General features: G+C 73.2%; 46 protein-coding genes and 2 pseudogenes (1 of these 48 only partly in view). 21 read left to right on the forward strand and 27 right to left on the reverse strand.

The genetic code is table 11. The features are described 5' to 3' along the window. From ACZ52R_RS18625 to ACZ52R_RS18635, 3 genes are all read right to left on the reverse strand, one after another. On the reverse strand, positions 1 to 5216 hold a 5216-nt coding region (locus tag ACZ52R_RS18625), incomplete at its 3' end, for an amino acid adenylation domain-containing protein (protein WP_465753751.1). A gap of 174 nt (positions 5217 to 5390) precedes the next feature. Next, a complete protein-coding gene (locus ACZ52R_RS18630) occupies positions 5391 to 6755 on the reverse strand; it encodes a pyridoxal-phosphate dependent enzyme (protein ID WP_465624741.1) in 1365 nt (454 codons plus the stop codon). A 69-nt stretch (positions 6756 to 6824) separates the two neighbouring features. After that, on the reverse strand, positions 6825 to 7034 hold the full coding sequence (locus ACZ52R_RS18635; RefSeq protein WP_360268339.1) for an MbtH family protein: 210 nt from the start codon (positions 7032 to 7034) through the stop codon (positions 6825 to 6827). 400 nt (positions 7035 to 7434) lie between these two features. Here ACZ52R_RS18635 and ACZ52R_RS18640 point away from each other — a divergent pair, with 400 nt between their 5' ends. The 3 genes from ACZ52R_RS18640 (at position 7435) to ACZ52R_RS18650 (ending at position 10122) form a co-directional block, all read left to right on the forward strand. Next, the gene (locus ACZ52R_RS18640; RefSeq protein WP_465624743.1) at positions 7435 to 8430 is read left to right on the forward strand and encodes a phosphatase PAP2 family protein; all 996 of its coding nucleotides are present in this window, start codon (positions 7435 to 7437) and stop codon (positions 8428 to 8430) included. A 375-nt stretch (positions 8431 to 8805) separates the two neighbouring features. After that, positions 8806 to 9705, forward strand: a complete 900-nt coding sequence (locus ACZ52R_RS18645) for a DMT family transporter (RefSeq protein WP_465624745.1) — start codon at positions 8806 to 8808, stop codon at positions 9703 to 9705. Positions 9706 to 9813: 108 nt separating this feature from the next. Further along, positions 9814 to 10122 carry a hypothetical protein gene (locus tag ACZ52R_RS18650; RefSeq protein ID WP_465753752.1) on the forward strand — a complete coding sequence of 103 codons (309 nt, stop codon included), beginning with the start codon at positions 9814 to 9816 and terminating at the stop codon, positions 10120 to 10122. 9 nt (positions 10123 to 10131) lie between these two features. Here ACZ52R_RS18650 and ACZ52R_RS18655 read toward each other — a convergent pair whose 3' ends face one another. Together ACZ52R_RS18655 and ACZ52R_RS18660 are read right to left on the reverse strand one after the other, a co-directional pair. Next, the gene (locus ACZ52R_RS18655; protein WP_465624749.1) at positions 10132 to 10458 is read right to left on the reverse strand and encodes a hypothetical protein; all 327 of its coding nucleotides are present in this window, start codon (positions 10456 to 10458) and stop codon (positions 10132 to 10134) included. Then, the gene (locus ACZ52R_RS18660; protein ID WP_465624751.1) at positions 10455 to 10760 is read right to left on the reverse strand and encodes an SAV_915 family protein; all 306 of its coding nucleotides are present in this window, start codon (positions 10758 to 10760) and stop codon (positions 10455 to 10457) included. The genes ACZ52R_RS18655 and ACZ52R_RS18660 overlap by 4 nt, the downstream gene beginning before the upstream one ends. Positions 10761 to 11105: 345 nt before the next feature. On the opposite strand from ACZ52R_RS18660, the gene ACZ52R_RS18665 reads away from it, so the two are divergent. Further along, positions 11106 to 13325, forward strand: a complete 2220-nt coding sequence (locus tag ACZ52R_RS18665) for an NADP-dependent isocitrate dehydrogenase (RefSeq protein ID WP_465624753.1) — start codon at positions 11106 to 11108, stop codon at positions 13323 to 13325. Positions 13326 to 13477: 152 nt separating this feature from the next. On the opposite strand, the gene ACZ52R_RS18670 is transcribed toward ACZ52R_RS18665, so the two are convergent. Continuing rightward, positions 13478 to 14068 (reverse strand): YdcF family protein, encoded by a 591-nt coding sequence (locus tag ACZ52R_RS18670; RefSeq protein WP_465663895.1) that lies wholly within the window; start codon positions 14066 to 14068, stop codon positions 13478 to 13480. Between the two features lie 122 nt (positions 14069 to 14190). Continuing rightward, complete coding sequence (locus tag ACZ52R_RS18675) at positions 14191 to 15240, reverse strand: cytochrome c oxidase assembly protein (protein WP_465753802.1); 1050 nt, start codon at positions 15238 to 15240, stop codon at positions 14191 to 14193. Between the two features lie 203 nt (positions 15241 to 15443). Here ACZ52R_RS18675 and ACZ52R_RS18680 point away from each other — a divergent pair, with 203 nt between their 5' ends. After that, a complete protein-coding gene (locus ACZ52R_RS18680; RefSeq protein WP_465753753.1) occupies positions 15444 to 16454 on the forward strand; it encodes an NAD-dependent epimerase/dehydratase family protein in 1011 nt (336 codons plus the stop codon). A 327-nt stretch (positions 16455 to 16781) separates the two neighbouring features. Next, positions 16782 to 17330 (forward strand): potassium channel family protein, encoded by a 549-nt coding sequence (locus tag ACZ52R_RS18685; RefSeq protein ID WP_465753754.1) that lies wholly within the window; start codon positions 16782 to 16784, stop codon positions 17328 to 17330. Between the two features lie 60 nt (positions 17331 to 17390). On the opposite strand, the gene ACZ52R_RS18690 is transcribed toward ACZ52R_RS18685, so the two are convergent. From ACZ52R_RS18690 to ACZ52R_RS18700, 3 genes are all read right to left on the reverse strand, one after another. Beyond that, positions 17391 to 18731 (reverse strand): chloride channel protein, encoded by a 1341-nt coding sequence (locus ACZ52R_RS18690; protein WP_465753755.1) that lies wholly within the window; start codon positions 18729 to 18731, stop codon positions 17391 to 17393. A gap of 524 nt (positions 18732 to 19255) precedes the next feature. After that, positions 19256 to 20152: a hypothetical protein gene (locus ACZ52R_RS18695; protein WP_465624760.1), complete on the reverse strand. Its 897-nt coding sequence runs from the start codon at positions 20150 to 20152 to the stop codon at positions 19256 to 19258. Positions 20153 to 20625: 473 nt separating this feature from the next. Then, positions 20626 to 20958 (reverse strand): carboxymuconolactone decarboxylase family protein, encoded by a 333-nt coding sequence (locus ACZ52R_RS18700; protein ID WP_360502256.1) that lies wholly within the window; start codon positions 20956 to 20958, stop codon positions 20626 to 20628. A gap of 365 nt (positions 20959 to 21323) precedes the next feature. Between ACZ52R_RS18700 and ACZ52R_RS18705 the strand changes: the two genes are divergently transcribed. Both ACZ52R_RS18705 and ACZ52R_RS18710 read left to right on the forward strand, forming a co-directional pair. Then, entirely contained in the window at positions 21324 to 21755 is a 432-nt protein-coding gene (locus ACZ52R_RS18705) for a DUF7144 family membrane protein (RefSeq protein WP_360502254.1), read from the forward strand. 422 nt (positions 21756 to 22177) lie between these two features. Further along, positions 22178 to 22384, forward strand: coding sequence for a hypothetical protein (locus tag ACZ52R_RS18710; protein ID WP_465624835.1), 207 nt, complete (start codon positions 22178 to 22180; stop codon positions 22382 to 22384). Between the two features lie 18 nt (positions 22385 to 22402). Here ACZ52R_RS18710 and ACZ52R_RS18715 read toward each other — a convergent pair. From ACZ52R_RS18715 to ACZ52R_RS18735, 5 genes and pseudogenes are all read right to left on the reverse strand, one after another. Next, a pseudogene (locus tag ACZ52R_RS18715) lies at positions 22403 to 22504 on the reverse strand (2-hydroxyacid dehydrogenase); the annotation flags it as partial. Positions 22505 to 22613: 109 nt separating this feature from the next. Further along, positions 22614 to 23639, reverse strand: a complete 1026-nt coding sequence (locus ACZ52R_RS18720; protein WP_360502250.1) for a 6-phosphofructokinase — start codon at positions 23637 to 23639, stop codon at positions 22614 to 22616. A gap of 351 nt (positions 23640 to 23990) precedes the next feature. Then, complete coding sequence (locus tag ACZ52R_RS18725) at positions 23991 to 24719, reverse strand: type 1 glutamine amidotransferase (RefSeq protein ID WP_360502247.1); 729 nt, start codon at positions 24717 to 24719, stop codon at positions 23991 to 23993. Between the two features lie 46 nt (positions 24720 to 24765). After that, positions 24766 to 26028 (reverse strand): MurT ligase domain-containing protein, encoded by a 1263-nt coding sequence (locus ACZ52R_RS18730; protein ID WP_360502244.1) that lies wholly within the window; start codon positions 26026 to 26028, stop codon positions 24766 to 24768. Between the two features lie 262 nt (positions 26029 to 26290). Beyond that, the gene (locus ACZ52R_RS18735; RefSeq protein WP_465753756.1) at positions 26291 to 27031 is read right to left on the reverse strand and encodes a GNAT family N-acetyltransferase; all 741 of its coding nucleotides are present in this window, start codon (positions 27029 to 27031) and stop codon (positions 26291 to 26293) included. A gap of 284 nt (positions 27032 to 27315) precedes the next feature. Between ACZ52R_RS18735 and ACZ52R_RS18740 the strand changes: the two genes are divergently transcribed. Both ACZ52R_RS18740 and ACZ52R_RS18745 read left to right on the forward strand, forming a co-directional pair. Next, positions 27316 to 31287 (forward strand): non-ribosomal peptide synthetase family protein, encoded by a 3972-nt coding sequence (locus ACZ52R_RS18740; protein ID WP_465753757.1) that lies wholly within the window; start codon positions 27316 to 27318, stop codon positions 31285 to 31287. A 106-nt stretch (positions 31288 to 31393) separates the two neighbouring features. Then, the gene (locus ACZ52R_RS18745; protein ID WP_465753758.1) at positions 31394 to 31633 is read left to right on the forward strand and encodes a hypothetical protein; all 240 of its coding nucleotides are present in this window, start codon (positions 31394 to 31396) and stop codon (positions 31631 to 31633) included. A 148-nt stretch (positions 31634 to 31781) separates the two neighbouring features. Here ACZ52R_RS18745 and ACZ52R_RS18750 read toward each other — a convergent pair whose 3' ends face one another. The 4 genes from ACZ52R_RS18750 to asnB all read right to left on the reverse strand — a co-directional run bounded on the left by ACZ52R_RS18750 (position 31782) and on the right by asnB (position 37123). Then, entirely contained in the window at positions 31782 to 32213 is a 432-nt protein-coding gene (locus tag ACZ52R_RS18750) for a hypothetical protein (RefSeq protein WP_360502233.1), read from the reverse strand. A gap of 77 nt (positions 32214 to 32290) precedes the next feature. Further along, a complete protein-coding gene (locus ACZ52R_RS18755) occupies positions 32291 to 33715 on the reverse strand; it encodes a pyridoxal phosphate-dependent decarboxylase family protein (RefSeq protein ID WP_465663900.1) in 1425 nt (474 codons plus the stop codon). Between the two features lie 160 nt (positions 33716 to 33875). Next, positions 33876 to 34997, reverse strand: coding sequence for a hypothetical protein (locus tag ACZ52R_RS18760; protein ID WP_360502228.1), 1122 nt, complete (start codon positions 34995 to 34997; stop codon positions 33876 to 33878). 266 nt (positions 34998 to 35263) lie between these two features. Then, positions 35264 to 37123: an asparagine synthase (glutamine-hydrolyzing) gene (gene asnB / locus ACZ52R_RS18765; protein ID WP_465663901.1), complete on the reverse strand. Its 1860-nt coding sequence runs from the start codon at positions 37121 to 37123 to the stop codon at positions 35264 to 35266. A 227-nt stretch (positions 37124 to 37350) separates the two neighbouring features. Here asnB and ACZ52R_RS18770 point away from each other — a divergent pair, with 227 nt between their 5' ends. Then, on the forward strand, positions 37351 to 37626 hold the full coding sequence (locus tag ACZ52R_RS18770) for a hypothetical protein (protein ID WP_360502223.1): 276 nt from the start codon (positions 37351 to 37353) through the stop codon (positions 37624 to 37626). A 110-nt stretch (positions 37627 to 37736) separates the two neighbouring features. Then, positions 37737 to 39563, forward strand: a complete 1827-nt coding sequence (gene glmS, locus ACZ52R_RS18775) for a glutamine--fructose-6-phosphate transaminase (isomerizing) (protein WP_360502220.1) — start codon at positions 37737 to 37739, stop codon at positions 39561 to 39563. A 102-nt stretch (positions 39564 to 39665) separates the two neighbouring features. On the opposite strand, the gene ACZ52R_RS18780 is transcribed toward glmS, so the two are convergent. Together ACZ52R_RS18780 and ACZ52R_RS18785 are read right to left on the reverse strand one after the other, a co-directional pair. After that, the gene (locus ACZ52R_RS18780; protein WP_396289337.1) at positions 39666 to 40577 is read right to left on the reverse strand and encodes a glutaminase; all 912 of its coding nucleotides are present in this window, start codon (positions 40575 to 40577) and stop codon (positions 39666 to 39668) included. 202 nt (positions 40578 to 40779) lie between these two features. After that, entirely contained in the window at positions 40780 to 41499 is a 720-nt protein-coding gene (locus ACZ52R_RS18785) for a DUF3152 domain-containing protein (RefSeq protein WP_465624775.1), read from the reverse strand. Between the two features lie 283 nt (positions 41500 to 41782). On the opposite strand from ACZ52R_RS18785, the gene ACZ52R_RS18790 reads away from it, so the two are divergent. Next, the gene (locus ACZ52R_RS18790) at positions 41783 to 42022 is read left to right on the forward strand and encodes a heavy-metal-associated domain-containing protein (protein WP_465753759.1); all 240 of its coding nucleotides are present in this window, start codon (positions 41783 to 41785) and stop codon (positions 42020 to 42022) included. A gap of 118 nt (positions 42023 to 42140) precedes the next feature. Here ACZ52R_RS18790 and ACZ52R_RS18795 read toward each other — a convergent pair whose 3' ends face one another. Then, positions 42141 to 42704, reverse strand: a complete 564-nt coding sequence (locus tag ACZ52R_RS18795; protein WP_360502211.1) for a DinB family protein — start codon at positions 42702 to 42704, stop codon at positions 42141 to 42143. Positions 42705 to 42805: 101 nt separating this feature from the next. On the opposite strand from ACZ52R_RS18795, the gene ACZ52R_RS18800 reads away from it, so the two are divergent. After that, positions 42806 to 43786 carry a helix-turn-helix transcriptional regulator gene (locus ACZ52R_RS18800; protein ID WP_465624780.1) on the forward strand — a complete coding sequence of 327 codons (981 nt, stop codon included), beginning with the start codon at positions 42806 to 42808 and terminating at the stop codon, positions 43784 to 43786. Positions 43787 to 43859: 73 nt separating this feature from the next. On the opposite strand, the gene ACZ52R_RS18805 is transcribed toward ACZ52R_RS18800, so the two are convergent. Next, on the reverse strand, positions 43860 to 45212 hold the full coding sequence (locus ACZ52R_RS18805) for an aminotransferase-like domain-containing protein (protein WP_465624782.1): 1353 nt from the start codon (positions 45210 to 45212) through the stop codon (positions 43860 to 43862). Between the two features lie 160 nt (positions 45213 to 45372). Here ACZ52R_RS18805 and ACZ52R_RS18810 point away from each other — a divergent pair, with 160 nt between their 5' ends. Beyond that, a complete protein-coding gene (locus tag ACZ52R_RS18810; protein ID WP_465624784.1) occupies positions 45373 to 46149 on the forward strand; it encodes an enoyl-CoA hydratase-related protein in 777 nt (258 codons plus the stop codon). 130 nt (positions 46150 to 46279) lie between these two features. Here ACZ52R_RS18810 and ACZ52R_RS18815 read toward each other — a convergent pair whose 3' ends face one another. After that, positions 46280 to 47203, reverse strand: coding sequence for a LysR family transcriptional regulator (locus ACZ52R_RS18815; RefSeq protein ID WP_465624786.1), 924 nt, complete (start codon positions 47201 to 47203; stop codon positions 46280 to 46282). Between the two features lie 218 nt (positions 47204 to 47421). Between ACZ52R_RS18815 and ACZ52R_RS18820 the strand changes: the two genes are divergently transcribed. Next, on the forward strand, positions 47422 to 47988 hold the full coding sequence (locus ACZ52R_RS18820) for an SRPBCC family protein (RefSeq protein ID WP_465624788.1): 567 nt from the start codon (positions 47422 to 47424) through the stop codon (positions 47986 to 47988). A gap of 104 nt (positions 47989 to 48092) precedes the next feature. Here ACZ52R_RS18820 and ACZ52R_RS18825 read toward each other — a convergent pair whose 3' ends face one another. The 3 genes from ACZ52R_RS18825 to ACZ52R_RS18835 form a co-directional block, all read right to left on the reverse strand. After that, positions 48093 to 48584: an HPP family protein gene (locus tag ACZ52R_RS18825; RefSeq protein WP_465624790.1), complete on the reverse strand. Its 492-nt coding sequence runs from the start codon at positions 48582 to 48584 to the stop codon at positions 48093 to 48095. A 218-nt stretch (positions 48585 to 48802) separates the two neighbouring features. Continuing rightward, positions 48803 to 49711, reverse strand: coding sequence for an immunity 49 family protein (locus tag ACZ52R_RS18830; protein WP_465624792.1), 909 nt, complete (start codon positions 49709 to 49711; stop codon positions 48803 to 48805). 407 nt (positions 49712 to 50118) lie between these two features. Continuing rightward, complete coding sequence (locus ACZ52R_RS18835; RefSeq protein WP_465663905.1) at positions 50119 to 51528, reverse strand: erythromycin esterase family protein; 1410 nt, start codon at positions 51526 to 51528, stop codon at positions 50119 to 50121. Positions 51529 to 51661: 133 nt separating this feature from the next. Between ACZ52R_RS18835 and ACZ52R_RS18840 the strand changes: the two are divergent. The 5 genes and pseudogenes from ACZ52R_RS18840 to ACZ52R_RS18860 form a co-directional block, all read left to right on the forward strand. Next, a pseudogene (locus ACZ52R_RS18840) lies at positions 51662 to 52309 on the forward strand (cytosine permease); the annotation flags it as partial. A gap of 155 nt (positions 52310 to 52464) precedes the next feature. Next, the gene (locus ACZ52R_RS18845; protein WP_465753760.1) at positions 52465 to 53703 is read left to right on the forward strand and encodes a glycosyltransferase; all 1239 of its coding nucleotides are present in this window, start codon (positions 52465 to 52467) and stop codon (positions 53701 to 53703) included. Between the two features lie 347 nt (positions 53704 to 54050). Then, positions 54051 to 54776: a DUF6461 domain-containing protein gene (locus ACZ52R_RS18850; protein ID WP_465753761.1), complete on the forward strand. Its 726-nt coding sequence runs from the start codon at positions 54051 to 54053 to the stop codon at positions 54774 to 54776. A gap of 304 nt (positions 54777 to 55080) precedes the next feature. Beyond that, on the forward strand, positions 55081 to 56367 hold the full coding sequence (locus ACZ52R_RS18855; protein ID WP_465753762.1) for a hypothetical protein: 1287 nt from the start codon (positions 55081 to 55083) through the stop codon (positions 56365 to 56367). A gap of 283 nt (positions 56368 to 56650) precedes the next feature. Beyond that, positions 56651 to 56889, forward strand: partial view of a hypothetical protein gene (locus ACZ52R_RS18860; protein ID WP_465624803.1) — the 5' portion only. 124 nt of this gene lie beyond the right edge of the window; 239 of the gene's 363 nt are visible here — the first part of the coding sequence; its start codon is at positions 56651 to 56653; its stop codon lies beyond the right edge, outside the window.

A 56889-nucleotide genomic window follows, 5' to 3' on the forward strand; every position in this document is an offset into this window, starting at 1 on the left:
GTCCACACGTCGTGGGGGCCGAAGCCGAAGTGGTGGTCGGTGTTGGCGAAGAGGGTGAGGACGTTGTGGTGGGGGATGAGGGTGCCCTTGGGGCGTCCGGTGGAGCCGGAGGTGTAGATGACGTAGGCGGGGTGGGCGGGCAGCACGGCCGTGGCGGGGTTGGTGCGGGGCCGGGCGGAGACGTCCGTCTGGTCGAGGAGGAGGGTGGGGATGGCGGTGTCGGTGCTGCCGGTGGTGAGTAGAAGCGTCGGTTGGGCGTCGTCGAGCATGTAGGCGACGCGGTCGGCGGGGTAGTCGGGGTCGATTGGCAGGTAGGCGCCGCCGGCCTTGAGCACGGCGAGCAGGGCGACGACCAGTTCGGCCGAGCGGTCGAGGCGGACGGCGACCAGGGTTTCGGGGCGGACGCCGTGCTCGGTGAGGAGGTGGGCGAGGCGGTTGGCGCGCTCGTTCAACTGGCGGTAGGTGATCTGCTGGTCGCCGTCGGTGAGGGCGATGGCGTCGGGGGTGCGGGCGGTCTGGGCCTCGAAGTGCTCGCTGAGCGTGCCCTGCGCGGTGGGGGCGAGGGCTGGGCGGGTGGCCCAGGTGTCCAGCAGCAGGTGCCGCTCCTCGGCGTCGAGCAGCTGCACGGCGTGGACGGGCTGTGACGGATCGGTGGCGAGGGCCTCCAGGACCCGCAGCCAGCGTCGTCCCAGGACCTCCACCGACGCCCGGTCGAACAACTCCGCCGCGAACGTGATTCGGACCGCCAGACCGTCCGGTGCGTCCGTGGCCGTGTAACGCTCGCGGACCTCGAAGGCGAGGTCGAAGTTCGCCTTCGGCTCCCCGGCAGTCGACAACTCGACGTCCACGCCCGGGAGTTCGAGGCGCGCTTCAACGGTGTTCTGAACTGCGAGGATGACCTGGAAGAGCGGGTGCCGGGCCATCGAGCGCACGGGTGCCAGCTCTTCGACGAGGCGCTCGAACGGCACGTCCTGGTGGGCGAAGGCACCGAGACCGGTCTCGCGGACCCGGCCCAGCAGCTCGGCGAACGTCGGGGCGCCGCTCAGGTCGGTGCGCAGGACCAGGGTGTTGACGAAGAAGCCGACCAGCTCGTCCAGTGCCTCGTCGGTACGGCCGGCGATCGGCGTGCCGATCGGGATGTCCTCGCCGGCGCCGAGCCGGGAGAGCAGCACCGCCAGCGCGGTCTGCAGCACCATGAAGGACGTGACGCCCTCCGTTCGGGCCAGCTTCAGCAGCCCCGCCTGCAGTTCGGCGGGGACGGTCAGCTCGACCGTCTCCCCCCGGTTCGAGGCGACGGCCGGGCGCGGCCGGTCGAACGGCAGCGCCAGCTCCTCCGGCAGGTCGGCCAGCGTCTCCCGCCAGTACCCCAACTGCCGTGCCAGCAGGCCTTCGGTGTCCTCGTCCGACCCCAGCAGTTCCCGCTGCCAGAGCGTGTAGTCCGCGTACTGCACCGGCAGCGGCGCCCATCCGGGCGCCTGGCCGCCCACCCGCGCCGCGTACGCGGCCGACAGATCCCGCCCCAGCGGACCGAATGACCAGCCGTCACCCGCGACGTGATGGAGCGTCAGCACCAGGACGTGCCGCTCGGGCGCCAGCGCGAAGAGTGCGGCCCGCAGCGGCGGTTCCGTCGCCAGGTCGAAGGGCTGCTCGGCCGAGCGGTGGACCGCGGCGGCCAACTCCTCCTCGTCGCCGACCTGTTCGACGGTCAGCGCGAACGTGACCTCCTCGATCGGCAGTACCCGCTGCACGGGTTCGCCGTCGACCGCGGCGTAGACGGTCCGGAGCACCTCGTGCCGCTCGATCACGTCACGCAGTGCCGCCGCCAGGGACTCCTGCTCCAGCGGGCCGGAAAGCCGCAGGGCCGCAGGGATGTTGTAGTCGGCGGTCGATCCCGCCAGCTGTCCGAGGAACCAGAGCCGTTGCTGGGCGTAGGACAGCGGCACCCGCTCGGGCCGATCGCCGGTGGCCACCACGGGCGTTCGCAGCACCGTGCCGGTGTCCAGCTGCCGCGCCAGCGCGGCGGGGGTCGGCGCCTCGAAGAGGGTGCGGAGCGGGAGTTCGGCCCCCAGGGCGGACCGCACCCGGCTGCCGAGGCGGGTGGCGAGCAGCGAGTGGCCGCCGAGGTCGAAGAAGCTGTCCTCGACCCCGACCGAGGGCAGGCCCAGGACCTCGGCGAAGAGCGCGCAGAGGATCTCCTCCGGCAGGTTCTCCGCCGCGCGCCCGGCGCCGCCGCCCGCGGCCGCGTAGTCCGGGGCGGGCAGGGCCTTGCGGTCGAGCTTGCCGTTGGCCGTCAGCGGGAGTGCCTCCAGCAGCACCACGGCCGACGGCACCATGTACTCCGGCAGCCGCTCGGCGGCCGTCGCCCGGGCCAGGGCGGGCAGCGCGGCCGCGTCCGCGCCGTGCTCCGCCACCAGGTAGCCGACCAGCCGGTGGTCGCCGGGGGCCTCCTCGCGCACGACCACGGCGGCCTGCGCGACACCGGGGCAGGACGCCACGGCGGCCTGCACCTCGCCGAGTTCGATCCGGAAGCCGCGGATCTTCACCTGGTCGTCGGCACGGCCGAGGAACTCCAGCTCCCCGTCGGCGCTCCAGCGGACCACGTCGCCGGTGCGGTACATCCGCTCGCCGGGGGCGCCGTACGGGCAGGCGACGAAGCGTTCGGCGGTCAGGCCGGGGCGGCCGAGGTAGCCGCGCGCCAGGCCGGTGCCCGCGAGGTACAGCTCGCCGGTCACACCGGCCGGAACCGGGCGCAGGGCCTCGTCGAGCACGTAGGCCCGGGTGTTGTCGATGGGCTGCCCGATCGGCAGTACCTCGCCGTGCTTGCCGCCGACCTCGTGGGCGGTGGACCAGATGGTGGTCTCGGTGGGGCCGTAGAGGTTGGTCACGCCCGCGGTGCGGGCCGCCAGGGTCCGGGCCAGTCCGCTGTCCAGCGCCTCACCGCCGACCAGCGCCCGAACACCGGCCAGCTCGCCGCCGACCAGCGCCCGAACACCGGCCGGCTCGCCGCCGGCCGGCTCGACAGCCTCGACGCCCGCGGCCTCGGCGGTCAGCGCGTGCCAGAGGCTCGGCGTGGCCTGCATCGCCGTCACCCCGGCGGCCGTCACCAGCTCCCGCAGCGCGCGCGGGTCCCGTACGGTCGCGCGCGGGGCCAGCACCACCCGGGCGCCGTGGACCAGGGGCAGGTAGAGCTCGAGCGCGGCGATGTCGAAGGCGACCGTGGTCACCGCGAGCAGCCGGTCCGCGGGGTCGAGGGCGAACCGGCGCTGCATCGCGGCCAGGAAGTTGACCAGTGCCCCGCCCGGCACCACCACGCCCTTGGGGCGTCCGGTGGAGCCGGAGGTGTAGATCACGTACGCCGGATGGGCCGGCAGCACGGCCACGGCCGGGTCGGCGTCGTCCGGGGCGGCAGCGACCGGGTCGGCGCCCGCAGCGTCCGGCTCGGTGTCGTCCCCGGTGGCCGGCTCGATCCGGTCCAGTGGCACGACGGGGATCCCGTCGGCCGGCACGGTCGCTGCGGTGTTCTCGGAGGCGAGCACGACGACCGGCCGGGCGTCCGCCAGGGTGTAGGCGATGCGGTCGGCGGGGTAGTCGGGGTCGACGGGCAGGTAGGCGCCGCCGGCCTTGAGCACGGCGAGCAGCGCGACGACCAGCTCGGGCGAGCGCTCCAGGCAGACCGCGACCAGCGACTCCGGGCCGACGCCGCGCCGGATCAGCAGGTGTGCCAGCCGGTTGGCCCGGGTGTTGAGCTCCCGGTACGAGAGCTCCCGCTCGCCGCAGACCAGCGCGACCGCTTCCGGGGTGCGGGCGGCCTGGGCCTCGAACAGTGCGGGCAGGGTGGCCGACGGCGGCTCGACGGCCGTGTCGTTCCACTCGGTCAGGACCTGCTGCCGCTCCGTCGCGTCGAGCAGTTCGACCTCGCGCAGCGGCAGGGTGCCGTCGGCGGCCGCCAGGGCGGCGAGGTAGTGCTGGAACCGGCGGCAGTGGGCGGCGATCTCCGCCGGCTGGTAGAGCGCCGGGTTGGCGTCGACGACGAGCCCGGCGCCGTCGCCGGTCTGCCGGTCGTAGATCAGGATGTTGAGGTCCTCGACCGGGCCGCTGCTGAGGTTGTGGGTGGTGCTCGGGTGGCCGCCGAAGTCCAGGTTGTAGTCGAAGGACTGGATGTTGACCGTGGGGCCGAACAGTTGCCCGCTGGAGGCGACCAGCCCGAGGTCGCGACGGATCTCCTCGTAGCGGTAGCGCTGGTGGCGCAGGGCTTCCCGGGCGGCGCGGCTGGTCTGCTTGATCAGCGCGGAGAGCGGTTCCCGCGGGTCGACGGTCAGGCGCAGGGGCACCACGTTGTTGACCACGCCCGGGGTGGTCCGGGCGACCTCCCCGGACCGCGCGCCGACCGGGAAGCCGAGGACCACGTCGCCGCTGCCGGTCACCCGGGCGGTGTAGGCGGCCGCGGCGGCGAGCACCAGGACGGTCCAGCTGACTCCGAGGCGGCGCGCCGAGGTGCGCAGCGTGGCCATGTACTCGGAGTCCAGTCGGCGCGCGTGGCGCAGGTGGGTGTGCGAGGTGGGGGCGAACCGGCCGGCGAAGTTGACGGCGGTCGGCCGGTCGGTGAGCCGGTCCTGCCAGTACTGGCGGTCCGCCGCGAACTGGGCGGAGGCGCGGTACTCGGCCTCGACCTCCACCAGTCGTGCGAACGGCGGGATCCCGCTCTCCTCGGGCAGGGTCCGGCCCTCCGCCCAGGTGCTGTAGACCTCCGCGACCCGGGCGGCGAAGAGCGGGCCGCTGTGGCCGTCGCCCATCGCGTGGTGGGCCCGCAGCGACCAGACGTAGTGGTCGGGCGCCAGCCGGATCAGGGCGAAGGCGCAGGCGGGGCCGGTCTCCAGGTCGTACGGCCGGAGGTACTCGGTGCGCATCCAGCTCAGCGCCGCCTCCCACGGGTCGGCCTCACTGCTGACGTCGACCGGGACGAACCGCCAGGCCGGGTCGGGCTCGACGAACTGGCGCAGCTCCTGACCGCTCGTCACCAGTCGCAGACGCAGCGTCTGGCAGTCGAGGACGGCCCGGTGGAGGGCGCGCTCGAACAGCTGCGGGTCGACCGGCCCGTGGATCTCCACGTACTCGTGGACCTGGTAGGCAGGGCTGGCCGGGTCCAGCTGCTGCGCGAACCACATTCCGGCCTGGCCGGAAAGCAGGGGCAGGTACTCGGGCTGGGAAGGCGACATGTGCTGGAACTCCGGTTCGTCTGGGATCGCCCCGGGCCGTCGGCCCGAAGGTTCCAACGCTGCCCGGCCGGGCGGTCGGGCGGCGCACGTGTGTGACCGCCCTCGCGGCGCCGGGGCGGCGCCTGGGGCGGTGTGAGGCTTGGATGGGGGGTCAGCGCCCGGTCGGGCTCGCCGTCACCGGGCCAGCGAGTCGAGCAGCATGGCTGCCGTGACCGCCGGGTCGTCCTCGGCCCCGACGAGCGAGGCGTTCGGGAGCTGGGCGCTGCCTTCGCGTTCCGCGCGGGCGCGGCGGCGGCCGCCACCGGTGATGTTGAGCAGGATCCGCGCGTCACGCGGGATCCGCCGCTCGGCCACCGCGCGTCGCAGGCAGGCCACCGCCACGGCGGCGGCCGGCTCGATGTCGATGCCCTCGGTCTCCTCGAACAGCGCGGCCGCGGCGAGCGCGGCCGGGGTGTCGGCCAGCAGGACCTCGCCCGAGGTGTCGGCCAGCAGGTCTCGGACGCCGCCGCGGACCCCGAACGGCGGTGTCGCGTTGACGAGTTCGGGGGCGTGGACGTCGACGGTCGACGGCGCGACCGGACGCGAGAGCGGAGTCGGCGCCGAGACCGGCGTGGGAGCCGGATTCGCAGCAACGGGAGGAACCGGAGTGGGAGACGGCAGCGACTCGGCCGCGCCGGCGCGCTCCTGGAGCCAGAGCCGGTGCAGCGGGGCGAAGCCGGTGTTCTGGCAGAGCAGGGTGCGCGGCGGGGTGCCGCCCGTGGTGGCGGCGATCCGCCGGGCCGCCTCGTGCGCGGCGATCGCGCCGGTGCCGCTGCCGACGGCCTGGACGTAGTAGTCGGGCAGTCGGCCCAGTCGCTCGTACGCGGCCAGCATGACCACGCCGAGGCCGTCGCGCCGGGCGACGTTGCGGACTCCGCCCTCGGGGAAGAAGGGTGCGCCGGTGGCCAGGATGCCCTGGCTGTAGGTGATGGCGTCGTTGTAGCCGCCGCCCTTGACGGCGACGATCCGCACCTGCGGGCCGGTTCCGGCGAGCGCCAGGCCGGGCAGGGCGCGCTCGGGGACCACCAGCACACAGGGGAAGTCGAACTGTTCGGTGGCCCGGACGAACGCGGCCGCGGTGTTCCCGGCGGACGCCACGACCATGATGCCCGCGTCCTGCGGGACCCGGCCCAGGACGGAGAAGGCCTCCAGTTCCTTGAAGGTTCCGGAGTCCATGCGGCAGTCGCGTTCCGGCCAGTAGCCGCTGAAGGCCATCCAGAGGTCGCTGAGTCCCAGGGCGGCGCCGAGACCGCGACATCGGTGCACCGCCGGCAGGCTCGCCCCGGGCACCTCACGGATCACCGGGAGCCAGTCGCGGTAGCGGAAGAGGCCGGAGGCCGCCGGGGCGGCCGCGACCGCGTCGGCCAGTGAGCCGGCGGTGTACTCGGTCCGCAGCAGTGAATTGTCACGGCACCCGGGGCAGGCCGAGATCAGCCCGTCGTCCCCGAGTCGTAAACCGCATCGAGTGCAGACAACCGTGTAGTGCCCGCCGTGCTCCATGGCTTTCTCCCCGTTGCTACCGGCCGTGGCCGGTACTGCAAGCTGAATTTCGTCGGGCCGGGCTGGAAACTACTGCTCCATGGCCGAGATGAGGCTCTTCGGACGCATATCGGTCCAGGAGTTCTCGATGTAGTCCAGGCACTCCTGGCGTCCGGCCTCGCCGAACACCTGCTGCCACCCGGCCGGAATTTCCGTGAAGACCGGCCAGAGCGAATGCTGGCCCTCGTCGTTCACCAGAACCAGGTAGTTGGCCTCGGGGTCCTCGAAGGGGTTCGTCACCGCGTCACCTTTTCTCGCATAACCGGCAAGCCGGATGGACAATGCGGACATGGCGGAGGTGGATCCCTGATCCGGACGGACCTGCCCCCGCCCGGCCCGTACTCCAGTCTTACTCATCCGGGCCCGAAAGGGGAAGTGCGGATTGCTGTCGGGAGACGTGAACGGAGCGTGGAGACCCTTCCCGTCGTCAAGTCGTGCGCGAGCCGGTCGCGATGGCCGTGACCTGGTGTGAAATGCTGTGCAATACGGCGGAAATGAGGTCCGCGGGCGGAGCGGACGGGGGATCGGTGCGACCGGCTCGGCGGTGAAGTCCCGTACCACTGCGGGCGTACGGCCGGTGACGAAAACCCGCCGAGTGGATGATCGGACGGTCACGGATCGTCTGGCAGACTTCTTCCCCATGAGGTTACCGACCGACAGCCACGCATCCGGTGCCGAGCACAACTCGCCTTACCCCAGCGGTAGTTCACCACAATTCAAGGGGCAGTCACCCGGCGGGGCGGCGAACGGGACGGACGGGACGGACGGGACGGGCGGCCTCGCCGCCGGCGGTGCCGCGCCGGACGGTCCGCGCACGCTGCGCGGCCGGATCGCCGCCCGCCGGCTCCGTCCGGTCCGGCCGCGCCTCTGGTTCGAGTTGGCGCTCATCGGGATCAGCTACTGGGTCTACAACCTCGTGCGCAACGCGGTGCCGCAGCACGCCGAGACCGCCAAGGCGCACGCGAACCTGGTGTGGGACCTGGAGCGGAGCCTCGGCCTGGCCTTCGAGCGCTCGGTGAACCACGGCATCGACTCGGTGACCTGGGCGATCGTCGGGATGAACTACTACTACGCCACACTGCACTTCATCATCACCATCGCCGTCCTGGTCTGGCTCTACCGCAGCCACCCCGGCCGGTACCCGGCGGTCCGCACCGCGCTGGCCGGAGGCACCGGAATCGCCCTCGTCGGCTACTACGTCTTCCCGATGGCCCCGCCGCGGATGCTGCCCGACTTCATCGACACGGTGACCGCGCACCACACCTGGGGCTCGCTGGCCTCGGGCGCGGGAGCGAGCATCTCCAACCAGTACGCCGCAATGCCGTCGATGCACTTCGGCTGGGCGCTCTGGTGCGGGCTGACGGTGTTCTACCTGGCCAGGCGGGCCTGGCTGCGGGCGTTGGGACTGCTGTACCCGCTGTTCACGCTGACTGTGATCATCGCCACCGCGAACCACCTCTGGTTGGACGCGGTCGGCGGTGGGGTCTGCCTGGGCGTGGGCTTCGTCGCCGCCCGGTTCGTCTTCCACCGCTGGGCCTACCAGTTCCCGCGGATCCCGGACTCCTGGCAGCCCGCCGCCGGCCCGCGCGCGAGCGAGCGGCGGCCCGTGCCGGGCGAGGCCGGCTCTCGCCGGTAGCCCAACTCCCTGACCACAGCCGGCCGGTGGGCCTGGATCGCCGGCCCGCCGGCCCGCCGGCCCGCCAGCCGACCAGCCGACCAGCCGACCAGCTGGCCAGCCGACCGGCCGACCGGCCCGATGGCAGGGTCCGCCGATCCCGTCCGGCCGTTCACGGCCGACGGTACGTCGCGCGGCCGGACCGGCGGAAGATCACGGGCACCAACGGCGTACGCTGGCCCCATGCGTCACGTGATCCTCCCCCCGCCGGCCCGCTAGCGGGCGGCCCACTCCACCCACCCCGGCTCGGCGGGATTCCGCCCGCAGTCGGGGCGATGACTGCCGCCCGCGCACCCAGCGGACCTGAACCGGCCATTCATCGTGGAGTACCGACGCATGACCTCGTACACCGCCGTGCCCTTCCGGCACGGCCTGTTGTCCATTTCCGCCGCCGCCGTCGCCTGGGGCGTGGGCGGGGCCGTGGCCGCGCTGCTGATGCGCACCAGCGGCCTCGGCCCGGTGGCCGTCTCCTGCTGGCGCTTCGGCGTCGCGGCGCTCTGCCTGGCCCTGCTGCCGACCGGCGAACGCCAAGCCGAGCGGGGAGCCGCCCGGCCCGGAGCCGCCCGGCGGGGTGCCGCCCGGCCTGGAGCCGCCGTGCTGACCGGGCTCGGCCTGGCGGTCAGCCAGTGCGCCTACTTCGGTTCCGTGCGCTACGCGGGCCTGGGGCTGGGCACCCTGATCACCATCGGCGCCGGCCCGGTGCTCACCAGCCTCGGCGCACACCTGCTGCTCGGCGAGCGCCTCACCCGCCGTGCGCTCGCCGTCGTCGTCCTGGCCCTCGCCGGGCTCGCCCTGCTGGTCGCCGCCCCGGCCGCCGGGCCGCGCCCGGCGCTGGGCGTCGCGCTGGCCGTCCTGGCGGGCGCCGGGCAGAGCGGCCTCACCCTCTGGGCGCGTGGCGGCGGCTCGGCCCGGGCCAGTACCGGTGCCTTCACCACCGGGTTGCTCTGCCTGCTCCCGCTCGCGGCCACCCGGAGCCTCCTGCCGACGGCCGGGGACCCGGCGGTGACCGGGATCGCGCTGCTCTTCCTCGGCACGGTGCCCACGCTGCTCGCCTACCGCTGGTACTTCACCGGGCTGACCGCCGTCCCCGGGACGACGGCGGCGGTGCTGGTGCTGCTGGAGCCGGCGACGGCGGCGGTGATCGGCGTGCTGTTCCTGGGAGAGCCGGTCACGGCGGGACTGCTGCTGGGCTCGGCGCTGCTGCTCGCGGCGATCGGGGCGCTGGCCCGCGGGTAGCCCGGCGGGGTGGCCGTACCCGGCGGCCACCCCGGCGGCCACGCGGCCGGCCACCCGGGCGGGCTCCTGTGGTCGCCGGGGGCGTGTGGCCGTGCTGTGGTGGTCCGCATGAACCGCTCACGCCTGGCCCGGGTGGCCGTCACGACCGCGTCCGCCGTCCTGCCCACCACCGTCCTGCCCACCACCGTCCTGCTCACCACCGCCCTGCTCACCACCGCCGCCGGTGCCACGGTCGCCGCCGCCGCTGTTCCGGCGTCGGCGACCGGGCTCCGGGACGTCACCGCCGAGCAGTGCCGGGGTGCGGGCGGGCACGTCGAGGGCAGCGGCTACTGCGTCGACGCGCTCGGCGACGACGCCTGGGGCCAGCCCGTCGACGGCCAGGCGATCAACCCGGACCCGCGCCCCGGCGAGGAGTGAGCACGCTGCTCACGGCACCGGCCGCAGGGTCACCGGCGTCGGGGTGAGGGCGCGCAGGACCAGGTCGATGCGGACCCTGGCGGCGCCCGCGCGGTGCAGGGCGGCGGCGATCGTCCGTAACTCCTCCGGGCCGGTGCAGGCGAGCCGGAGCTCCAGGTCGGCTTCGCCGGCGAGGGCGAGGCCGCTCTGGACGGCCGGGAACTCGGCCGCGAGCCGGTCGAAGTCCAGCGGGACCGGGCCGTGGCTGACCCGGGCGATCGCGTGCAGGGACCGGGCCGGCCGCAGGTGGCTGTCGGGGGCCAGGCCGCCCGGGACGAGCTGGAGCGGGGCCGTCACCGGTGCTGGAGCTGAGCGGTCGGGGCCGGGGCGGGCGGTGCGGCGGGGGTGGAGACGGGCGGGGCGACCAGCCTCGGGTCCAGGACCAGGGTGGTCACCCCGAGCGGGGCGGTGAGGTCGCGCAGGGCGGGTTCGCCGAGTTCGGTGTGGGCCTGGTCCGGTCCGAGGAGGGCGGCGAGGGCTTCGGGGCTGGAGAATCCGACCGCGCAGCGGCGGCCGTCGCGCAGGCGGAAGAGGCGGAGTGCGGTGGTGCTGCCGGTGCCGGAGGTGGTGACCGGTACGTGCCAGACGACGCGGGCCATGCGGATGCTCCCGGGTGGGGTGGTGGTTCCTGCCGGAACTGCTTCCTCGACGCTAGGGCGGTTCGCCCCGGGCGTCGCCGGTCCTGACGCAGCGTTGACCGAATGGGGTGGTGCGTTGACGCACTCCTGACGTTCGGCTCACCCGGATGGACGACACCGCCGGCCGAGGGTGCTCCGTTTGCCGTGCGTCCCGGCTCGGACGACCGTGGATTCTGCCCCTGGTCACGGCCGCGGGAGCGCCCTCGGGGAGACCGGCGTGCGCTCCGGGGCGGGGGGCGGTGGAGCGAGGGGCCCGTGACGAGATATCTTGACGTCAAGACGTTGGAGACGTGAAGCGGAGTACCGATGACTGACTCGACCATCATCTATACGCACACCGACGAGGCTCCGGCCCTGGCGACCTACTCGTTCCTGCCGGTGGTCCAGGCGTATGCCTCGACCGCGGGTGTACGGGTGGAGACCCGCGACATTTCCCTGGCCGGGCGGATCATCGCGAGCTTCCCGGAGCGTCTGACCGAGGCGCAGCGGATCGGCGACGCCCTGGCCGAGCTGGGTGAGCTGGCCAAGACCCCGAGCGCCAACATCATCAAGCTGCCGAACATCTCGGCCTCCGTGCCGCAGCTGAAGGCCGCCGTCGCCGAGCTGCAGGCCCAGGGCTACGCCCTGCCGGACTACCCGGACGACCCGCAGACCGACGAGGACAAGGACGTCCGCGCCCGTTACGACAAGATCAAGGGCAGCGCCGTCAACCCGGTCCTGCGCGAGGGCAACTCGGACCGCCGCGCGCCGCTGTCGGTCAAGAACTACGCCAAGACCCACCCGCACCGCATGGGTGCCTGGACGGGCGACTCCAAGACCAACGTCGCCACCATGGGCGAGAACGACTTCCGGTCCACCGAGAAGTCCGCCGTGGTCGCGGCCGACGGTGCCCTGCGCATCGAGCTGGTCGGCGAGGACGGCACCACCACCGTGCTGCGCGAGAAGGTGCCGGTGCTGGCCGGCGAGGTCGTCGACGCCTCCGTGATGCGCGCCGCCGCCCTCAACGAGTTCCTGGCCGCCCAGGTGGCCCGTGCCAAGGCCGAGGGCGTGCTGTTCTCGGTGCACCTCAAGGCCACCATGATGAAGGTCTCCGACCCGATCATCTTCGGCCACGTCGTGCGCGTCTTCTTCCCGAAGACCTTCGCCGCCCACGGCGCTGCGCTGGCCGCCGCCGGCCTGAACCCGAACAACGGCCTCGGCGGCATCCTGGCAGGCCTGGACGCGCTGCCGAACGGCGCGGAGATCAAGGCCTCCTTCGAGACCGAGCTGGCCGAGGGCCCGGCCCTGGCCATGGTCGACTCCGACAAGGGCATCACCAACCTGCACGTGCCGAGCGACGTCATCGTCGACGCCTCGATGCCGGCCATGATCCGCACCTCCGGCCACATGTGGGGCCCGGACGGCCAGGAGGCCGACACCCTCGCCGTGCTGCCGGACAGCAGCTACTCCGGCGTGTACCAGGCCGTCATCGACGACTGCCGCGCCAACGGCGCCCTCGACCCGGCCACCATCGGCTCGGTGCCGAACGTCGGCCTGATGGCGCAGAAGGCCGAGGAGTACGGCTCGCACGACAAGACCTTCGAGATCGAGGCCGCCGGCACTGCCCGCCTGGTCGACGCCGACGGCAACGTGGTGCTGGAGCAGGCCGTCCAGCCGGGCGACATCTTCCGCGCCTGCCAGACCAAGGACCTGCCGATCCAGGACTGGGTCAAGCTGGCCGTCTCCCGCGCCCGCGCCACCGGCGACCCGGCGGTGTTCTGGCTGGACGAGACTCGCGCCCACGACGCGGTGCTGATCGAGAAGGTCAAGACCTACCTGCCGGAGCACGACACCACCGGCCTGCAGATCGAGATCAAGTCCCCGGTCGAGGCCACCAAGTTCTCGCTGGAGCGCATCCGCCGCGGCGAGAACACCATCTCGGTGACCGGCAACGTGCTGCGTGACTACCTGACGGACCTGTTCCCGATCCTGGAGCTGGGCACCAGCGCCAAGATGCTGTCGGTCGTCCCGCTGATGGCGGGCGGTGGCCTGTTCGAGACCGGCGCCGGCGGCTCCGCCCCGAAGCACGTCCAGCAGCTGGTCAAGGAGAACTACCTGCGCTGGGACAGCCTCGGCGAGTTCTTCGCGCTGGCCGCCAGCTTCGAGCACCTGGCCACCACCACCGGCAACGCCCGCGCCCAGGTGCTGGCCGACACCCTGGACCGCGCCACCGGCACCTTCCTCAACGAGGACAAGTCGCCGAGCCGCCGCCTCGGTGGCATCGACAACCGCGGCAGCCACTTCTACCTGGCCACCTACTGGGCCCAGGAGCTGGCCAAGCAGACCGCCGACGCCGAGCTCGCCCAGGCCTTCGAGGGCCTGGCCAAGACGCTGACCGAGCAGGAGCAGACCATCGTGGACGAGCTGATCGCCGTCCAGGGCTCGGCGGTCGACCTCGGCGGCTACTACCAGCCGGACCCGGCCAAGGCCGCGGCCGTGATGCGCCCGTCGAAGACCCTCAACGAGGCGCTCGCCAGCCTCGGCTGAACCCGGTCGGGCTCTGCACTGAGCCGAGCCGAGCCGAGCTGAACCACCGGGAGGCCCCCGGGTCCGTGCGTGCGGACCCGGGGGCCTCCCCGCGTTCCCCCGGCCCCGCGTTCCCCCGGCCTCCGGCCCTCGCCCGGAGGCCGGTGTCCGGCTCAGATGCGGCCGAGCAGGGTCAGCGCGGTACCGACGGCCTCCCGCAGCAGCAGGTACGGGCCGTGCGCCAGCGGTCCGTCCGCGCCGAGCACCTCGGCGGTCGCGCCGGCCCGGCGGGCGGCGAGCGCGGAGCGGACGGCGTGGAAGCCGCTGGTGACCACCGTGCACCGGTAGCCGGGGCGCTCGGCGGCCATCAGGGCCGCGCTGAACCGGAGGTTCTCGGTGGTGTTCACGGCCCGCTCCTCGCGCCGGATCCGCTCGGCCGGGACGCCCCGGGCGATCAGGTAGCGGGCCATCGCGGCGGCCTCGGTGCACAGCTCGTGCGGGCCCTTGCCGCCGGTCACCAGGACCAGCGGGGCGTACCCGGCGGCCTCCTCGGCGGCGAATCGTTCCAGCGTGGCGTCCAGCCGGGCCGCCAGCGTGGGCCCGGGCTCACAGCCGTCCAGCGCCGCGCCCAGGACGACCAGGAAGTCGGAGCCGACCGGCACGGGCCGGCGGCGCCGGTGCAGCAGTGCGAAGCCGAGGAAACCGAGCAGCCAGAGCAGGACGTACCCGCAGAGCAGGACGGCGCCGATCAGCAGGACGTGCATATCCGTTCGAACGCGTACCGCGGAACCACCGTTCCGGCGCCCGGCCCGGGAACGGCGGAACCCCCGTTCCGGAGGTGGAACGGGGGTTCCCGGGAGCGGGGGTTCCGGAGCGGCGCGGGTGCTCAGCCCGCCTCGGCCGCCGGAGTTGCCGAAGCGGCCGGAGCCGCCGTAGTCGAGGGAGCCGTCGAGGCGCCCGGCGCCCCCGGGGCCGCGCCCGCCCCCGGTCGCCGGTCGCGCTTGTGCAGTGAGGCCAGGTAGGCGTTGTACGCCTCCAGCTCGGCGTCGCCGGACCGGTCCTCGGCGCGGTCGCGGCGGCGGGCCTGCCGCTGCTCGGAGCCCATCCACTGGTAGACCAGGGCGATCAGCACGATCGCGGTCGGGATCTCGCCGAACGCCCAGGTGATGCCGCCCGCCAGCTTCTGGTCCTCCAGCAGCTTCGTCCCGGGCGGCGACCCCTCCGCGGTGAAGGTGGTGACCAGCGGGTGGCTGGCCATCATCACCGCCACGCCGAAGAAGGCGTGGAACGGCATCCCCATGAACAGCTCGATGATCCGCATCACGTGGCCGGGCCGGTGCGGGCCCGGGTCCACGCCCATGATCGGCCAGAAGAAGGCCAGACCGGCGAACAGGAAGTGCACCATCATGAAGATGTGCCCGAGGCGGTACTGCATCAGGAAGTCGAACAGCGGGGTGAAGTAGACCCCGTACAGGCTCGCGATGAACAGCGGGATGGTGAACGCCGGGTGCGAGATGATCCGGACGTACCGGCTGTGCAGCAGCGCCACCAGCAGCTCGCGCGGCCCGCGCGGGCGGCCCTTGCCGGCCGGGCGCAGCGCGCGCAACGCCAGGGTGATCGGGGCGCCCAGCAGCAGCAGGATCGGCGTCAGCATGGAGAGCACCATGTGCTGGATCATGTGCGCGCTGAACAGCACCATGCCGTAGTCGTTCAGCCCGCTGCAGGTGACCAGCAGCAGGGTGCCGACGCCGACCGCCCAGCCGACCATCCGGCTGATCGGCCAGCGGTCGCCGCGCCGGTACAGCCGGACCACGCCCGCCGCGTAGAGCCCCAGGGCGACCAGGCCGCCGAGCAGGAACACCCAGTCCGGGGACCAGGTCCAGACGTTGGAGAAGGTGAACGGTCCTAGCTGGGTCATCCCGCCGTGGTGGTGCATGCCTGACATTCCGTCGCCCATCGGCGGGTCCTGCTTTCCGTCCTCGTGGCCCCCGGTGCGGGTCCGGTTCGCCCCTTTTGCTTGGCCTACAGCCTAGGTGGGCCTTACCTCGGGCCGTGCCCCCACCCCCTCCGTACGGGGTGTCTGCCCACCGGACGGCCCGCTGGCTAGACTGACCGGCCGGTCGGCAGGGAGGCCCAGACATGGCGACGGAGCCACGTACGGCGACGGAAGCAGACACGGCGGCGACGGAACGGGGAGCCGCGGCGCGGACCACCGTCGCGCTGACCGGGGCGACCGGTTTCATCGGCTCCGGGGTCCTGGCGGCCCTCGCGGCGCGCGGCGTGCGGGTGCGCGCGCTGGCCCGCCGGGTGCCGGAGGCCCCCGCCCCCGGCACCACCTGGGTGCCGGGCGACCTCACCGACGGGGCGGCCCTGGCGGAGCTCTGCGAGGGCGCCGGAGTGCTGGTCCACCTGGCCTCCCGGGTCGACGGCTGCGCCGAGGAGTGCGAGGCGGCGAACGTCCGGGGCACGGCCGCGCTGATGGCGGCCGCCACCCGCGCCGGGGTGCGCCGGATCGTCCACCTCTCGACGGCCGCGGTGTACGGCGAGGGGCCGCACGCGGGCATCGCGGTGGACGAGGTGTCGCCCGCCCCGGTGTCCGAGGCCAGCCGTACCCGGCTGCTCGGCGAGCGCCACGCCCTGGACGCCGGCGCGTACGTGCTGCGCCCCGGGCTGGTGACCGGGGCGGGGGACCGCTGGGTGGTGCCGGCCCTGGCCGAGCTGGTCCGCCGGGTGCCGGTGCGCTGGGCGGGCGGCGCTGCCCGGCTCTCGGTGGTGGACCGCACCGACCTGGCCCGGCTGGTCACCGCGCTCGCCCTGGACGACCACGCCGTCCCGCCCGGTGTCCACCACGCCTCCCACCCCGACCCGGTCCGCTCCGGTGACCTGCTCGCGGCCCTGGCCGCCCTCGGCCTGCTGCCCGCCCTGGACGGCCCGGACGTGCCGGACGTCCCGTGGGACGAGTGCCGCCGACTGCTGGCCGCCGTGCCCGGTCGGGTCTCCGAGCGCCAGTTCGGCATGATCGTCCGCGACCACTGGTACCGCAGCGAGGACATCTGGCGCCTGGCCGCCTGCCCGCCCGGCCCCGGCCCGCTCGCCCGCCTCCCGCAGGCCGCCGCGTGGTACCGCGAGGCACTCGGCCAGGACGGCTAGGTCAGAGTCCCGTACGGCCGGGAGGAGGGTGTCCTCACTGCGCCGCCCGGCGGCGAAGTCGGCGACGTTGGGGGCGGTAGGCCTGGCGGCTGGTGACCAGGTTGTGCTGGGGATCGAGCAACGTTGTGGCCTACCGGTCGGAGGAATCGGCCGGGAACACACCAGCGGCAATCCCGGAAAGCCGTGCGGAGTCTGCATGCTGGCTTCTATGAGGATCGACCGACTGACATTCCGGTCCTGGGGCTCACGGGAACCGGCATGAGGCGACCGTCCGGGCCGGAGGATATGTCCAAGCGCAAGCGCCGCGTTCTCCTCCTGTGGGTACTCATGCGGTCGGTGCTGACCGCGGCCATCCTGGTGGCGGCGTACTTTCTGCTGCCGCTGGACGAGCCCTTCGGGGCGGCCACGGCGGTGGGTCTCATCGCCGGGCTGCTCATGGTGTCCGCGCTCGTCGCCTGGCAGACACGGTCGATCATCCGGTCCCCTTACCCTCGGCTCAAAGCCATCGAGGCGCTGGCCACGAGCGTCCCGCTGTTCATCCTCCTGTTCGCGACGACCTACTACCTCGCGGCGCGGAGCCAATCCGGGTCCTTCACGGACCCCCTGACGCGGATGGACTCCGTGTATTTCACCGTCACCGTGCTCTCCACCGTGGGCTTCGGCGACATCGTCCCCAAGAGCGAGGCGGCCAGAGCGCTGGTCGTCCTGCAGATGCTCGGGGACCTGGTCTTCGTCGGCATCGCCGCGCGCGTCATCCTGGGCGCCGTCAACGTGGGACTCAACCGGGGTAATCGGCCGGTCTTCCCCGACTTCGCCCCGCCTCCCGGCGGCGCGGACACCGACGACGGCACCGGCCGGCCACGGCCGTCGGGATGACGAGGGGTAAGCAGCCCGGGACCGCTTTGTGGGCGTCGTCGTCAACCGACCGCGGATGTGTCAGGGGGCGGGCGTCCCCGGGGGCCCGGGTTTGACGGTGGCACCGGTCGCCCGTCCCGCGAGTCTTTGGGTCCCTACGTAGGAGACCACCACCGCGACGATCACCAGTGGCATCACGGTGAGCCCCTGGGAGCCGAGCAGCAGGGTGGCCAGCAGGACGCAGGTCATCGGGAGTTTGAGCATGGCGACGCTCAGCGCGCCCACCCCGATGGCGAAGCCCGTGGTGGTGTCGAGTCCGGGAAGGTGGGACATGGCCAGGCCGCCCGCGCCGCCCACGAACAGGGACGGGAAGACCGGGCCGCCGCGGAAGGCGCTGAGCGACGCGATGTAGGCGAGCGACTTGAACACGACCAGCAGCAGCAGTGTGCCGACGGAGTAGCCGGCCTGGTCGGCCAGGAGGGGGCCGATGGTGCTCTCGCCCGAGAACAGCACTCCGGAGATCGGTTTGTCGGTGATGCTGGTGTAGAGCAGGGCGAGTACTCCGATGAGGACGCCGATCAGCGCGGTGATCGGCACCCTTCGCGGCTCGACGTGTGTTCTCAGGCGCAGGGCCAAGCGACGGATCACCTCGCCGAGGACCGGGGCGGCGAGGCCTGCGAGGACCGCCCAGCCGAACGCGGCGAGGGTGGGCCGGTCGGCGGGTGGTACGTGAGTCAGCGACAGGGAGTAGGTGCCCAGGCCGGTCCAGGAGTCCAGGCCGGTGAAGATCAGCGAGCCGATGCCGGCGGCGAGCAGGCCGGGCACCAGGACGACGCCGAGCATCGGCCCGGCCAGGCCGGAGGCCTCCATCAGCAGGAACGCGCCGAGGATGGGCGAGCCGAGGAGTTCGCTGATCGCCGCGAAGCTGCCCGCCGCGCCGATGACGGCGAGGGCGTTGGGAGGGGCGTCGCGTTTGAACAGTCGGATCGCGCCGACGGCCAGGCCGCCGCCGAGCGCGATCAGTGGGGCCTCCGGGCCGAGCGCGACGCCGAGGCTGAGCGAGGCGATCGCGGCGAGGGCGACCCCGGGCACCGTGGCCACGGATGGGATGCCGCCGGTCTTGAGCCCGTCGGCCGGCTCGTGCCCGCCTCGCCCGGGAAGCTGCCGGATGGTGAGGGCGACCAGGACGCCGGAGACGGCGAGCACGGGCACGGCCCACCAGTTCGGCGTTCCGCTGAAGCCGAGGCCCTTGGGCAGGTCGTCGTAGACCAGGGACTGGAGTTCGGAGACGAGGGCGAGGAAGCCGTACGCAGCGGCCGAGATCGGCACGCCCAGCACGGCCGCCATCACCAGCAGCGCGACGTACTCGCGGCTGCGGACGACCGCGAAGGGGTCCTGCGGGGCAGCGGGCTCGGCGGGCATGGCGTACCGTCTCCTCGGCGTCCGGCCCGCCGGGAGAACCGGTCAGGCGACCCTGGGTCGAGAAGCTCCGACCGTCCTGCCGGTGTCGGCCCTCCGGGCGCGGCAGCGGTTTCTGCGGTCACGCGGCGCCGAGCCCCTGCCGGGTGACGGGACTCGCAGGGCCGCCCCACAGCCGGCGGGGAGGTGTTCCTCCGATCATCGCGGACGCCGGCGGCATCCGGCGCGGTGGAAACGCCACGCGGGTGAGCCGCGTCTGCAGCCGGTGGTAAAGCAGTGGTTCTGTGGATCGGCTTCTTGGTGGCGCTCGGCTTCGCCATCCGCGAGTTCCTCGACACCGGCCCGGACGGCGACCGCGCACCGCATCCAACAGCCCCAGGTGCCTCCGCCGGCCACGCGTGACAACCCTCCCAAGATCGGGACAGCACCGCTGCCGGCCGCGTCGGCGTGGCAGCAGCCGGGATCACGCTGCCCGCCGAGTGCCTGCCCCGAACACACGGGACCCCGCCCACCCCGGTGCAGCGGGGTCAGTCCGCCGGCCGGCGCACGTGTCGGTGGCGCAGGTACCAGAGCGCACCGACTACACCGGACAGCGTGACCAGCGCGACCAGGAGCAGCGGGTACCGGCTGCCCGCGAGCTTGGCGTCGGTGGCGACCACGAGCATCACCGCACCGATCGGCAGCAGCAGCGAGAGCACTGTCCTGAGGCCGGAGCCCACGAGCGCGGGCCGGGCCCGGGTGGCGTGGTCCGACTCCGACGGCGCGGTGGTGGCGTCGCCGTGGTAGTACGCCCGGGCTCGCTTGCCGAGTTCCTGGGTCGCACGGTGGTAGGAGTAACCGAGGTAGGGCAACCAGATCAGCGGGGCTACCAGGCCGATGAGGAGGACCACCGCGAGCAGGATCCACTGCCCGACGCGGGCGGCGGTCGACGTCGGCCGTTGCTCGGGGGTAACCACGCCGAGCAGGTAGGCCATCCGTTTCACCACCCTCCACAGGGCTGCGATACGGCCGGGAGGGGTATCGGTTCGCGTCGCCGCGGCGGCCTCGAGCGCGGCCCGGGCCTGCTCCTCGTCCTGGTACACGCCCTGGATCACGAGCAGCTCGGCCGCCCGTGCGCCATCGGTGGGCTCCCGCCCCGCGACCGCCGCCAACTCCAGCATCATCCGGCTCTGCGTGAGCAGCGCGCTGCAGAACGCGAACGGGACGAGCGCCATGAACGGGCCGCCCACGAATGCGCCCTCGCTCTGGCTGACCCGCCGGCCCCGTGTGATCACCATGACGCACAGCTCGGCGTCACCGGCGTCGGGATGCTGGTCGCGCGCGCGGGCGACCGAGGCGCCGGCGCGCCGCCCGAGATGGTGGACGGCGAAATTGGCCAGCAGTTCGGGCAGGTGGCCAGGGTCCGCCAGGGCTGCCCGCAGCACTTGACGGGACAGTGCGGATTCCGGGCCATCGAGGGGAGGTTCCTCCACACGACCAGCCTCTCACCGCGGCGCGCAAACAGGGGTGGCGCCTTTGACGTGTTGGGGGTGACTCAAAGGCCTCGGTCGATCCCGCTGTCCCGCCACCACGGCGTTGCGCTATGGCCCGAGCAGATGCGCGTTCCAGCCGCCGGGGAAGCCGGAACTGAAACTCGGCGATCGTCGCCATCCCGTTCGAGGGCGCGGTGCGGCCGGTCAGCAGCGCGGCCCGGGTCAGCGAACGCAGCGCGGTGGTGTGGAAGTTCGAGCACTTCACCCCCAGGTTCGCGATCCGCGCTTCACTCCGACCCGATCCCTTGCGTGATCGTGGTCGTCCCCCACCCCGGGCGGCGGCCGGCTGACCGGTTCCTCCGCCGTCCGGGATCACCGCCACGGCAAACGGTTTGAAGAACGACATGCACCGCGGTCGCGGCGTGCTACATGCCGCCCTGGTTCTCGATTCCCGCGTCGGCCACCGCGATGGCGACCCCGAGCGCCTCGGTGATGTGGGTCGCGGCCGACATCACCCGGGCGGTGCCGACGATCGGCGCGATCGCGACCAGCACGTCCTGCAGCTGACTGGCGGTCATGTGCTCCTTCATCGCCGGTTCGAGGTGCGCGAGGTAGGAGAGCGCAGGTGCGTCCATCGCCGCCAGCGCCGCGATGCGGGTGAGGATCAGCATGTCGGGGGCCAGTCCGCACCGCTCGATCGAATCGGCGGTCATGGCCATGAGGGTGTCGAGAACGGGCGTCTCAGAGGTGGTGGGCATGTCTGCCATCTCCACGTGTCGCTGGGCTTCAGTCTGCGCTGCCTGCCCAGACCGGGGCGTCCGAAGGCCGCCCGGTCCGACCGTAGGCAACCTCCGGACCGCCCGCACGGACAGTGGGCCGACCGAGTGGATCACCCGGTGCAGTGACTCGATCGGGTGACCCACCATCTCCGGCCCCGCGGAAGGCCAGGAGGATGTGCAGGTTCCGACTCGTGGACCCGGTGATCGTTCTCTCGGCCCGACGAAGGGCTGGGGCAGTGCGCGAGTAGCCGCCGTGTCGCGATCGTGGCAACTTGGTACTGGAGGCCGGATCTCTGACCAGGTCGCACGGAAACGGCGACGGTTTCTCTCCCAAGGAGCCGAACATGGCCAGCAACGTCAGCCGAGCGTCGGAAGGTAATCAAGTCAGCCGGAAGCCCTTCGCGGGCGGCTGGACCCTCTTTGCAGCCTGCATGATGATCTTCGGCGGAACGATGGCGATCCTCGAGGGAATCGGCGCCATCGTCAACGACGAGCGCTATGTGATCACCGGCAACTACGTCTACAAGTTCGACGTCACCGGCTGGGGCTGGCTGCACCTCATCCTCGGCCTCGTGATCGTGGTGGCGGGCTTCCTGCTCTTCACCGGCGCGATGTGGGCACGGATACTCGGCGTGACCGCGGCAGGATTGAACATGATCGCCAACTTCCTGTGGCTGCCCTACTACCCGTTCTGGGCCTTGGTCATGATCGCCATCGACATCTTCGTCATCTGGGCGCTGACAGCCGGAACCCACCGACAGGAGACCCGAGCCTAGGAACGCAGATCCCAGCCGGGCCGGGCCCTCCCGATCCCGGGACGCTTGCCGCGGTTCTGCGCAGCGCGACCCTGAACCCCTGAGATCCGCGGATCGGCGGAGCGCGCAGACCCACCAAAAGCCGGTGCTGGGCCCGAGGGTTTCCCTTGGACGTCCCCGGCACCGGCTTCGGACGCTTTCCGCGGCCTGCTCCCGACGGTGATCGAGCTGCTGGAGCCGGCCGGCAGAAGTGGCCGACGACGTCGCGGTGTGCTGCGCGTCGCCCTGATCGCCCCCGTTCGGGTGGTTCAGGGTTGGGCGGGCGCGGGGCGTGGGACAGGCCGGTAGTGACGAGATCCAGCGCGGGCCGTCGGGCCCGCCGGTCGACCACACCTGCCGCCACGTCCATGACTTCAGTTCATCCCGGCCTCGGGGGCGCGTCCATGACCAGCAGCGTTTCCGTGGGACCCGAGGACGCGGGCAACTGGGTGACGGCACCCGCCGGCCGTCTGCCCGGCGACATTGCCGCTCGGATCCGGGCGGCCCGGGAGGCGGGGGTCGAGGAGCGCCACCTCGCAGCGATCCTCGCCGAGGCCTTCCCCCTGTTCGGCACCGGAGGCAGGGGCCCTGCCCCGCGGGCCGACGCGTGACCACCACCGCCAACCGGAGCGGCTACACGGCAGCAGGGGCACGTGCAGGCTCACCAGGTCGGCGCGGGTGAGGAGTTCGGGCAGCTCGGTGTAGGTCATGCCGAGTTCCAGGCAGGCCGGCTGCGGCCACGCTGGAGGGCGGGGCGCGGGCACGCCCGCCGGGTGCGCGAAGGCCCCCGGACCGTACGCGGCGGCGGCGTCCGGGGGCCTTCGGCGGGCGGGCGAGCGGTCAGAGGACCGTCTCGGCCTCGAGGTAGCGATCCTGCGGGACGGTCTTCAGCTCGGCGACGGCCTCCGCGAGCGGCACCAGGTTGATGTTGGTGCCCTGCAGCGCCGTGATGTGCCCGAAGGCGCCCTTGTGGACGGCTTCGACGGCGTGCCAGCCGAAGCGGGTGGCGAGCACCCGGTCGTAGGCGGTCGGGGTGCCGCCGCGCTGGGTGTGGCCGAGGATGACCGGCCGGGCCTCCTTGCCGAGGCGGTGCTCCAGCTCGCGGGAGAGCTGGGTGGCGATGCCGGTGAAGCGCTCGTGGCCGTAGATGTCCTTGCTGCCCTCCTCCCAGTGCATGGTGCCGGGCTCGGGCTTGGCGCCCTCGGCGCAGACCACGATGGCGAACTTCTTCTGGCGGTCGAAGCGCTCGCGGACGACGGCGGTGAGCTTGTCGATGTGGAACGGGCGTTCCGGGACGACGATGGCGTGCGCGCCGGCCGCCATGCCGGCGTTGAGCGCGATCCAGCCGGTGTGCCGGCCCATGACCTCGACGACCATGACCCGCTGGTGGGACTCGGCGGTGGTCTTCAGCCGGTCCAGGGCCTCGGTGGCGACCGAGACGGCGGTGTCGAAGCCGAAGGTCACGTCGGTGGCGGCGATGTCGTTGTCGATGGTCTTCGGCACGCCGACGATCGGCAGGCCCGCGTCGCTCATCAGCTTGGCGGCCTTCAGGGTGCCCTCGCCGCCGATCGGGATGACCGCGTCCAGGCCGAGGTCCGAGCAGTACTTCTTGGCGCGCTCGACGCCGTCCCGCAGGTGGCTCGGCTGGACCCGGGAGGACCCGAGGATGGTGCCGCCCTGGGCGAGGATGCCGCTCACCGAGTCCAGGGTCAGGGGGCGGTGGTGGCCCTCGAGGAATCCGCGCCACCCGTCCTCGAACCCGATGATCTCGTCGCCGTGGTCGACCACCCCCCGGTGGACCACGGAACGGATCACCGCGTTCAGTCCGGGGCAGTCACCGCCGCTGGTCAGCACTCCGATACGCATTAGCTTTGCAACTCCCGAGCAGAACCGAGGTACGGCCGGACTACAGGCTGGGACGACGAGCCGTCACCGTGACGGGGCGCTCCCGCACCGGGGTGGCGGGGGAGTGGCCGTGGGGTGAAGGACCGGTCGATCCGGACAGAACGTCCGAAACCGACCGTGAAGTCGAGCATACGGCCCCTGGTCCGGCCGGGCAGGAGCCGACGTGGGAGCGGCGCCGTCGGCGCCCCCACGTGGATGTGCAGCCTGCTGCCGAGGAGGGTGTGCAGTAGGCAGCCCCATTGTCGTACGTCCGGGGCCGCCCGCGGGCCGGGTGACCGCATCGCGGGCACCCGGCCGGGGCGTACCGGCGTACTACGCGGGGCGCGTCGCGGCGGCGATGCGCTCGGCGCGCAACGCGTCGTACCAGGTGGTGTCGGCCGGCGGCAGGGCGTTGACGTCCAGCGCCAGCTTGATCAGCATGTCGGCCACGGCGGGGTTGCGCGCCAGCACGGGGCCGTGCAGGTAGGTGCCGAAGACGGTGTCCCGCCAGGCGCCCTCGGTGCCGTCACCGGTGCCGTTGCCCCGGCCGACGGTGACGTTGGCGAACGGCTGGACGCCCTGTCCGAGGTGGGTGACGCCCTGGTGGTTCTCGAAGCCGGTCAGCTGCGGCAGGCCGAGCCGGGGGTCGACGTCGGCGAGCACGTCGCCGACGCAGCGGGCGCCCTCGCCGCGCGCGGTCCAGACGTCGAGCAGGCCCAGGCCGGGCTCGCGCTCGCCGAGGTCGTTGATGAACTCGTGGCCCATGATCTGGAAGCCGGCGCAGACGCCGAAGATGATCGCGCCGTTCTCGGCGGCCCGCACCAGGCCGCTGTCGGCGCGCAGCCGCTCGGCGGCCAGCCGCTGCGGGCGGTCCTCGCCGCCGCCGATCAGGTAGATGTCCCCGCTGGTGGGGATCGCCTGGTCGGAGCGGACGTCGATCCGGGTCACGTTGAGATGGCGCTGGCGGGCCCGGCGCTCCACGACCAGGGCGTTGCCGCGGTCGCCGTAGGTGCTGAGCAGGTCCGGGTAGACCCAGACCACGCGCAGGCTGCTCTCACTCATCCTCGAAGGCCTTCCGTCACGAAAAGACTGGTGTGCGGGCGCGGCATCAGCCGGCCACGACCTTCCGCAGCTGCTGGAAGGCGGTGTAGTTGGCGATGGCCTCGATCCGGCCGGGCGGCGCCATCCGGACGGCCTGCTCCAGGGTGTCCACCACGTGGAACTGCAGCCCGGCGACCTCCAGTCGGACGGCCAGGTCCAGCTTGCGCTGGCCCATCACGAAGACCGGGTGCCCGGCGAGACGCTCGTAGTCGACGTCCCACAGCCAGGAGGTGTCGGTGCCGTCGGCGTCGAGGGCGTTGACGGAGAGGATCACCGGGGCGGGCGGGCCGTCGATCAGCGAGAAGGTCTCCAGCCAGCCGGCCGGGTTCTTGGCCAGCAGCAGGCGGATGTCCCGGCCCTGGTACTGGACGACGTCGTAGCGGCCGGCCACGGCGGTCACCGAGCGCATCCGCTCCAGGGCGACCTGCGGGGAGACGCCGAACACGGCGGCGACGGCGGCCGAGCTGGTGGCGTTGGCCAGGTTGGCCCGGCCGGGCAGCTGCAGCTGGATCGGCCAGGCGCCGCGCTGCGGGTCGATCACGTGGGTGCCCTGGAGCGCCCAGTGCGGGTTGGGGCGACGGAAGCCGCACTCCTGGCAGAACCAGTCGTCGCCGGGGCGCTGCATCACACCGCCGCAGGCGGGGCAGGACCAGGCGTCCTCCTTCCACGCCTGCCCGGCGGCCACCCAGACCACCTTCTTGCAGGAGGAGGCGGCCCAGGTCACCAGCGGGTCGTCGGCGTTGGCGATGACCACGGCCTCGGTGTCCTGCAGGCCCTCGCGCCACTTCTCGGCCATCATCCGGGTCTCGGCGGCGCGGTCGAGTTGGTCGCGGGAGAGGTTGAGCAGGGCGATCGCCTTGGGGCTGGTGTCGCGGGCGACCATCGCCAGGTACTTCTCGTCGACCTCGATCACGCCGAAGCGGGCGTCGCTGCCGCCCGCCAGGGCGGAGGTGATGCCGGCCGGCATGTTCGCGCCGAGGGCGTTGGAGACCACCGGGCCGGCGGCGCGCAGCGCCTCGGCGATCAGGCGGGTGGTGGTGGTCTTGCCGTTGGTCGCGCTGACCAGGACGACATCGAGGTGGTCGGCGAGGGTGGCGAGCAGGTCGGGGTCGAGCTTGAGGGCGACCTTGCCGCCGATCACCGAGCCGCTCCCGCGTCCGGCCTTGCGCGACACGGCGGCGGCGACCTTGCCGGCCGTGACCGCGATCTTGGCGCGGGCCGGCAGCGAGGCGTCGCGTGCGCCTGTGGGCTCCGATTCGGTGCCTGCCATGCTCAGTGGTTCCTCCTTGCTGCGGCACCGCCCGGGACCGGATAACGGGCCGTCGGGCGGCGGGGACGGGAGTCAGCCTACCGACTCCGTCGTCCGGCCGGACGATCCGGACCCCGCGCCGCCTGCTGTGACGGGCCGGCGCAGGGTACTGACGCTCCGTCAAGGAGGGCGGTGTACGGAGGGACTCCTCATCCCTTGGGGACGCTCCACCGGCTCCGCCGGGTTCCCGGGGTGCCCCGGTAAGGATCTGGTGAAGAAATGATCAGCGGCTCGGGTGGTGGGTGCGGGCGGCCGGATCCTCGGCGCCCAGGGTGGCCGTGATCACCAGGGTGCCGTCCTCGGCACGGAAGTCCAGCGGCGCGGCCAGCCGGCGCATCGCGGCGATCAGGCCGCTGTTGGCGGCGTGGGTCACCGCGTACACCGTCCCGATCCCGGTCGCCCGGGCCGTCGCCGACAGCCGCCGCAGCAGGGCCTGGCCCAGCCCCTGGCGCTGCCAGGCGTCCTCGACCAGGACGGCCAGCTCCGCCTCGCCGTCGTCCCACATCAGGTGCCCCAGGGCGAGGATCCGCCCGTCCGGGGCGGCCACGGCGAGGCTGCAGCCGTGCCGGGCGTCCAGCAGGTGGTCGAGGTAGCGGTCGGCGTCGCGGACCGGTCCGTGGTAGCGCAGCCGCAGCGCGGCGGGGGAGCAGCGGCCGTGCATCGCCAGGGCCGCAGCCTTGTCGGCCGGGCCGGCGGGGCGCAGCAGCAGCACGGTCCCGTCCGGCAGGGACAGCCGGGACGGGGCGTCCGGCACCCGGTCGGCCGGGCCGCGCTGCGGGTGCGGCTGCGGGTTGGGGTGGTGCGGGTGTGGGTTGGGGTGCGGGTGCGGCCGGGCGACCCGGGACGGGCCGTCGGCGAGCGCGGGCAGCCGGGCGGCCAGGCTCTCGGACGCCGCGCACCTGGGGTCGGACCTGCGGAAGGGCCGGTGCCAGAGCCGTTCGGGGCGAGTGCGTGATGCCGTCATGCGGCCGACGCTACCTACGGTTCGCTTCCGGTCGGTTACGTGATCGTGAACGGGCGAATGCCCGCCCGGGACACGGCCGGGACCGGCCGGGCCGGAACCGGGACACGGGTGGCCCGGGAGCCGGGACGGAGCCGGAACAGGTCCAGACCGCTGCCTCAGGCAGGTGGGACAGCGGGCGGCCGACGGTGGATTCCATGACCGGCGCTCCTGGTGAGCAGGACGCCGGGACCCCTTTCCGCCAGGCACCCCGCCGGGCACCCAGCCAAGCACCGAAGGCAGCTCTCATGCGCATCACCCCGTCCGTCGCCGTCTCCGCCGCCACCCCCGCCCTCCCGCACGCCCGCCGCGCCCCGGTCGGCACCTCGCTCACCGCCCTGCTCGACCGGCAGGTGCGCACCCGGCCGGATTCCACGGCCGTCGTCGGCGAGAGCGAGGCCGGCGGCCTCACCTTCCTGGAGCTGTCCGAGTCCGCCCGCCGGCTGGCCGCCGAGCTGCGCCGCCTGGGCGCCGGCGCCGACACCTGCGTCGGCCTGTACGTCGAGCCGTCGGTGGAGCTGGTCGCCGGGGTCTGGGGCGTCCTGCACGCCGGGGCCGGCTACCTGCCGCTGTCGCCCGAGTACCCCGAGGACCGGCTCCGCTACATGATCGAGGACAGCGGCACCCGGATCGTGCTCACCCAGGAACACCTGCGCGAGCAGTTGGCCGCGCTGGCCCCGGCCGGGACGGCAATCGTCACCTTCGAGGACGCCCCGGCGAACCGCGCCGCGGCGGAGGGGAGCGGCGCCGAGGGGAGCGGCGCCGAGAAGGCCGGCGCCGAGGAGGTCCGGCCGGAGTCGCTGGCCTACGTGATCTACACCTCCGGCTCCACCGGCCGCCCCAAGGGCGTGATGATCGAGCACCGCGCGGTGGTCTCGCAGCTGCGCTGGATGCTCGACGCCGGGCACCTCGACCCCGGGGTCACCGTGCTGCAGAAGACCCCGATGAGCTTCGACGCCGCCCAGTGGGAGATCCTCGCCCCGGCCGTCGGCGCCCGCGTGGTGGCCGGTACGCCCGGCCTCTACCGCGACCCGGAGGCGCTGGTCGCCGCCGTCCGGCGGCACGGCGTGACCGCGCTGCAGTGCGTGCCCACCCTGTTCCAGGCACTGCTGGACACCGAGGGCTTCACCGACTGCGCCGGCCTGGCCCGGCTGTTCTCCGGCGGCGAGGCGCTGTCCCGGCGGCTCGCCCGCAATCTGGGCCACGCCCTGCCGGGGGCGAAGCTGGTCAACCTGTACGGCCCGACCGAGTGCACCATCAACGCCACCGCGCACGTGGTCGACCCGGCCGAGCTGGGCGACGGCGCCGGTGCGCTGTCGATCGGCCGGCCGGTCGACAACACCCGGTGCTACATCCTGGACGAGCAGCTGGTGCCGGTCGACGCCGACGGCGTCGGCGAGCTGTACATCGGCGGCGTGCAGCTGGCCCGCGGCTACCTGCACCGGCCGGAGCTGACCGAGGAGCGGTTCGTCCCGTCCCCGTTCACGCCCGGCGAGCGGCTGTACCGCACCGGCGACCTCGCGCAGTGGAACGCGGACGGCACCCTCCAGTTCGCCGGCCGGGTCGACAACCAGGTCAAGCTGCGCGGCTACCGGGTCGAGCTGGACGAGATCGCCCGCGCGATCGAGGAACACACCTGGGTGCGCCGCTCGGCCGCGATCGTCGCCGGCGACGAGCGCACCGGCCACCGGAACCTGGTCGCCTGCGTCGAGCTCAACCCGCGCGAGGCCGCCCTGATGGACCAGGGCAACCACGGCGGCCACCACCAGTCCAAGGCCAGCAAGCTGCAGGTCAAGGCACAGCTGTCCGACCCCGGCGTGCGCGACCCGGCCCGGCTGGCCGGCCGCGAGCGGGTCGAGCTGCCCGGGCGGCGCGAGAGCGAGGCCCAGCGCCGGGAGACCTTCGCCCGCAAGACCTACCGCTTCTACGACGGCGGCCCGGTCACCCGCGAGGACCTCGCCGCGCTGCTCGCCCCGCGTCCGGCCGGCGCCTTCGGCCGGGACCTGGAGCTGCTGAGCTTCCCCGAACTCGGCCGCATCCTGCGCTGGTTCGGCCAGTTCCACAGCGCGGAGCGGCTGCTGCCGAAGTACGCGTACGCCTCGCCGGGCGCGCTGTACGCGACCCAGCTGTACCTGGAGACCGGCGGTCTGGACGGGCTCGCGGCCGGGCTGTACTACTACCACCCGGTCGAGCACAGCCTGATCCGGACCGGGCCCGCCGAGACCCGCGAGGAGGCCTACCTGACGCTGCACTTCTCCGGCAAACACGGCGCCATCGAGCCGGTGTACAAGAACAACATCCGCGAGGTGCTGGAGTTCGAGACCGGCCACATGCTGGGCGTCCTCGAGGAGGTGCTGCCCGAGTACGGGCTGGACGTGCGCCCGCTCGGCCTCGACCCGGCGGTCAAGGAGCGGCTGGACGTCGCCGAGGAGGACCACTACCTGGGCGGCTTCACGGTCGCCCGGGGCGGCGGAGCGGCCCGCGCCGAGTGCACCGAGCTGTACCTCCAGGTCCACGAGGACCGGGTGGAAGGCCTGCCGGCCGGCCTCTACCGGTACACCGACGGCGACCTGGAGCGGGTCTCGGACGCGGTGGTGGAGTCCCGGCACGTGATCGCGATCAACCAGTCCGTCTACGCCCGGGCCGCGTTCGGCATCACCGCCGTCAGCCGCGCCGAGCAGGAGTGGCTGGAGTACATCGCGCTCGGCACCAAGCTGCACCACCTGCAGCGCAACGGCCGGGGCCTGGGCTTCATGTCCTCCGGCTACAGCTCCAAGTCCGGCCACCCGCTGCCCGCTTCGCGCCGCATCGACGAGATCCTCGCCGGCCGCGGCATCGCCCCCGGCCCGTCGTACTTCTTCCTCGGCGGCAAGGTGAGCGAGGAGCAGATCCGCAGCGAGGGCATGCACGAGGACACCGTCCACATGAAGGGCCCGGCCGAGATCATCAAGGACGAACTGGCCAACCTGCTGCCCGACTACATGCTCCCCAACCGGGTGCTGGTCGTGGACGCCCTGCCGCTCACCGCGAACGGCAAGGTCGACCTCAAGGCCCTCGCCGCCTCCGACGCCGTCCGCACGGCCGACGCCCGCAGCGAGTACGTCGCCCCGGGCACCGGGCACGAGCGGTGGCTGGCCGAGGCCTGGGGGCAGGCGCTGAAGTACGAGGACGTCTCGGTGGCGGACGAGTTCTTCGCCGTCGGCGGCAACTCGCTGACAGCCGTGGCCCTGGTCCACCGGATCAACCGCGAGTTCGGCATCACGCTGCCGCTGCAGGTGCTGTTCGAGTGCCCCAGGCTGGTCGACCTGGCCGCCCGCATCGAGCGCGCCTGCGGCGAGGGCGAGGGCGAGGGCGGGGGCGGGGCCGGGGGCGGGGCCGGGGCCCCCAGCTCCCGGCTGATCCCGCTGCACCCCGGCGAGTGCGGCCGGCCGGTGTTCTGCTGGCCCGGGCTGGGCGGCTACCCGATGAACCTGCGCCTGCTCGGCCGGGAGGCGAGCGACGGCCGCGCCTTCTACGGCATCCAGGCGCACGGCATCAACGAGGGCGAGACGCCGTACCCGACCATCCGGGAGATGGCCGCCGCCGACGTCGCCGAACTGCGCCGGGTGCAGCCCGAGGGCCCGTACACGCTGTGGGGCTTCTCCTTCGGCGCCCGGGTCGCCTTCGAGGCGGCCTGGCAGCTGGAACAGGCCGGCCAGCGGGTGGAGAACCTGCTGCTGATCTGCCCCGGCAACCCGGAGGTGCGCCGGGACGACGGCCACCAGTGGGGCCGCGAGGCCTCGTACGCCAACCCCGCGTACGTGACCATCCTGTTCGGGGTGTTCACCGGCCGGATCAGCGGCCCCGAACTGGAGCGCTGCCTGACCGCGACGGCGGACGAGGACGGCTTCGTCGCCTCCGTGCACCGGATGCTGCCGGAGCTGGACGAGGAGCTGATCCGCCGGATCACCGGAATCGTCGGTGAGACCTACGAGTTCGAGTACAGCTTCCGCGAACTGGCCGAGCGGCGGCTGGACGCCCCGGTGACCATCTTCAAGGCCGCCGGCGACGACTACTCCTTCATCGAGGGCAGCAGCGGCTACTCCGCCGCCCCGCCCGCCGTGGTCGACCTGGCCGGCGACCACTACGGGGTGCTGAAGGAGCACGGCGTGGCCGAACTCGTCGCCGTGATCCGGGCGCTGGAGCGGACCGCGGACCGGGAGACCGCCCCGGAGCACTGACGCGGACACGCTCACGGATGGCCCAGAATCCGTGAGCGGGGGAACCCCTTCGGATAGGGATGGCTCGGCTTACCGCCGATCCCGTCCCGATCCGAAGGGGTTCCCTGTGTTCCAGAAGTCCGTACGGGCCGTCACGTGTTGCGCGCTGCTCCTCGTAGCCCCGCTCGCCCTCGCCCAGCCCGCCGCCATCGCCTCCTCCACGGTCACCTCGAACTCCGAGAACAACGGCCCCAAGACCCCGGAGGAGGCCGCCGCCTGCAAGTCCGTCACCAGCGCCCTGCTCGGCGGCTTCGGCTCCATGCTCGGCAACGCCGTGTGCGTGGTGAAGCCCGCCGTCAAGGGCTGATCAGCGCACGACCCGTCAGCGCACGGACTCTGCCCGCAGGGGCGTCCGTGCGCTGACGTAGTATCCGGCGCCATGACGATCGAGGACGCGAGCACTGCCGACACGGTCGAGGTGAAGGCCGAGGACTGACGGCCGCGCCGGGTGCCGGTCAGGCGATCCGGGTCGGGGGGCCTTCCACGGTGTGGCCGGTGGTGGTGAGGAGGGCCGCGAGGTCGGCCGGGGTGACGGACCGGGGGGTGCGGAGGAAGAGCTCCTCGGGGTGGAGCGAGAGCAGGGTGATCCGGTGGTCGTTGAGCGTGGTGGGGGTGTGGGCGAGCGCCGTGGTGCGCACCCGCCACAGCGTGGTCGGTGGCGGGGCGTGCGGAGACCACCAGCTGTGAAGCACCGCGGTGGCGAGCAGGGCGAGCGCGGAGGTGCCCAGGACGACCGGGCCGTCCGGGCCGTGGACGACGACCTTGGCGATGAGGTCGGCGGCGGTGACGGAGAGGAAGACCGCGGCGAGCTCGACGGTGTCGCGGCGCCAGCGGCGGTCGCGTCGGGCACCGGGGACACGGCGGAGGGAAGGCTTCGAGTGCTCCATGACCTCCACCGTGCCCGACCGGTGTTTCCCGGCCGCGTACCTGCCGTGACCTGGTGGTTACGGTCCGCGTGAGGCTGTTACGGGAGCAGTTCCGCGGCTGCGGCCTTCACCTCGGCGAGGAGGAGGCGGAGGTCGTCCTCCGTCGTCGTGGCGTTGAGGAGGCAGGCGCGGAGCATCTCGTGCTCGCCGAGGCGGGCGCCGGTGACGAAGACCCGGCCGCGCTGCTGGACGGCGGCGGGGAGGTCGCGGTTGAGGGTGTCGCGGGCGGCGGGGTCCAGGCCGGGGGCGCGGTGGCGGAACGCCACGATGGAGGTCTGGACCTCGGCGAGCAGCTCCAACTCCTCGTCGGCGCTGACGAGTTCGCCGAGGCGGCGGGCCAGCGCGGTGCACCGGGCGATGTCCCGGGAGAGGCCGGCACGGCCCTTGTGGGCGATGGTGGCCCAGACCTTGAGGGCGCGGAACGGGCGGGTCTGCTCGGTGCCGTACTCGGAGAACCAGCCGAGCGCGCCGGCCGCCTCGTCGCGCAGGTAGGACGGGACGAGGCTGAAGGTGCCGCGCAGCTCCTCGGTGTCGCGGACCAGGGCGCAGCCGCAGTCGACCGGGACGCCGAGCCACTTGTGCGGGTCGAGGGCGAGCGAGTCGGCGCGCTCCAGGCCGGCGTAGCGGTGGGAGATGGCGGGGTCGAGCCGGCCGAAGGCGCCGTACGCGCCGTCCACGTGCAGCCAGAGGCGCTGCTCCTCGCACAGGTCGGCGATCGGGCCGAACTCGTCGACCGCGCCGGTGCCGACGGTGCCGGCCGAGGCGACGACCAGGAAGGGCAGCAGGCCGGCCGCCCGGTCGCGCTCGACGGCGGAGCGCAGCTCGGCGGTGTCGAGGAGGCCGTCGGGGCCGGTGGCGACGGTGCGCAGGTGCTTGCTGCCGAGGCCGAGGAGTTCGGCGGCCTTGCGGACGCAGGAGTGGGTCTCGCCGGTGACGTAGCCGGCCAGCGGGGGCAGGCCGGCCAGGCCGTCCTCGCGGACGTCCCGGCCGGCCCGGCGGGCGGCGCGGTTGCGGGCGGCGGCGAGGCAGACGATGGTCGCCATCGAGGTGCCGGAGGTGAGCAGCCCGCCGCCGGCCGGGTGCGGGAAGCCGACGAGTTCGGCGATCCAGCGGACGACGGCGCGTTCCAGGTGGACGTCGGCGTGGTCGCCGCCGGCCGAGCTGGGGTTCATCGCGGACGCGGCGAGGGTGGCGAGCACCCCGGCGGGAGCGGGGGCCGAGTTGACCCAGCCGAAGAAGCGCGGGTTGCCGTTGCCCATGGGGTACGGCATGACCTCGCGCCCGATGGTGTCGACCAGTTCGGCGAGCGGGCGGCCGTCGGCGGGCAGCGGGGCGTCGAGCAGGGCCTGGCGCGCGGTGTCGTCCATGGGCTGCCAGATCGGGCGGTCGGGGAGTTCGGCGAGGTAGTCGGAGACCAGTTCGGCGGTGGCGTGGGCGGCGGCGCGGAAGTCGTCGGTGGCCATGCGGGGCGCTCCAGGGGGCCGGGGGAGGGGAGGCGCGGCATCCTCGGCGCACCCTGATCAGGCGATGGTCGGGTGATCTTACGCAAAGGGCCCGCGCCGTGCGGCGCGGGCCCAGCAGACGGAACGGGGGCGATCAGTCCAGCGAGCGGGACGGGGGCGATCAGTCCAGCGAGGCGGACAGGCCGCTCGCCGAGCGGCAGTAGCCCTGCATCTCCTTGTTGGTGATCTTGGCGCAGAGCCGGCCGGCCGCGCCGGCGTCCGTGTAGTTGACCGTGTAGTAGCTGACCAGGCCCTCCGCGCAGGCCTTGCGCTGCCAGCCGTCGGCGGCGGTGGCGCACTGCTGGGCGGCCCAGTCCTCGCGGTCGAGGTTGTACTTCATGGTCCGCGAGCCGACGCCGCGGCTGCAGTCCACCGCCCCGCCGCCGGCCTTGCCGTTGAGGCACCACTTGAGGGCGTCGGCGTAGACCTCGGGGTGGTTCGGGTAGTCGTGCGAGGAGAGGTAGAAGGTCGGGGCGTAGAAGAAGCAGGCGGACTGGAACAGGGCCGGCTGGTCCTTGCACGGGTAGAGCGGGTCCTGGGCGAGCTTGTCGGCGGGCAGGTTGGCCTTGGCCTGCTCGTCCTCCTCGTCCGGGCCGAAGAGCTGCATGAACAGGCCCTCGGAGCAGCGGATCTTGTTCTGGTCGGTGGGGAACTTGTTGCACAGGTCGCGGGCCTTGGCGACGTCCTGCTTGACGACGAACATCGTGCCGTGGCCGACGCCGTGGATGCAGGGGCCGCTGTTCTTGGGCGCGCAGAGCTTGAGCAGGTCCACCTCGGGCTGGGCGGAGGCGTTCAGCATCTCCTCGACGGCGCCGTGCAGGTAGCCGGCCGCGCAGGTCTCGTGCGGGAAGGAGATGACCTTCTGGAAGTCCGCGTTGAAGCGCTTGACCGCCGCGTGGCCGAGCTCGTGCGCGATCGGGTGGCAGAAGCGCACGGTGTACGGCTTCTCCTTGGTGATCTTGTCGAGGTCGGCGAGGGCGACGCCGGGGTCGGTGGCGTCCATCTCGGCCATCAGCTTGTTGCGCAGCGTCGAGCGGGTCCACACCGCCGGGTCGCCGGTCGGAGTGGCGCTCGCGGGGCCCGCCGAGGTCGGCTGGGCGCCGCCGGCGGCAGGAGCCCCGGGGGCCGCGGCGGCGGGCGTCCCGGTGGCCGCCGCGGGCGACCAGTCGGTGACGGCCACCGACCCGAGGCCCAGGACGCCCAGGAGGAGGGCGGTGAGAATCGCGAAGACTCGCGGCTGCATGACGGGATCCCCCGGCGGATCGAGGTGAAAGGGTTCGCTCCCATCCTGACGGCAGGGGGGCGGGAATCCACGATTTCGCCCGCCATTCGGGAGATGTCGGCGACGCTACCGCACCGTGCGACGCTCGGGAGCGGCGGGATGGTTCCCGGTGATCACCCGGACGGCGCAACGGCCCGTGTGGCCGGGCCGCTGCGCCGTCCGGGCGCCGGTGCGTCGCCGCGCCGCTGCGCCGACCGGGTGCCGGTGCGCCGTGCGGGTGCGGGGAGTCATAGCTCCAGCGTGACCTGGTACTCCGTCAGCCAGGCGTCCAGGTCGAGCGCGAGGTCCACGCCCAGCCGGACGGACTGCGGGTCGGTGTCCGGGGCGAGCGCGTCGGCGAGGCGCCGCCGGTCGAGCAGGTCGAGTGCCGGGGACTTCCGCTCGGCGGCGAGCCGGGTGAGTTCGGCGCGCAGCCGGGCCGGGTAGTGCGGGTCGGTGGTCACCGGGTAGGGGCTCTTCGCCCGGTCGGCGATCGCGGCCGGCAGCACGTCCCGGACGGCGGCGCGCAGCAGGCTCTTCTCCCGTCCGTCGAAGCTCTTCATCGCCCACGGTGTGTTGAACACGTACTGGACCAGCCGGTGGTCGCAGAACGGCACCCGCACCTCCAGCCCGTTGGCCATGCTCATCCGGTCCTTGCGGTCGAGCAGGATGCGGACGAAGCGGGTCAGGTTGAGGTAGGAGATCTCACGCATCCGCCGCTCCAGCGGGTCGGCCGCCGCCAGGTGCGGGACCTCGGCGATCGCCTCGCGGTAGCGGGACCGGCGGTAGCCCTCCAGGTCGAGCTTGCGCAGCAGTTCGGCGTCGAGCAGCTGTTCGCGCGGGCCGGAGCCGCTGCCGGCGATGGCGCTGAGGCCCGCGGCCCAGGGGAAGTCCTCGGTGGCGACGCTCCTCGGGTCGTGGAACCAGCTGTAGCCGCCGAACAGCTCGTCCGCGGACTCGCCGGACAGGGCGACGGTGGAGTGACGGCGCACGCCCCGGAAGAGCAGCAGCAGGGACACGTCCATGTCGCCGACCCCGCCCGGCAGGTCGCGGGCGCGCAGCGCGGCGGAGCGCCGGGAGGGGTCGGTGAGGTCGGCGGCGTCCAGCTCGATCACGCTGTGGTCGGCGCCGATGTGGTCGGCGAGCAGCCGGGCGTACGGGCCGTCCTCGGTCTGCCGGACCTCGTCGGCGTGGAAGTGCCCGCTCCGGCCGGTGAACCCGACGGAGAAGGAGCGCACCGGGCCGGCCCCGGCGGCGCGCAGCGCCCGGGCGGCGAGGGCGGTGACGGCGCTGGAGTCCAGGCCGCCGGAGAGCAGCGAGCAGAGCGGGACGTCCGCGTCGAGCTGGCGGTGCACGATGTCCTCCAGCAGGGCCCGGACGGTGGCGACGGTGTTCGCCAGGCCGTCGCGGTGCTCGCGTGCCTCCAGCGCCCAGTAGCGGCGGACCGAGACGCCCGTGCGGCGCACCCGCACCACGTGCCCGGGCCGGACCTCCTGGATGCCCCGGTACGGCGTCAGGCCGGGGGTGCGGGTGTAGCCGAGCAGTTCGCGCAGCCCGTCCAGGTCGACCACCGGACGGACGGCGGGGTGGGCGAGCAGGGCCTTGGGTTCGGAGCCGAAGACCACGCCGTCCGGGGTGGGGTGGTAGTGCAGCGGTTTGACGCCCATCCGGTCGCGGACCAGCAGCAGTTCCTCGCGCCGGGCGTCCCAGACGGCGAAGGCGAACATGCCGTTGAGCCGCTCGGCGAGGCCCTCGCCCCACTCCAGGTAGGCGTGCAGCACGACCTCGGTGTCGCTGCGGGTGCGGAAGCGGTGGCCGGCCGCCTCCAGTTCGGCGCGCAGCTCGCGGTGGTTGTAGACCTCGCCGCTGTAGGTGAGCGCGGCCAGCAGCCGGCCGTCCCGCTCGACCGTCATCGGCTGGGTGCCGCCCTCGGGGTCGATCACCGCGAGGCGGCGGTGGCCGATCGCGGCGTGCGGCTCGAGCAGGACGCCGCCGGCGTCCGGGCCGCGGCAGAGCTGGGTGGCCGTCATCGCGTCGAGGACGCTCCGGTCCCTCGGTTCGGCGGTGAGGTCGCGGTCGAAGGCGACCCATCCGGTGATCCCGCACATCAGCCAGCCTCCGGTCTTCCGCTTCGTGTTCAGGGGATCACGCTACGTGTGGAGTCGGTGACGCTACAAGGGTTGGGCGGAAGACGAGCGAACGCGGGGCCGGGTGGGCGTCGAGGGCGGGTACGGGGTGCGCCCGGGCCGTGCGACTGGGCCATAAGCCGTCATGTCTGCCCGATATCGGGCAGGAACTTTGGCTTCGCGCTTCGATCGACCTAGGCTGCTCACTCGTGCCGAGCTCACCCCACCCTCACGAAGACCTCCTCGCCCACCTGACCCGGACCAGCCCGCTCGGGCCCCGGGAGGCGGCGCGGGTCGTGGCGGAGGTGCTGGCGTACTTCTCCGAGAGCACCGAGGAGTACGTGCGCCGCCGCCACACCGAGCTGCAGGCACGAGGTCTGACCAACGAGCGGATCTTCGCCCGGCTCGCCGAGGAGCTCCCGCAGCGGCGCGTCGCGGCGCCGGAACTCTCGGCCCGCCAGCTGCGGCGGATCGTCTACGGCTGAGCGCCGTCTGAGCGCCGTCGCCCAGGCGGCCCCGGAACGACCTGCGCCACCACGTCTACGCCACCCGTCTACGCCACCCGTCTACGCCACTACGAACGAGGAGTCCACCCATGTGCGGAATCGTGGCCTACATCGGCCCCAAGGACGCGACCCCCTTCCTGCTGGAGGGACTGGCCCGGCTGGAGTACCGCGGCTACGACTCGGCGGGCGTCGCCGTCACCGGGCGCAGCGGCGGCATCAAGCTCCGCAAGGTGAAGGGCCGCGTCGCCGACCTCGCCGCCGCCGTGCCCGCCCGGTTCAAGGGCACCACCGGCATCGGCCACACCCGCTGGGCCACCCACGGCGTCCCCAGCGACGCCAACGCGCACCCGCACCTGGACAACGCCGAACGGATCGCCGTCGTCCACAACGGCATCATCGAGAACGCCGACGAACTGCGCGTCAAGCTGGCCGCCGACGGCGCCGTCTTCCGCTCCGAGACCGACACCGAGGTGCTCGCCCACCTGATCGCCGCGCACATCACCGAAGGCGTCGAGCTGGAGGACGCGGTGCGCGCCGCGCTCGGCCGGGTGGTCGGCACGTACGGCATCGCGGTGCTCGACGCCGAGCAGCCGGACCGGATCGTGGTCGCCCGCAACGGCAGCCCGATCGTGCTCGGCATCGGCGAGAAGGAGATGTTCGCCGCCTCGGACGTCTCCGCGCTGGTCCGCTACACCCGCCAGGTCGTCCACCTGGAGGACGGCGAACTCGCCACCGTCCGGGCCGACGGCTTCCGCACCTTCACCGCGGACGCCCGCACCACCCACCGCCAGCCGTCCACCGTGGACTGGGAGGTCGACTCCTTCGACACCGCCGGCTACGAGCACTACCTGCTCAAGGAGATCCACGAGCAGCCCGGCTCGGTCGAGCGCACGCTCAGCGGCCGGCTCGACGAGCGCTTCGCCACCGCGCACCTCGGCGGCCTCAACCTGGACGCCCGGGAACTGCGCGAGATCCGCCGGGTCAAGATCCTCGGCTGCGGATCCGCCTACTACGCGGGCGAGATGGGCGCGCAGCTCATCGAGGAGCTGTCCCGGATCCCCGCGCACAGCGAGCCGGCCTCGGAGTTCCGCTACCGCAACCCGGTGATCGAGGCGGACACCCTGTACGTCGCGGTCAGCCAGTCCGGCGAGACCTACGACACGCTGGCCGCCGTCCAGGAGATCAAGCGCAAGGGCGGCCGGGTGCTCGGCGTCGTCAACACCGTGGGCAGCGCGATCGCCCGCGAGTGCGACGGCGGCATCTACCTGCACGCCGGGCCGGAGGTCTCGGTCGCCTCCACCAAGGCGTTCACCTCGACCGTCGTCGCCTTCGCGCTGCTGGCCCTGCACTTCGGCCGCATCCACGACCTGTCGCCCGCCGACGGGCGCCGGATCGTCTCGGCGCTGCAGGCGCTGCCGGACCAGATCCGCGAGGTGCTCGACCAGAGCGAGGCGATCGCCGAACTCGCCGCCGAGTACGCCGAGTCGACGGGCATGATGTTCATCGGCCGGGTGCGCGGCTACCCGGTCGCCCGGGAGGGCGCGCAGAAGCTCAAGGAGATCTCCTACGTCCACGCCGAGGCCTACCCGGCGAGCGAGCTCAAGCACGGCCCGCTGGCCCTGATCAGCCCCGAACTGCCCACCGTCGCCCTCGTCCCGGACGACGAGCTGCTGGACAAGAACCTCACCACGCTGGGCGAGATCAAGGCCCGCTCGGGGCGCGTCATCGCCGTCGCCCACCGCCGCCCGGAGGAGAAGCTCGCGGACCACTGCATCCTGGTGCCCAAGAGCGAGCCCGAGCTGGACCCGCTGCTGCTCAACATCCCGCTGCAGCTGCTCGCCTACCACGCCGCCGTCGCCCTCGGCCGCGACGTGGACAAGCCGCGCAACCTGGCGAAGAGCGTGACGGTGGAGTAGCCCGCACGGAGAGACGTCGGGCCCCGGTCGCTGTGCGGACGACCGGGGCCCGGCCGATTTCGGGGCCCGGCCTCGCCACCTCACCGGCACCTCGTCGGAGGCTCAGAAGACCGAGCAGCCGGAGAGGGTGGTCAGGGTGTCCAGGGCGGTGACCGCGGCGACGGAGTTGCCGGCCTGGTCGAGGCGCGGACCCCAGGCGCAGACGGCGGCGCGGCCGGGGAGTATGGCGAGGATGCCGCCGCCGACGCCGCTCTTGCCCGGAAGGCCGACGCGGAACGCGAACTCGCCGGCGGCGTCGTAGGTGCCGCAGGTGAGCAGGACCGCGTTGATGCGCTTGGCCTCGCTGCGGGACATCAGGTGCGTGCCGTCGGCGCGCACGCCGTAGCGGGCGAGGAAGGAGCCGGCCAGGACCAGGTCGCGGCAGCTCGTGGCCAGGGCGCAGTGGGCGTAGTAGTGCTCCAGGACGGTCTCGACCGGGTTCTCCAGATTGCCGTGGCTGGCGATGAAGTGCGCCAGGGCGGCGTTGCGGTGGCCGTGCTCGGCCTCGGAGGCGGCGACCACCGGGTCGGTGTCGAGCCCGGGATTGCCGGACTCGCGGCGCAGGAACTCCCGTACCGCGCTGGAGGCGTCGCCGGTCATGGTCTGCAGGCGGTCGGTCACCACGAGGGCGCCCGCGTTGATGAACGGGTTGCGCGGGATGCCGTGCTCGGTCTCCAGCTGCACCAGGGAGTTGAAGGGGTTGCCGGACGGCTCGCGGCCGACGCCCCGCCAGAGCGTGTCACCGCCGTAGGCGACCGCGAGCGCCAGGGAGAACAGCTTGGACACGCTCTGGACGGAGAACGGCTGCTCCCAGTCCCCGACGCCGTACAGCTCCCCGTCGACGGTGGCGACGGCCATGCCGAAGGCCTCCGGGTCGGCGGTGGCGAGGGCCGGAATGTAGTCCGCGACCCGGCCCTGCCCCCGGGTCGCCCGGGCGGCCGCCTCCGCGGCCGCCAACAGCACCGGCCAGTCCAGGATCTCCCCGCCGGGCACACCGTTCAACGCACTTCCTCCACCGGCACCGACTACGGACACGATCGGGACCGGGCGCGCGGTGCGGGCGGCGTCCGGTCCGACCAGGATTATCCGTGTTTCGGGGCGGTGCTTCGGTACGGGGTGGGTGGTTGCGGCGGCACAGCGGCGGAACCGGCGGTGGAACCGCGACGGCTCCGGCGGTTTACGGGGCGTTGGTGGGGGCCTGGACGGGCGGGCCGGTCAGCAGGGTGCCGGCGTCGGAGTAGGGCCAGCCGTTGGGGACGCAGTCGTGCAGCCCCTTGATCTGCTGCATCATCACCGGCGCCGGAGCGCCCGGGCCCGGGCAGTCGACGTGCCCGTTGCCGAGGATGTGGCCGACCTCGTGGTTGACCGCGAGCGCGTGGTACAGCTCGGGCTTGCCCTGGTAGAACTCGGACAGCTCGGTCCACCGCTTGAGGTTGATCACCACCTGGTGGGTCACGCCGCAGTTCACCCAGCCGCCGGTGTCCAGCCCGTACTGGCCGCAGATCCGGTCGGTGGACTGTGGAGTGGCCAGGTAGACGGTGAAGTCCACCGGGTCGGCGGGCATCCGCTGGAAGGAGGCCGTACCGCCGGCGGCCCAGCCGTGCCGGACATCGCCCAGGACCGCGTCCACCTCGGCGGCGAACTGCTCCGGACTCTCCGCGATCCCGTTCTCCACCCGCACCTTGTACCGGTACAGGTGCTCGCCGGTGCCGAAACGGGCGGAGCCGCCGGGCGCCGTGGTGAACACGAGCGCGGCCGGGCCGTGCTCGCGTTCGCTCCACGGCTGCCACCACAGCAGGCCGGCCGTCACGGCGGCGGCCACCGCGAGGGCGAGCGCGCCGTGCCAGAGCTTCCGGGGGCGCAGCCGCCGGGCGCGGAGCCGGGTGAGCGTCTTCACCGGCTGCCCCCGAGGGGGCCGTTCGGTCGGGCGGGTATCGGGGCCAGTGTGGACATGGCGGTACGGCTCCAATGCGGGGCCCGGGCGGGCTTCGGGGTTCTACCGGGAGGAACGGGTGGGGACGGGGCAGGGGTTCAGGGGGTTCGCGAGGCCGGGGTGAGGTCTCCTGTCGGATGCGGGGCCCGGGTGGTTCCCGGAACCGCTCGATGGTGTCACCCGTGCGGCGTGTCCCTGGGATCGGGGGCCGGATTCGGGTGTTGTGGTGCGGGTCGACCCACTCCCCGTGCACGTCATCGGAGGCACCGTCATGTCCACCACCGCCGTTTTCGCCGTCGACGGGATGAGCTGCGGCCACTGCGAGAGGACGGTCAGCGCCGGGCTGTCCGCCCTGCCGGGCGTCACCGACGTCGTCGCCGACGCGCCGACCGGGCGGGTCACCGTGGCCTCCGCGCAGCCGCTGGACGAGGTCGTGGTCCGCGGCGCGGTCGACGGGGCCGGGTTCACGCTGGTCGGGCCGGCCTGAGTGCGGGCCAGAGTGCGGGCCTGAGTGCGGGTCTGAGGCCGGGTTCGCGCCCGGTTTCGGGAGCGATGCGTGGGGTCCGTCGGTGGGGTGACCGACGGACCCTGCCGCCGTCCGGGGTTCAGCCCATCGACTTCGCGCCGTCCAGGGACTCGCGGATGATGTCGGCGTGGCCCGCGTGCTGGGCGGTCTCGGCGACGATGTGCAGCAGCACCCGGCGGGCCGACCACGTGGTGTCCGCCTGGAACCACGGGGCCTTCGGCAGCGGGTGGGCGGCGTCCAGGTCGGGGAGCGTGGCCACCAGCTCGTCCGTACGGCGCGACACCTCCTCGTACGCGGCCAGGACGCCGGCCAGCGTCTCGCCGGGCAGCATCCGGAACTCGTCGGCTCGGCGGGCGAAGTCGGCCTCGGTCCACGTGGTGAAGTCGGGCATCGCGGACGGGCCATCCACGATGAACTCCGCCCAGAGCCGCTCGACCGTGGTCACGTGCTTGATCAGGCCGCCCAGACAGAGCGCGCTCGCGGTGGTCCGCAGGCCCGCCTGCTCGTCGGTGAGGTCGCGGGTGGTGAAGCGCAGGAAGTGCCGCTGCTTCTCCAGCGCGACCAGGAGGTCGGCGCGCTCGCCGGTGACGGTGCTGGGGGTCGCGGCGGGGGTGCTGGTCGTGGTCGGGGTCGTCGTGGTCATGGCTTAGGGCCTTTCGTTCGGTTCCTGCTCCCTCGGACAAGAACCACGCTACGGACCATTGCGGCCACTTCCTGTCCTGAATCCCGGGAAGAATCGGATCCATGGCGAACACCAGCACCAGGACGCTGCGACTGCTCTCCCTGCTCCAGACCCACCGGTACTGGCCCGGCGAGGAACTGGCCGACCGGCTCGGCGTCTCCGTCCGCACCCTGCGCCGCGACGTCGACCGGCTGCGCGAACTCGGCTACCCCGTCGACGCGCAGCGCGGCGTCGACGGCGGCTACCAGCTGGCGGCGGGCGCGGCACTGCCGCCGCTGGTCATCGACGACGAGGAGGCGGTGGCCCTGGCGGTGGGCCTGCAGGCGGCGGCGGAGAGCCCGGTGGAGGGCGTCGCCGAAGCCTCGGTGCGCGTACTGGCGAAGGTGGTCCAGGTGATGCCGGCCCGGCTGCGCCGCCGGGTGGAGGCGCTGCGCACGATGACCGTCCCGGTCGACTGGGGCACCCAGGCGGGCGCGGGCGTCGACCCGGACATCCTCACGGTGGTGGCCCTCGCCTGCCGGGACGGCGAACGGATGCGATTCGCGTACACCGCCGCCGACGGGCGCGGCACCGAACGGCACGTCGAACCGCACCGGCTGGTCTGCCTCAACCGCCGTTGGTACCTCGTCGCGTACGACCTCGACCGCGCCGACTGGCGCAGCTTCCGCCTCGACCGGCTGACCGCCCCGCAGGGCAGCGACGCCCGCTTCGCCCCGCGCGTCCTCCCGGCCGCCGACGCGGCGGAGTTCGTCCGCGCGGGCCTCAACGGGATGCCCCGCCCGCAGCGGGTGGAGGTGCTGATCGACGCGCCCGCCGACCACGTCCGGGCGCGGGTCGGCCGCTGGGGCACGGTCGAGCCCGTCGCCACCGGCCGCTGCCGGCTCCTGATGACCGCCGACTCCCTCGACTGGCCCGCCATGGCGCTGGGGTCGCTGGGCGCCGACTTCGAGGTGATCGGCCCTCCCGGGCTGCGGACGCTGCTCGCGGACTGGAGCACCCGCTTCGGACGGGCTGTGGAGCGGGGGGAGGAGGCCGCCGACTAGGAAGTCGGGCCGGCCGACTTCCGGTGCCGGGGGCTGCGGGGCTCGCGGCTTCTCGGCTTCTCGGCCTACTCGGCTATGGGGCGAGCGCGTCGAGAGTGGACCGGAGGCGGGTGAGGGCGGCGGGCAGCTCGGTGAGCGGGGGTGTGGCGAGGGCGAGGCGGACGGCGTTGGGATGGTGGGGGGTGGTGGCGAAGGCGTCGGCGGTGGAGATCAGGATGCCCTCGGCGGCGAGGGAGGCGGCCACCTGATCGGGGCGCTGGTGGGGTTCGAGGGTGAGCCAGAGGATGTAGGAGCCGGGGTGGGCGGTGATGCCCAGGCCGGCGAGGGCGGTGCGGGCGACGGCCTGCCGCGCGGCGGCGTCCGTACGGCGCTCCCGTTCCAGGCGGGCGACCGTGCCGTCCGCGAGCCAGCCGGTGGCGAGGGCGGTGATCAGGCCGGGCGCACCCCAGGCAGCCGTGCGCAGTCGGGTGGTCGCGGCCCGCAGCAGGTGGTCCGGCAGGACGGCGAAGCCGAACCGCAGACCCGGCGCCACGTTCTTCGACAGGCCGGCCACGTAGCAGGTGCGTTCGGGCGCGAGGGCGTGCAGGGGCGGGGGCGGTACGGCCTCCAGGAAGGCGTACGTGCCGTCCTCGATCAGCGTGCAGCCGTGCTCGGCGGCCAGGCCGGCCAGGCGCTCGCGCCGCGCCCGGTCGAGCACCCAGCCGAGCGGGTTGTGGACGGTCGGCATGGTGTACACCGCGCGCACCGGGCGGGCGCGGCAGAGCCGGTCGAGTGCGTCGAGGTCCGGGCCCGCGTCGAGGTCCGGGCCCGCGGGGGTGATCGGGACGGGCGCCAGGTCCAGCCCGTGCGCGGCGGCGAGCAGCTTGATACCGGGATAGCTGAGCGCGTCCACGGCCAGGACGTCCCCGGGGCGGGTGAGGGTGCGCAGGACGCAGTCCAGCGCCTGCTGCGCCCCGCTGGTGAGCAGCACGTTCTCCGGCGCCGTGTCGACGCCGCGGTCCAGCAGGTACCTGGCCACCGCCGCCCGGTCGTGCCGGTGGCCGCCCGGCGGGTGCTGGCGCAGCAGCGCCTCCGCGTCGCCCGAGGAGGCGAGGGCGCGCAGGGCCTGCCGCAGCAGGTCGCCCTGACCGGGGGCGAGCGGCTGGTTGAAGGAGAGGTCCGCCACCCGGGGTACCGGGAGCGCGCGGGAGGGCTCGAGGCCGTCGTAGCCGGAGCGCACCCGGACGAAGGTGCCCCGGCCCTGCTCGCCCACCACCAGTCCGGCGGCGGCCAGTTCGGCGTAGACCCGGGTGGCGGTGGCCAGGGCGACCCGCCGTTCGCGGGCCAGGGCGCGGTGGGTCGGCAGCCGGGTGCCGGCCGGGAGCGCGCCGGAGCGGATGGCCGTCGCGTACTCGTCGACGATCGCCTTGTAGGAGGGCGGTCGCACCGGTCACCTGCCGTTCCTGGGGTGGCGTGTACGGGAGCGCGGACCGGGAGTGTATCCAGGACAATAACTGGATTGTCATGGATGGGAGTTCCTAGCCTCGACACATCCAGCAGCGAGGCCGGCCGGGCCAGCAGCGAAGCCGGGAACGGAGCACGCGCCCATGACCATCCGCAGCGAGCGGGACCAGCACGTCGTCACCCTCACCATCGACCGGGAGAGGAAGCTCAACGCCCTCGACTACCCGACGATCGACGCACTGCTCGCCGAGCTCGACCGCATCGACGCCGACGAGACCGTCCGCGCCGTCATCCTCACCGGCGCCGGGCAGCGGGCCTTCAGCGCGGGCGCCGACATCCCGTCCCTGGCCGCCAGCATCGCCGGTGGGCCCGAACGGGCGCTGCGCGAGTTCGTCCGGCGCGGCCACACCCTCACCCGGCGGATCGAGGAGTTCCCCAAGCCCGTCATCGTGGCCGTCAACGGACTTGCGTACGGCGGTGGTTGCGAGATCACCGAGGCCGCGCCACTCGCCGTCGCCGCCGAGCACGCGACCTTCGCCAAGCCGGAGATCTCGCTCGGCTTCCCGCCGCCCTTCGGCGGCTCTCAGCGGCTGCCGCGCCACGTCGGCCGCAAGCGCGGCCTGGAGATGATCCTCACCGGCGACCCGGTCCCGGCCGCCCGCGCCGCCGGGATCGGCCTGGTCAATGCGGTCGTTCCGGCAGGTGAGCTGCTGCACACCGCACGGGACTTGGCCGACCGCATCACCCGGCACGCCCCCACGGCGGTGGCCGCCTGCCTGCGGGCCGTGACCCGGGGCGTCAACCTCCCGATCGACGAGGGACTCGCGGCCGAGGCAGCGGCCTTCGCGGCGACCGTAACGACCGAGGGCGTACGGGACGGGGTGCGGCGCTTCCTGGACCGCACGTCCGCCTCCCGCTGAGGGAGCCACGGCCGGCGGGACCGGTGACGCTGCCCGAGCCGACCCCCGTGTTTCGGACGGCGTCACGGTCCTGCATCAGCACGCCGGTCCGTGCGCCGGGCGAACGGACCGGTCGTGGGGGCCCAGGAGGTCAGCGGGCTCCCGGGTGCGCCGCCGGGAGGGCGGCGTCGTCTCCGCAGTGGGCGGCGACGGTGTCGGCGAAGGCGCGGGCGAGGGGGCAGAGGTTGTCCCAGTCGCGGATGGCCCAGCCGGCGGTGAGGGCCGGGAGATCGGGGAGCGGGAGCAGCCGCAGGCCGGGGTGGCCGGGGCCCTGCCACTGGGGGAGCGCGGGGACGACGGCGTGGCCGAGGCCGAGCTCGGCGAGCAGGATCGCGGTGTCCCAGTCCGCGACGCTGGTGTCGAAGACCGGCCGGATGCCCGACTTCCCCAGCCAGGAGTCGAGTTGGGAGCGGGCGACGGAGTTCTGCGGCAGCCCGATCAGCCGGGCGTCCTGCAGGTCGGCGGGTTCGATGCGGGCCCTGGCGGAGAGCGGGTCGCCCGCCGCGACGGCCAGGACCCACGGCAGGTCGACGACCGGCCGCTGGTCGATGCCGCGGGCCTGCGTGCCGAGGGTGATCCAGGCGAGGTCGACCCGACCGGCGGTGAGCGCCTCCAGACAGCTGCGGCTGGAGACCTCGGTCTGGAACTCCAGGCTGACGTGCGGGAAGCGCCGGCGGAAGGCCACCACGGCCGCGGACATGAAGTGCCGGATACTGGTGGCGCCGGTGGTGATCCGGACGGATCCTCCTTCGCCGCGCGCGAGTTCGGCGATCCGGTGCAGCGCGTGGTCGATGCCGCCGAGGCCGGTGGCGACGGCGGCCTGGAGCAGGCGGCCCGCCTTGGTGGGCACCACCCCGCGCGGGTGCCGCTCGATCAGGGAGAGGCCGAGCTCGCGTTCGAGGCGCTTCACGTGCTGGCTGACCGCGGACTGGGTGCAGTGGAGGTCACGGGCGACGGCGCTGAGCGAGCCGGCCCGGCAGACCGCGGCGAAGACGCGGAGGTCGTCAATGGTCACGGAGATCCAAGGTATCGCTTGGAGGCGTCCCAGCAAACCGGTGGATTGACTTGGGTGTTCGGCGGGTCGATCATCGTTTCCGGGCCCAGGGCGGCAACCCGCCCGCTGCCTTCGCGGCGTTCCGGACGCAAGAGGCGGGGGCGCGGGCGGGTGTCGACCCGCATGGATGCACATTGATGCAACAAGACACGTGACGTGCAACAGAAGGGGGAACGGTCATGCGGTACGCCGACGGTCCGGGTGCGCACTGTGAGGTGTTCGTCGAGGCACCGGTCGAACGGGTGTGGGAGCTGGTGACCGACATTGCCCTGCCCACCCGGCTCAGCCCGGAGCTCCACCGCGTCGCCTGGCTGGACGGCGCGGACCGCCCCGCGCCGGGCGCCCGCTTCGAGGGCCACAACCACCGCGCGAACATGCCCGACTGGCGGACGGTCTCCGAGGTGATCGAGCTGACCGACCCGGTCGCGACCGCGGACGCGACGGACCCGGCCGACGCCCGCACCTTCGCCTGGGCCGTGATGGACGCGGACGGTCGCTACGGCGAGCCGGTGTCCGAGGTGACCGGCTCGCTGGCGCGGTGGCGTTTCGACCTCACCCCCGAGAACGGCGGCACCCGGCTGCGCCAGTCGGTGGAGATCGGCCCGGGCCGCAGCGGCCTCAGCTCCTACATCGAGGCCAAGCCGGAGGCCGAGGAGAAGATCGTCGAGTTCCGACTCGGCGAACTGCGCAAGGGCATGACGGCCACCATCGAAGGCCTCAAGTCGCTGGCCGAGCAGGGGGATTAGGTCGGTCGGACCAGCGGGGGCCGGCGCGAGCCGTCGGCCCTCAGTCGGCCACCCGGCCACCCGGCCACCCGGGCGCCCGTGCGGCGCCGCGGGTTCGTACGCGGTCACCAGGACAGCGGGTACCGGACCGGGTGCCCGCCGATCCGGCCGGGCAGCAGGCCGATGAGGACCAGGAGCCCGGCGGCCAGCGCGAGCAGCGGAAGGAACGGCACGGGATGCGGCGCCTGGAGGACCACGATCACGGCGGTGGCAACCGCCGGAGAGTGCGAGAGGTGGGTGAGCATCATCGCGCCCAGCGAGAGTCCGGCGGCGATGGCCGCGCCCCAGGCGGTGCTGCCGGTGACGGCGAGGGTGGCGAAGCCGATCAGAGCCGACATCAGCTGACCGCCGACCAGGTTGCGCGGCTGCGAGATCGGCAGGCCGGGCGCGCCGTGCACCAGCGCCGCGCTGGCCGCCAACGGGGGGATCAGTAGCGGTTGGTGGAGCAGGACGCCGACCGCGACGAGCAGGAGCAGGGCGCCGATGGCGAAGACGGTGGCCCGCAGGGCGTGCAGCGGGTGCGGTCTGGGCGTGGCGACGGGCGGTGGCATGGACATGTGTGAGTGCTCCGGATGGGGGCAGGGACCCGGAGATGATAAACAGACTGTTGAGGTAAAGGTGGGATGTTTTGCCTGTCGGGCAACGCCGTCCACGTCCTGATGCGCCGACGATGCGCCGACCGAGCCCCGACCGAGCCCCGATCGGGCCCCGAGCGGAGGAGAGCGAGCACCCCCATGACCACCCTGTCCGGCACCGTGCCCGCCGGGGGGCTGGTTCAGCCCGCGTTGATCAGCGTGGCCGGGAGGTAGCCGGAGGTTATGCCGAGCTCCCATCCGTGGACCTGGACGGCGAGCGCGGCGAGGGCGATCGGGACGACCGGGAGCAGGGTGCGGGGCCAGGCCGTCGCGGGCGTGCTGTTGCGGTGTTGGGCGAGGCGGGCGGTGAGCGCCTCCTCGAAGGCCGACCGGTCGTCGTCCAGCAGGACCCGCAGCAGCTGCTGGTCGGGGCTCAACCCGGTCGCCCAGGACTCGCCCGCGGCCTCCAGGGCCCGGGCGGCCGCCGCGCGCTCCGCGGTGTCCGGCTTGCGCAGCGGGGCGGGGGCGACCCGCTGCGAGTGTCGCGTCTCCACGACACCGAGGTAGGCGCAGAGCGCGTCCATCTCGGCGAGGCTCGCCGGGTCGGAGACGGAGGTGCGGTCCGAGAACGGCAGCCGGTCGTGGATCGAGGGCGCGTAGTCCTCCGTCAGCAGCGGCCCGAACATCCGGTCCTCGTCCCGGATCAGGCCGCTGATCACGCACATCGCGAAGGCTTCCACCCAGGTGCCCGCCTTGGGCGCGAAGTCCACGGTGGCACCGAAGCTGATGTCGTCGCTGTCCAGCGTCTCCCCGATGTACGGGAAGGGGACCTGGAAGTCGCCCCGGGGGAAGCAGCCGAGCTGGAGCACGCCGAGGGCGCACTCGGCCGCCGTCCGCAGGGCCGCGCGGGCGTCGGCGCCGGCCAGCGCCGGATCCTCCAGGGTGAGGGCGCCGAGGTGGTCGAGCAGCTCGTCGCCCATCGCGCGGACGGACTTGATGGTCAGTTCGTCCTCGATGTCGTACCAGTGGCCGAGGACCCGGCCACGGACGTCCCCCAGAGCGTCCCGGATCCGCTGGTGGACCACCGTGTGGCGCGTCACTTCCACCATGTGCTGCTGTCTCCTCGTCGGTGGTGCGGTCATTCGTCCGCGATCTTGTGCTGACGGAGGGGTACGCTAGCAGTGGCCTCTGACAGGTGAGCGTGGGCGCGGGCCCGGCCCTCCAGGGCCGGGACGGCCCGTACGGTCCGTCGGTGTGGAGCGTTACGTGGGTCGCTGCTGCTGTTCGATGTACTGCTTGTCGAAGGTGCCGGGAGGACACGCCACTTCAAGCTGAACACTCCTCGCCGGTACCTGGTCACGAGGACCGAGTCGACGTGCAAGGCCGTGACGACTGTCCTGCCGCGCCCGGGGTGTGGGGCGTTGTCAGCGCCTGCGGGTAGGTTCTCGTCCCAGGTCTGCTCGGCCTGCGGGCTCAAGGACGGCCCCGAGCCCCTGATTCCCGCGATTCCCGGAGCTCAGAGGCTGCGGGCCTCCGTGGTCGGGCGGGCCTCCGTGGTCGCGTGGAGGTGGATCAGCGCGTCGTAGGTCGGGCCGATCGCGAGGCGGGGGAGCGGGTCGTCGCGGAACTCCGTACCGGCGTCATAGGTCGGACGGGCGGTGCCCAGCCAGGCGCGGGTGGCCGGCGGGGCGGAGCGCAGGTCGACGTAGTAGTCGCGGTGGCGCACCCGGTCGAGGGTGTACTCGTTCATGTCGGCGGTGGCCGGCGGAACGGTCACCTTCTTCCACGCGGGCGCGAAGGGCGCGTCCTTGGTGAGGAAGGAGCCGCGGTCGAAGGTGAAGCCGATGGAGAGGTAGCCCGCTCCCAGGGCGTCGCGCAGGTAGGAGCCCTGGGTCCTGGGGTACAGCACGGGGTCGCTGGACCGGTACCCGACGTGGCCGTTGTGCGCCGAGAGCAGCATCCTGCTGCCGGTGCGGCGCTGCCACCACAGGGCGTTGTCGGTCATGGCCCGGTCGCGGAAGTGCTCCTTCTCGGCCAGGTCGGCCGGGTCGTCGAGGTCCACGGCGGTGAAGGCGAAGGTCTGAGCGATGCTGCGGGCGTTCTGCAGCGCCCACTCGTACGCCTCGCCGCCCCCGCCCTCGGCCGCGGTGACCAGCTCCAGCGTCCGCTGCGCCACTGCGGCATTGGTCCGCCGCTCGGCGAGCGGCGTCGTGGTCAGGTACGTGACGGCGTCGTCGAACGGGCGCAGGCCGGCGTACAGCTGCTCCAGGCGGGGCAGCGACTCGGGCGCCGCGTCCCGGACGTAGCCGGTCACCCGGTCGAAGAGCTGGTCGCCGATCGAGGGGAAGTCCAGGTCGTCGCCGACGAAGTGGACCGGGCGCCCGGGGTGTTCGCGGTTGTGGGAGCGCATCCAGTCGATCAGGTCGGCGAACTCCTGCCGATCCCACGGGGATCCGCCCATCGTCTCCTGGACGAGTCGCCGGGCGTCGCCGCCGGTGCGGCCCTGGACGTAGTCGTCGACGCGCAGGCCCGAGGACCAGCTGGTCTCCAACGCGAAGGCGGTGAAGCCCTTCTCCTCGACGAGGTAGCGCAGGACGCGCTGCTTCATGGTGAAGAACTCGTGGGTGCCGTGCGTGGCCTCGCCGAGCCCCACCACCGTGGCGTCGCCGATCACGGCGCCCAGCGCCCGCAGGTCGGTGTCCCGGCCGCCGGCCTCGGTGCTTCGCAGCGGGTGGGCGATGGCGTCCAACTCCCTCACCACGGCAGAGGATTGACGCTGCGCTGCGTCCGCCGCCCGGTCCGCCGACCGGTCCGGCGGCTGGTCCGCAGCCGCCACGGTGGCCGGGGCGAACAGGGCGGTGGTCGCCATGGCTGCCGTGGCGGCCAACAGGGACCGTCGGCCGATGTGCGTGCCGCGTGCGGTCATTCTCGGCTGCTCCTCGAGATCGGTGGAGTCGTTCGCCGGCGAACGCCGGTAGACGAATCGTCGATCATCGAGGAGCGTTGGCGCGCTGAGGGATTCCGCCGAGTCGAGCCGGGGGGTAACCCCCGGGTGCCCGCGCGCCGTCCTCGGCTGGACGGCCCTCGGCGGCTTCCTGCCCAGCGTCGCGGTCGGCGGGCTCGGGGTGCTCGGCGCCACCGCCGTCGACATGACCGACCCGCAGGCCGCCCTGCAGAAGATCCTGCCCGGCTGGTTCAACCCGGTCTTCCTGCTCGCCCTGGTCGTCGGCACCATCGCGGTCAACGCCCTCACCGCCTACAGCGCCGGCCTCGCCCTCCAAGCCGTCGGCATCCGCATCCGCCGCACCCTCAGCGTGCTGGTGGACGGCGCGGTCGCGGTCGCGCTGACCCTCTACGCGCTGCTGGTCTCCAACTTCCTCGACACCGTCAGCAACGTCCTCCAACTGACCGTCGTCCTGCTCGGTCCCAGCACCGCGATCTACGCCGCCGACATCCTGCTGCGCCGCAACCGCTACGACGGCCACGCCCTGGGCGACGAGACGCCCGGCAGCCGCTTCTGGTACCGGGCGGGCTTCAACCCCGCCGGCGCCCTCGCCCTCGCCGGCGGCGTGGCGAGCGCGGCCCTCTGCGTCGACACCCTCTACACCGGCCCGGTGGCCGCCCTGACCGGCGTCGACCTGGCCCTGCCGGTGGGCATGGTGGTGGCGGCTGCCGCGTACGCCCTGCTGATGCGCCGTCGCGTGTGACGAGGGGCGGGGCCGGCCGAAAAGGAAACGGCAGGGAGATCGCACTCCCTGCCACTACCAAGCTATAGCGCACGCGGGGGCTTGCGGCAAGGCCCCGGTCACCCCGCAGAATCGATGGTCGAAAGGCCATGACCTGCGAAAACGGGAGTCGTGAAATGCGCGTGTTGTTGACGACATGGGGATCGCGCGGAGATGTCGAACCGCTGGCGGCCCTGGCGGCGGCGCTGCAGGGGCTCGGTGCGGACGTGCGGGTGTGCGCGCCGCCGGACGAGGAGTTCGTGGACCTGCTGGCACGGATCGGAATGCCGCTGGTGCCACTCGGCCCGACGGTGCGCTCGGTGGTCGCCGGTCCGAAGCCGCCGACGGCGCAGGACGCCTTCCGGCTCGCCCCCGAGCTGGTCGCCGCGCGGTTCGACACACTCACCGCGACGGCCGAGGGATGCGACGTGCTCCTGGCGACCGGCCTGATGCCGGCCGGTGCGCGGGACGTGGCCGAGTACCTCGGCATTCGCTACGTGCTCGCGTGCTTCCACACCCTCGGACTGCCGTCGCGGCACTTCCGGCCAGGGGCACGGCCGGGCACACCCTCCCCGCAGGACGAGACCGACCACCGGGTGCTGTGGGAACAGGACGCCCAGCGGGTGAACGCGCTGTACGGCGGGGCCCTCAACCGCCACCGTGCGTCGCTCGGCCTTCCACCGGTCGACAACGTCCGCGACCACGTCGTCACCGACCGGCCGTGGCTGGCGGCGGACCCCGGGCTCTGCCCGTCGCAGGGCATGACGGAGCTCGACCCGGTGCAGACCGGCGCGTGGATCCTGCCCGACGACCGTCCGCTGCCGGCCGACCTGGAGACCTTCCTGGCAGCCGGTGAACCACCCGTGTACGTGGGCTTCGGCAGCATGGCCGCGCACGCCCCGGAAGGCATCGCTCGGGTCGCGATCGAAGCGGCCCGCACCCACGGCCGTCGGGTGGTCCTCGCCCGCGGCTGGGCAGGGCTGGCCCCGGTCGACGACCGGGACGACTGCCTGGTCGTCGGCGAGGTCAACCAGCAGGCGCTGTTCCGCCGCGTGGCCGCCGTCGTCCACCACGGTGGGGCGGGCACCACCACGGCGGCGGCCCGGGCCGGCGCGCCCCAGGTGGTCGTCCCCCGGATCGCGGACCAGCCGTACTGGGCAACCCGCGTGGCCGAGTTGGGCATCGGCGCGGCCCACCTCGACCCCGCGCCGACCGTCGACTCCCTGTCCGCCGTGCTCGCCACGGCCCTGGCGCCCGAGACCCGCGCACACGCGGAGACCGTGGCCGGCACCATCCGCACCGACGGGGCGACGGTGGCCGCGAAACTGCTGTTCGAGGCCGTGGCCGGCCAGGAACGGCCCCACGGATCCGAGTGAAACTCCGGCGGAACCGGTCGGCGGGTGGACCCGTCGGCGGGTGAACCAGTCGGCGCCGACGAGGCGGGGGAGCGGCCGCCTGAGCCGGGCGAGTTCCGCTCCGGACCATCCTCCGGCCGGTGTCCGTCCGGCCTCCGTCCGGCCTCCATTCGGTGTCCGTCCGGCCTCCGTGTGGTGTCCGTCCGGCTTTCGTTCGGCCTTCGTTCGTTCGGTCGGGGGCGCGTGACAGCCCGGACAGGGCCGGTTCCGGCACCGATCCGACGACCGGGCTCCGGCCGTCGGCGGCGTCGGTTAGGGTGCCCACCGGCGCGCCCGGCCACCGCAGGCCGGCGCGAGGGGAGGGCGGTATGACCGACGGAACGCGCGAGGGAGCCGGGAAGGACGGCGACGGCATCCAGTGGCTCGCGGAATTCGGTCGGCCGGGCACCGGCCTGCCCGGAACAGGAAGGCCCGACGCGGACGGTGAGGTCGGCGGTGTGGTGTTCGCCCGGGGGATCCCGCCGGAGGAACTCGCCCGCCGGATGGGCGCCGACCCTACTGCCGGGACCGCGCCGATCAGCGGCACCGAGATCCGGGCCCTGGACATCGACGTCTACCGCCCCGGCGACGACAGCGACGGTGTGATCCGGGTCGGCGAGTGCGGCGGCTGGTCGTTCGCGATCGAGTACGGCGACTCCACCGGCGGCGAACTGCTCACCGAGATAGCGCGCGACGGTGTCGAGGTCGTCCACTTCCGCCCGATGCCGGAGCAGCCGCCGGCACTGCTCGACTACGCCCGGGACGGCGCCGTGCTGTGCGGCTTCGGCCTCGGCGAGGAACGCTGGCGCTGGGGCCAGGAGCCCGACCTGCTGGTGCCGGACCTGGTCGCCGCGAGGGTCCTGGAAGCGGACGGTGTCACCCCCGCCGGTGTCGACGGGGCAGGCGGCGCCCGCGCCGGCGCCGAGGCCGCCCGCCGCCGCACCCTCGGCGCCGTCGAGCGGGGCTTCGGGTTGAGCCTGCCCCGGGCCGCCTTCGACGGGCTGCGCCTGCGGGCGTACGCCGTCCGGGGCACACCGGGGATGGAGCCGTGGTGAGGCGCGGGCGCTCGCGGCGACGGGGGCGGTGAACCCGGCGGACAGCGCGAGCACCGCGAGCACCGCGATCACTGTGATTACTGTGATTACCGCGAACAGGATGGACATCACCGTCATGGCCGGGCTCCTTCCCGGGCCCCACGGCGGGGCTCCGATGACTGTCATCCTTGCGCCCTGCCCGTCTTCGCACATGTGCCGATCGGGAGGTTCCCGGGCCGGAATTCTCGGTGAGACCCTGCCGATTGGCAGGGTCAGTTACCTCTCTGCTGAACTGTGAGGAGGCTCCGCGCAGAAGGAATCCGCCATGCACGTGGTGTTGTCCACCATCGATCCCTCCCTGGAGAACGCGCTCGTGGACCGGGGCCAGCGGGTGCTGGCCGTCATTCCGGCCGCCGAGCTGGCGAACCGCTCCGACTCCGCCCGGTACGGGCTGTGCGCCGTCGAGGACTGGGACGACTACACCCGACTGGCCCTGCTCGCGCGGGAATTGGAACCACAAGGAATCGCGTCGGTGTCCACCGGGGACGAGTGCTGCCTCCGCGCGGCCGCCGTCCTCAGGGCGTTCCTGGGCCTTCCCGGGCAGTCGCTCGCCTCGGCGGTAGCGGCGACCGACAAGGCGGTCATGAAGCGGGCACTCGCAGCGGCCGGCGTCCCGGTGGCGGACAACCTGCGGGCGGGCACCCCGGAGGACATCGCCGCGGCCGGTGACGCACTCGGCTGGCCCGTCGTGGCCAAACACCGGTACGGCTTCGCCACCCTGCACACCCACCTCGTACGCAGCCGCGAGCACCTCGCCGAACTCCACGCCCGCCGGGCCTTCGGACCGCTCGCCGGGCTCCCGGCGGGCTTCGCGGCCTCCGCCGTCGGCCGGGGGCTGGACCGGGCCCCCGGCGGGATCCTGGTCGAACGGGCCGTCCCGGTCGCGGCCGAGTACCACTGCGAGCTGCTCCGGCACGAGAGCCGCGAACTGTACTGCCTGCCCGGCCGGTACCCGGCCCCGCTGCTGGGAACCGGTGACGGCGACGGCGCGGCACCCGCGATCGGCTCGGTGCTGATGGACGACTCCGACGGCGAGGAGGCCGCGCGCGTCCGGGAGTTGGCGCGGGCCGCCGCCGACGCCCTGGGCCTCGTCACCGGGTTCGCGCACGTGGAGGTCCTGCGGGACACCACCGGAGCCTGGTACCTCGGCGAGATCGGCCTGCGCCCGGGCGGCAACATGATCCCCCACCTGCTGCGCCTGCAGCACGGCATCGACGTCGCCGCCCTCCTGGCCGACCTGGCCCAGGGCCGACCGCCGTCGATCCCCTGGCGCACCGGCCGCCCGGTGGCCTGGGCGGCGGTCCCGGCCGCACCGGGGAGACGGATCACCGGCATGCTCGACGCGGAGGAGATCCGCGCCCTGCCCCACGTGACGGACGCGATCGCCCTGGTCCGGCCCGGCACGGTGGTCGACGGCCCGCTGAGCAGCCTGACGGCGGCCGGGCACGTCTTCTGCACCGGCATCACTCCGGCCCGGGCCGCCGCCCACGCGGCCGAGACGGCGGCGACCTGGGCGCGCGCGATCACGACCGAGCCGACCACTGCAGGGTGAGCCGCGGTGTGCGGGTCGACATGTCGCCCCGGGCCATGGGCCTTTGACACATGGCGGGGGCGGGCCGAGGAAGGGTCGGCGATGACGTGGGTCAGGGAGAAGTCGTCTGCGATGAGTTCCGCGCATGCGATGAGTTCCGCTCATGCGGTGAGTGCGGCTCATGCGATGAGTTCCGCTCATGCGACGAGCGCCGGCCACCTCATGAGCGCGGCTCATGTCGCGGGCGCGGGGCGACCGGCAACCGGATGTTCCGGCGGTGCGCCTCCGGCCCTAAGCTGCGGCCATGGAATTCTCGTCGGGCTGGGGCGTCGGACCGGTGTTCGGCGGCCGGGAGCCCGTTGTCGAGATCAGTGGTTCGGTGCCGACCGCGTGTGATGCCCAGCAGGTGGCGGAGATCCTCTTCGGGTGGGGCTGGCGGGTGCGCAAGCAGTCCTGGACGGAGTTCGAGGCCGAGCACACGTACGCCCGGTTGTCGGTGCTCCCGCTGGACCCGGTGGTCTTCACGGGCGAGATCGCGATCGG

The organism is Kitasatospora sp. NPDC034023, assembly GCF_055575795.1.

What these genes read in the sequence shown, in the direction of transcription:
- ACZ52R_RS18630 (WP_465624741.1), bottom strand. Translation starts at nt 6,755, where the DNA reads ATGGAGCACGGCGGGCACTACACGGTTGTCTGCACTCGATGCGGTTTA.
- ACZ52R_RS18640 (WP_465624743.1), top strand. Translation starts at nt 7,435, where the DNA reads ATGAGGTTACCGACCGACAGCCACGCATCCGGTGCCGAGCACAACTCG.
- ACZ52R_RS18645 (WP_465624745.1), top strand. Translation starts at nt 8,806, where the DNA reads ATGACCTCGTACACCGCCGTGCCCTTCCGGCACGGCCTGTTGTCCATT.
- ACZ52R_RS18650 (WP_465753752.1), top strand. Translation starts at nt 9,814, where the DNA reads ATGAACCGCTCACGCCTGGCCCGGGTGGCCGTCACGACCGCGTCCGCC.
- ACZ52R_RS18660 (WP_465624751.1), bottom strand. Translation starts at nt 10,760, where the DNA reads ATGGCCCGCGTCGTCTGGCACGTACCGGTCACCACCTCCGGCACCGGC.
- ACZ52R_RS18665 (WP_465624753.1), top strand. Translation starts at nt 11,106, where the DNA reads ATGACTGACTCGACCATCATCTATACGCACACCGACGAGGCTCCGGCC.
- ACZ52R_RS18670 (WP_465663895.1), bottom strand. Translation starts at nt 14,068, where the DNA reads ATGCACGTCCTGCTGATCGGCGCCGTCCTGCTCTGCGGGTACGTCCTG.
- ACZ52R_RS18675 (WP_465753802.1), bottom strand. Translation starts at nt 15,240, where the DNA reads ATGCACCACCACGGCGGGATGACCCAGCTAGGACCGTTCACCTTCTCC.
- ACZ52R_RS18680 (WP_465753753.1), top strand. Translation starts at nt 15,444, where the DNA reads ATGGCGACGGAGCCACGTACGGCGACGGAAGCAGACACGGCGGCGACG.
- ACZ52R_RS18685 (WP_465753754.1), top strand. Translation starts at nt 16,782, where the DNA reads ATGCGGTCGGTGCTGACCGCGGCCATCCTGGTGGCGGCGTACTTTCTG.
- ACZ52R_RS18690 (WP_465753755.1), bottom strand. Translation starts at nt 18,731, where the DNA reads ATGCCCGCCGAGCCCGCTGCCCCGCAGGACCCCTTCGCGGTCGTCCGC.
- ACZ52R_RS18700 (WP_360502256.1), bottom strand. Translation starts at nt 20,958, where the DNA reads ATGCCCACCACCTCTGAGACGCCCGTTCTCGACACCCTCATGGCCATG.
- ACZ52R_RS18705 (WP_360502254.1), top strand. Translation starts at nt 21,324, where the DNA reads ATGGCCAGCAACGTCAGCCGAGCGTCGGAAGGTAATCAAGTCAGCCGG.
- ACZ52R_RS18710 (WP_465624835.1), top strand. Translation starts at nt 22,178, where the DNA reads ATGACCAGCAGCGTTTCCGTGGGACCCGAGGACGCGGGCAACTGGGTG.
- ACZ52R_RS18720 (WP_360502250.1), bottom strand. Translation starts at nt 23,639, where the DNA reads ATGCGTATCGGAGTGCTGACCAGCGGCGGTGACTGCCCCGGACTGAAC.
- ACZ52R_RS18725 (WP_360502247.1), bottom strand. Translation starts at nt 24,719, where the DNA reads ATGAGTGAGAGCAGCCTGCGCGTGGTCTGGGTCTACCCGGACCTGCTC.
- ACZ52R_RS18730 (WP_360502244.1), bottom strand. Translation starts at nt 26,028, where the DNA reads ATGGCAGGCACCGAATCGGAGCCCACAGGCGCACGCGACGCCTCGCTG.
- ACZ52R_RS18735 (WP_465753756.1), bottom strand. Translation starts at nt 27,031, where the DNA reads ATGACGGCATCACGCACTCGCCCCGAACGGCTCTGGCACCGGCCCTTC.
- ACZ52R_RS18740 (WP_465753757.1), top strand. Translation starts at nt 27,316, where the DNA reads ATGCGCATCACCCCGTCCGTCGCCGTCTCCGCCGCCACCCCCGCCCTC.
- ACZ52R_RS18750 (WP_360502233.1), bottom strand. Translation starts at nt 32,213, where the DNA reads ATGGAGCACTCGAAGCCTTCCCTCCGCCGTGTCCCCGGTGCCCGACGC.
- ACZ52R_RS18755 (WP_465663900.1), bottom strand. Translation starts at nt 33,715, where the DNA reads ATGGCCACCGACGACTTCCGCGCCGCCGCCCACGCCACCGCCGAACTG.
- ACZ52R_RS18760 (WP_360502228.1), bottom strand. Translation starts at nt 34,997, where the DNA reads ATGCAGCCGCGAGTCTTCGCGATTCTCACCGCCCTCCTCCTGGGCGTC.
- asnB (WP_465663901.1), bottom strand. Translation starts at nt 37,123, where the DNA reads ATGTGCGGGATCACCGGATGGGTCGCCTTCGACCGCGACCTCACCGCC.
- glmS (WP_360502220.1), top strand. Translation starts at nt 37,737, where the DNA reads ATGTGCGGAATCGTGGCCTACATCGGCCCCAAGGACGCGACCCCCTTC.
- ACZ52R_RS18795 (WP_360502211.1), bottom strand. Translation starts at nt 42,704, where the DNA reads ATGACCACGACGACCCCGACCACGACCAGCACCCCCGCCGCGACCCCC.
- ACZ52R_RS18800 (WP_465624780.1), top strand. Translation starts at nt 42,806, where the DNA reads ATGGCGAACACCAGCACCAGGACGCTGCGACTGCTCTCCCTGCTCCAG.
- ACZ52R_RS18810 (WP_465624784.1), top strand. Translation starts at nt 45,373, where the DNA reads ATGACCATCCGCAGCGAGCGGGACCAGCACGTCGTCACCCTCACCATC.
- ACZ52R_RS18820 (WP_465624788.1), top strand. Translation starts at nt 47,422, where the DNA reads ATGCGGTACGCCGACGGTCCGGGTGCGCACTGTGAGGTGTTCGTCGAG.
- ACZ52R_RS18825 (WP_465624790.1), bottom strand. Translation starts at nt 48,584, where the DNA reads ATGTCCATGCCACCGCCCGTCGCCACGCCCAGACCGCACCCGCTGCAC.
- ACZ52R_RS18830 (WP_465624792.1), bottom strand. Translation starts at nt 49,711, where the DNA reads ATGGTGGAAGTGACGCGCCACACGGTGGTCCACCAGCGGATCCGGGAC.
- ACZ52R_RS18835 (WP_465663905.1), bottom strand. Translation starts at nt 51,528, where the DNA reads ATGACCGCACGCGGCACGCACATCGGCCGACGGTCCCTGTTGGCCGCC.
- ACZ52R_RS18845 (WP_465753760.1), top strand. Translation starts at nt 52,465, where the DNA reads ATGCGCGTGTTGTTGACGACATGGGGATCGCGCGGAGATGTCGAACCG.
- ACZ52R_RS18850 (WP_465753761.1), top strand. Translation starts at nt 54,051, where the DNA reads ATGACCGACGGAACGCGCGAGGGAGCCGGGAAGGACGGCGACGGCATC.
- ACZ52R_RS18855 (WP_465753762.1), top strand. Translation starts at nt 55,081, where the DNA reads ATGCACGTGGTGTTGTCCACCATCGATCCCTCCCTGGAGAACGCGCTC.